50 protein-coding genes and 4 tRNA genes (1 of these 54 running past the window's edge) are annotated in these 56,091 nt (G+C 61.0%); 25 read left to right on the plus strand and 29 right to left on the minus strand.

The window, feature by feature from the left end; translation table 11 throughout:
- Together ACR0EZ_RS15705 and ACR0EZ_RS15710 are read right to left on the minus strand one after the other, a co-directional pair.
- A protein-coding gene (locus ACR0EZ_RS15705) for a pseudouridine-5'-phosphate glycosidase (protein ID WP_480614785.1) crosses the window boundary here: on the minus strand, nt 1-8 show its 5' end (the start). 904 nt of this gene lie to the left of the window's left edge; only the first 8 of its 912 coding nucleotides appear in the window; the start codon lies at nt 6-8; the stop codon falls past the left edge of the window.
- Nucleotides 5-898 (minus strand): PfkB family carbohydrate kinase, encoded by an 894-nt coding sequence (locus ACR0EZ_RS15710; RefSeq protein ID WP_480614788.1) that lies wholly within the window; start codon nt 896-898, stop codon nt 5-7. Before ACR0EZ_RS15710 ends, ACR0EZ_RS15705 begins: the two co-directional genes overlap by 4 nt.
- A 158-nt stretch (nt 899-1,056) precedes the next feature.
- Between ACR0EZ_RS15710 and ACR0EZ_RS15715 the strand changes: the two genes are divergently transcribed.
- Nucleotides 1,057-2,190, plus strand: coding sequence for a HupE/UreJ family protein (locus tag ACR0EZ_RS15715; protein WP_480614791.1), 1,134 nt, complete (start codon nt 1,057-1,059; stop codon nt 2,188-2,190).
- Here the strand turns inward: ACR0EZ_RS15715 and ACR0EZ_RS15720 are convergent.
- Nucleotides 2,187-2,807: a thiamine phosphate synthase gene (locus ACR0EZ_RS15720; RefSeq protein ID WP_480614794.1), complete on the minus strand. Its 621-nt coding sequence runs from the start codon at nt 2,805-2,807 to the stop codon at nt 2,187-2,189. The genes ACR0EZ_RS15715 and ACR0EZ_RS15720 overlap by 4 nt on opposite strands.
- A 164-nt stretch (nt 2,808-2,971) precedes the next feature.
- Between ACR0EZ_RS15720 and ACR0EZ_RS15725 the strand changes: the two genes are divergently transcribed.
- From ACR0EZ_RS15725 to ACR0EZ_RS15735, 3 genes are all read left to right on the plus strand, one after another.
- Nucleotides 2,972-3,715: an RNA methyltransferase gene (locus ACR0EZ_RS15725; protein ID WP_480614796.1), complete on the plus strand. Its 744-nt coding sequence runs from the start codon at nt 2,972-2,974 to the stop codon at nt 3,713-3,715.
- A gap of 70 nt (nt 3,716-3,785) precedes the next feature.
- Nucleotides 3,786-4,931 carry a heme A synthase gene (gene ctaA, locus ACR0EZ_RS15730; protein ID WP_480614799.1) on the plus strand — a complete coding sequence of 382 codons (1,146 nt, stop codon included), beginning with the start codon at nt 3,786-3,788 and terminating at the stop codon, nt 4,929-4,931.
- Between the two features lie 4 nt (nt 4,932-4,935).
- Nucleotides 4,936-6,405, plus strand: a complete 1,470-nt coding sequence (locus tag ACR0EZ_RS15735; RefSeq protein ID WP_480614802.1) for a carboxypeptidase M32 — start codon at nt 4,936-4,938, stop codon at nt 6,403-6,405.
- A 10-nt stretch (nt 6,406-6,415) separates the two neighbouring features.
- Here ACR0EZ_RS15735 and ACR0EZ_RS15740 read toward each other — a convergent pair whose 3' ends face one another.
- The gene (locus ACR0EZ_RS15740) at nt 6,416-7,225 is read right to left on the minus strand and encodes a M90 family metallopeptidase (protein WP_480614805.1); all 810 of its coding nucleotides are present in this window, start codon (nt 7,223-7,225) and stop codon (nt 6,416-6,418) included.
- 79 nt (nt 7,226-7,304) lie between these two features.
- Entirely contained in the window at nt 7,305-10,028 is a 2,724-nt protein-coding gene (gyrA, locus tag ACR0EZ_RS15745; RefSeq protein ID WP_480614807.1) for a DNA gyrase subunit A, read from the minus strand.
- Between the two features lie 194 nt (nt 10,029-10,222).
- Here gyrA and ACR0EZ_RS15750 point away from each other — a divergent pair, with 194 nt between their 5' ends.
- Nucleotides 10,223-10,492, plus strand: coding sequence for an usg protein (locus ACR0EZ_RS15750; RefSeq protein WP_480614810.1), 270 nt, complete (start codon nt 10,223-10,225; stop codon nt 10,490-10,492).
- Between the two features lie 4 nt (nt 10,493-10,496).
- On the opposite strand, the gene ACR0EZ_RS15755 is transcribed toward ACR0EZ_RS15750, so the two are convergent.
- A complete protein-coding gene (locus ACR0EZ_RS15755; RefSeq protein ID WP_480614813.1) occupies nt 10,497-12,050 on the minus strand; it encodes a caspase family protein in 1,554 nt (517 codons plus the stop codon).
- Nucleotides 12,051-12,228: 178 nt separating this feature from the next.
- Between ACR0EZ_RS15755 and ACR0EZ_RS15760 the strand changes: the two genes are divergently transcribed.
- Entirely contained in the window at nt 12,229-12,894 is a 666-nt protein-coding gene (locus ACR0EZ_RS15760; protein WP_480614816.1) for a lipid-binding SYLF domain-containing protein, read from the plus strand.
- A gap of 3 nt (nt 12,895-12,897) precedes the next feature.
- Here the strand turns inward: ACR0EZ_RS15760 and ACR0EZ_RS15765 are convergent, their stop codons facing one another.
- Nucleotides 12,898-13,851, minus strand: coding sequence for a radical SAM protein (locus tag ACR0EZ_RS15765; RefSeq protein ID WP_480614819.1), 954 nt, complete (start codon nt 13,849-13,851; stop codon nt 12,898-12,900).
- A gap of 162 nt (nt 13,852-14,013) precedes the next feature.
- Here ACR0EZ_RS15765 and zwf point away from each other — a divergent pair, with 162 nt between their 5' ends.
- The 4 genes from zwf (at nt 14,014) to ACR0EZ_RS15785 (ending at nt 19,474) form a co-directional block, all read left to right on the plus strand.
- Nucleotides 14,014-15,468 carry a glucose-6-phosphate dehydrogenase gene (gene zwf / locus ACR0EZ_RS15770; protein WP_480614823.1) on the plus strand — a complete coding sequence of 485 codons (1,455 nt, stop codon included), beginning with the start codon at nt 14,014-14,016 and terminating at the stop codon, nt 15,466-15,468.
- Nucleotides 15,465-16,136: a 6-phosphogluconolactonase gene (pgl, locus tag ACR0EZ_RS15775; protein WP_480614826.1), complete on the plus strand. Its 672-nt coding sequence runs from the start codon at nt 15,465-15,467 to the stop codon at nt 16,134-16,136. Before zwf ends, pgl begins: the two co-directional genes overlap by 4 nt.
- 4 nt (nt 16,137-16,140) lie before the next feature.
- Entirely contained in the window at nt 16,141-17,751 is a 1,611-nt protein-coding gene (gene pgi / locus ACR0EZ_RS15780; RefSeq protein WP_480614829.1) for a glucose-6-phosphate isomerase, read from the plus strand.
- Nucleotides 17,752-17,854: 103 nt separating this feature from the next.
- Nucleotides 17,855-19,474, plus strand: coding sequence for a long-chain-fatty-acid--CoA ligase (locus ACR0EZ_RS15785; RefSeq protein WP_480614832.1), 1,620 nt, complete (start codon nt 17,855-17,857; stop codon nt 19,472-19,474).
- Nucleotides 19,475-19,489: 15 nt separating this feature from the next.
- On the opposite strand, the gene ACR0EZ_RS15790 is transcribed toward ACR0EZ_RS15785, so the two are convergent.
- Nucleotides 19,490-19,564, minus strand: a tRNA-Asn gene (locus tag ACR0EZ_RS15790).
- 291 nt (nt 19,565-19,855) lie between these two features.
- Here ACR0EZ_RS15790 and ACR0EZ_RS15795 point away from each other — a divergent pair.
- Complete coding sequence (locus ACR0EZ_RS15795; protein WP_480614834.1) at nt 19,856-20,419, plus strand: hypothetical protein; 564 nt, start codon at nt 19,856-19,858, stop codon at nt 20,417-20,419.
- A 96-nt stretch (nt 20,420-20,515) separates the two neighbouring features.
- Here ACR0EZ_RS15795 and ACR0EZ_RS15800 read toward each other — a convergent pair.
- Nucleotides 20,516-20,590 (minus strand) — tRNA-Asn (locus tag ACR0EZ_RS15800).
- Nucleotides 20,591-20,665: 75 nt separating this feature from the next.
- Nucleotides 20,666-21,580, minus strand: coding sequence for an MBL fold metallo-hydrolase (locus ACR0EZ_RS15805; protein WP_480614837.1), 915 nt, complete (start codon nt 21,578-21,580; stop codon nt 20,666-20,668).
- 45 nt (nt 21,581-21,625) lie between these two features.
- Between ACR0EZ_RS15805 and ACR0EZ_RS15810 the strand changes: the two genes are divergently transcribed.
- A complete protein-coding gene (locus ACR0EZ_RS15810) occupies nt 21,626-22,945 on the plus strand; it encodes an ATP-binding protein (RefSeq protein WP_480614840.1) in 1,320 nt (439 codons plus the stop codon).
- 3 nt (nt 22,946-22,948) lie between these two features.
- Here ACR0EZ_RS15810 and ACR0EZ_RS15815 read toward each other — a convergent pair whose 3' ends face one another.
- Nucleotides 22,949-24,025 carry a toll/interleukin-1 receptor domain-containing protein gene (locus ACR0EZ_RS15815; RefSeq protein WP_480614843.1) on the minus strand — a complete coding sequence of 359 codons (1,077 nt, stop codon included), beginning with the start codon at nt 24,023-24,025 and terminating at the stop codon, nt 22,949-22,951.
- Nucleotides 24,026-24,232: 207 nt separating this feature from the next.
- Nucleotides 24,233-24,309 (minus strand) — tRNA-Ile (locus ACR0EZ_RS15820).
- 107 nt (nt 24,310-24,416) lie between these two features.
- Here ACR0EZ_RS15820 and purM point away from each other — a divergent pair.
- The 3 genes from purM (at nt 24,417) to rnd (ending at nt 27,327) form a co-directional block, all read left to right on the plus strand.
- A complete protein-coding gene (purM, locus tag ACR0EZ_RS15825) occupies nt 24,417-25,463 on the plus strand; it encodes a phosphoribosylformylglycinamidine cyclo-ligase (RefSeq protein ID WP_480614846.1) in 1,047 nt (348 codons plus the stop codon).
- Nucleotides 25,460-26,056: a phosphoribosylglycinamide formyltransferase gene (gene purN / locus ACR0EZ_RS15830; protein ID WP_480614849.1), complete on the plus strand. Its 597-nt coding sequence runs from the start codon at nt 25,460-25,462 to the stop codon at nt 26,054-26,056. The genes purM and purN overlap by 4 nt, the downstream gene beginning before the upstream one ends.
- 113 nt (nt 26,057-26,169) lie before the next feature.
- Nucleotides 26,170-27,327, plus strand: coding sequence for a ribonuclease D (gene rnd / locus ACR0EZ_RS15835; protein WP_480614852.1), 1,158 nt, complete (start codon nt 26,170-26,172; stop codon nt 27,325-27,327).
- On the opposite strand, the gene ACR0EZ_RS15840 is transcribed toward rnd, so the two are convergent.
- Nucleotides 27,324-27,815, minus strand: coding sequence for a hypothetical protein (locus ACR0EZ_RS15840; protein WP_480614959.1), 492 nt, complete (start codon nt 27,813-27,815; stop codon nt 27,324-27,326). The two genes, rnd and ACR0EZ_RS15840, sit on opposite strands and share 4 nt — an antisense overlap.
- 173 nt (nt 27,816-27,988) lie before the next feature.
- On the opposite strand from ACR0EZ_RS15840, the gene ACR0EZ_RS15845 reads away from it, so the two are divergent.
- A complete protein-coding gene (locus ACR0EZ_RS15845) occupies nt 27,989-28,399 on the plus strand; it encodes a SufE family protein (protein WP_480614855.1) in 411 nt (136 codons plus the stop codon).
- Nucleotides 28,400-28,410: 11 nt separating this feature from the next.
- Here ACR0EZ_RS15845 and ACR0EZ_RS15850 read toward each other — a convergent pair whose 3' ends face one another.
- Nucleotides 28,411-29,079 (minus strand): DUF1638 domain-containing protein, encoded by a 669-nt coding sequence (locus ACR0EZ_RS15850; protein ID WP_480614858.1) that lies wholly within the window; start codon nt 29,077-29,079, stop codon nt 28,411-28,413.
- Nucleotides 29,080-29,179: 100 nt separating this feature from the next.
- Nucleotides 29,180-29,878, minus strand: a complete 699-nt coding sequence (locus ACR0EZ_RS15855) for a corrinoid protein (protein WP_480614861.1) — start codon at nt 29,876-29,878, stop codon at nt 29,180-29,182.
- A 314-nt stretch (nt 29,879-30,192) separates the two neighbouring features.
- Between ACR0EZ_RS15855 and ACR0EZ_RS15860 the strand changes: the two genes are divergently transcribed.
- Nucleotides 30,193-31,260 carry a PA0069 family radical SAM protein gene (locus ACR0EZ_RS15860; RefSeq protein ID WP_480614864.1) on the plus strand — a complete coding sequence of 356 codons (1,068 nt, stop codon included), beginning with the start codon at nt 30,193-30,195 and terminating at the stop codon, nt 31,258-31,260.
- Between the two features lie 44 nt (nt 31,261-31,304).
- Here ACR0EZ_RS15860 and gltA read toward each other — a convergent pair whose 3' ends face one another.
- The gene (gene gltA, locus ACR0EZ_RS15865; RefSeq protein WP_480614867.1) at nt 31,305-32,600 is read right to left on the minus strand and encodes a citrate synthase; all 1,296 of its coding nucleotides are present in this window, start codon (nt 32,598-32,600) and stop codon (nt 31,305-31,307) included.
- Between the two features lie 122 nt (nt 32,601-32,722).
- Nucleotides 32,723-34,123, minus strand: coding sequence for a glutamate--tRNA ligase (gene gltX, locus ACR0EZ_RS15870; RefSeq protein ID WP_480614870.1), 1,401 nt, complete (start codon nt 34,121-34,123; stop codon nt 32,723-32,725).
- A 78-nt stretch (nt 34,124-34,201) separates the two neighbouring features.
- On the opposite strand from gltX, the gene ACR0EZ_RS15875 reads away from it, so the two are divergent.
- Nucleotides 34,202-36,253, plus strand: a complete 2,052-nt coding sequence (locus ACR0EZ_RS15875; protein ID WP_480614873.1) for a ComEC/Rec2 family competence protein — start codon at nt 34,202-34,204, stop codon at nt 36,251-36,253.
- On the opposite strand, the gene lexA is transcribed toward ACR0EZ_RS15875, so the two are convergent.
- The 6 genes from lexA to ACR0EZ_RS15905 form a co-directional block, all read right to left on the minus strand.
- Entirely contained in the window at nt 36,247-36,945 is a 699-nt protein-coding gene (gene lexA, locus ACR0EZ_RS15880) for a transcriptional repressor LexA (protein ID WP_480614876.1), read from the minus strand. The genes ACR0EZ_RS15875 and lexA overlap by 7 nt on opposite strands.
- 78 nt (nt 36,946-37,023) lie before the next feature.
- Nucleotides 37,024-38,196 carry a molybdopterin molybdotransferase MoeA gene (locus ACR0EZ_RS15885; protein WP_480614879.1) on the minus strand — a complete coding sequence of 391 codons (1,173 nt, stop codon included), beginning with the start codon at nt 38,194-38,196 and terminating at the stop codon, nt 37,024-37,026.
- Complete coding sequence (moaC, locus tag ACR0EZ_RS15890) at nt 38,193-38,666, minus strand: cyclic pyranopterin monophosphate synthase MoaC (protein ID WP_480614882.1); 474 nt, start codon at nt 38,664-38,666, stop codon at nt 38,193-38,195. Before moaC ends, ACR0EZ_RS15885 begins: the two co-directional genes overlap by 4 nt.
- Nucleotides 38,666-39,478, minus strand: coding sequence for an indole-3-glycerol phosphate synthase TrpC (gene trpC, locus ACR0EZ_RS15895; RefSeq protein ID WP_480614885.1), 813 nt, complete (start codon nt 39,476-39,478; stop codon nt 38,666-38,668). The genes moaC and trpC overlap by 1 nt, the downstream gene beginning before the upstream one ends.
- Entirely contained in the window at nt 39,475-40,494 is a 1,020-nt protein-coding gene (gene trpD / locus ACR0EZ_RS15900; protein WP_480614888.1) for an anthranilate phosphoribosyltransferase, read from the minus strand. The genes trpC and trpD overlap by 4 nt, the downstream gene beginning before the upstream one ends.
- Nucleotides 40,491-41,072, minus strand: coding sequence for an anthranilate synthase component II (locus ACR0EZ_RS15905; RefSeq protein WP_480614891.1), 582 nt, complete (start codon nt 41,070-41,072; stop codon nt 40,491-40,493). Before ACR0EZ_RS15905 ends, trpD begins: the two co-directional genes overlap by 4 nt.
- A 175-nt stretch (nt 41,073-41,247) precedes the next feature.
- Between ACR0EZ_RS15905 and ACR0EZ_RS15910 the strand changes: the two genes are divergently transcribed.
- Nucleotides 41,248-42,708, plus strand: coding sequence for a divergent polysaccharide deacetylase family protein (locus ACR0EZ_RS15910; protein ID WP_480614893.1), 1,461 nt, complete (start codon nt 41,248-41,250; stop codon nt 42,706-42,708).
- Between the two features lie 58 nt (nt 42,709-42,766).
- On the opposite strand, the gene trpE is transcribed toward ACR0EZ_RS15910, so the two are convergent.
- The 5 genes from trpE to fabI form a co-directional block, all read right to left on the minus strand.
- A complete protein-coding gene (trpE, locus tag ACR0EZ_RS15915) occupies nt 42,767-44,278 on the minus strand; it encodes an anthranilate synthase component I (RefSeq protein ID WP_480614895.1) in 1,512 nt (503 codons plus the stop codon).
- Between the two features lie 12 nt (nt 44,279-44,290).
- Nucleotides 44,291-46,132 carry a peptidyl-prolyl cis-trans isomerase gene (locus ACR0EZ_RS15920; protein WP_480614897.1) on the minus strand — a complete coding sequence of 614 codons (1,842 nt, stop codon included), beginning with the start codon at nt 46,130-46,132 and terminating at the stop codon, nt 44,291-44,293.
- A gap of 79 nt (nt 46,133-46,211) precedes the next feature.
- Nucleotides 46,212-47,387, minus strand: coding sequence for an aminotransferase (locus tag ACR0EZ_RS15925; RefSeq protein ID WP_480614900.1), 1,176 nt, complete (start codon nt 47,385-47,387; stop codon nt 46,212-46,214).
- Between the two features lie 67 nt (nt 47,388-47,454).
- Nucleotides 47,455-47,964, minus strand: coding sequence for a xanthine phosphoribosyltransferase (gene gpt / locus ACR0EZ_RS15930; RefSeq protein ID WP_480614903.1), 510 nt, complete (start codon nt 47,962-47,964; stop codon nt 47,455-47,457).
- A 4-nt stretch (nt 47,965-47,968) separates the two neighbouring features.
- Entirely contained in the window at nt 47,969-48,775 is an 807-nt protein-coding gene (gene fabI / locus ACR0EZ_RS15935) for an enoyl-ACP reductase FabI (protein ID WP_480614905.1), read from the minus strand.
- 135 nt (nt 48,776-48,910) lie between these two features.
- On the opposite strand from fabI, the gene pdxH reads away from it, so the two are divergent.
- The 4 genes from pdxH (at nt 48,911) to ACR0EZ_RS15955 (ending at nt 50,758) form a co-directional block, all read left to right on the plus strand.
- Nucleotides 48,911-49,516, plus strand: a complete 606-nt coding sequence (gene pdxH / locus ACR0EZ_RS15940) for a pyridoxamine 5'-phosphate oxidase (RefSeq protein WP_480614907.1) — start codon at nt 48,911-48,913, stop codon at nt 49,514-49,516.
- 121 nt (nt 49,517-49,637) lie between these two features.
- Nucleotides 49,638-50,165: a cold-shock protein gene (locus tag ACR0EZ_RS15945; protein WP_480614909.1), complete on the plus strand. Its 528-nt coding sequence runs from the start codon at nt 49,638-49,640 to the stop codon at nt 50,163-50,165.
- A 62-nt stretch (nt 50,166-50,227) separates the two neighbouring features.
- Entirely contained in the window at nt 50,228-50,638 is a 411-nt protein-coding gene (locus ACR0EZ_RS15950; protein WP_480614911.1) for a DUF192 domain-containing protein, read from the plus strand.
- Between the two features lie 43 nt (nt 50,639-50,681).
- A tRNA-Pro gene (locus ACR0EZ_RS15955) sits at nt 50,682-50,758 on the plus strand.
- A gap of 13 nt (nt 50,759-50,771) precedes the next feature.
- On the opposite strand, the gene ACR0EZ_RS15960 is transcribed toward ACR0EZ_RS15955, so the two are convergent.
- Nucleotides 50,772-51,260, minus strand: coding sequence for a hypothetical protein (locus ACR0EZ_RS15960; RefSeq protein ID WP_480614913.1), 489 nt, complete (start codon nt 51,258-51,260; stop codon nt 50,772-50,774).
- Nucleotides 51,261-51,739: 479 nt separating this feature from the next.
- Here ACR0EZ_RS15960 and ACR0EZ_RS15965 point away from each other — a divergent pair, with 479 nt between their 5' ends.
- Nucleotides 51,740-55,357, plus strand: a complete 3,618-nt coding sequence (locus ACR0EZ_RS15965; RefSeq protein WP_480614915.1) for a vitamin B12-dependent ribonucleotide reductase — start codon at nt 51,740-51,742, stop codon at nt 55,355-55,357.
- 10 nt (nt 55,358-55,367) lie between these two features.
- Nucleotides 55,368-55,634 (plus strand): hypothetical protein, encoded by a 267-nt coding sequence (locus tag ACR0EZ_RS15970; protein WP_480614917.1) that lies wholly within the window; start codon nt 55,368-55,370, stop codon nt 55,632-55,634.
- Nucleotides 55,635-56,091 lie beyond the last annotated feature (457 nt).

The raw sequence follows: 56,091 nt of genomic DNA on the forward strand, positions 1-56,091 counted from the left end.
TTGATCACAGTGGGGTCTCTCCGGAAACATAGGTTGCGGCGGCGCGCAGGGCGCGTGTCAGGGCGGTTTCGTCATCCGCGCCGCTGGCTTCAGAGGCGATATGGGCCGCCATGAATGTATCCCCCGCACCTGTCACGCGGGTGACAAGCACCGAGGGGGGTGTCTGGGTCAGCACGCCGGAGGCAGCGCCGACAGTGGCCGAGTTGCCGCCATCCGTCACCAGCACGCGCAACGCGCCGCGATCCAGCAGACCCTTGGCGGCGCCTTCGGAATCCGCGAACTCGCGCTGGCACAACAACCCGGCCTCTTCCAGGTTCACATACAGCGTCGCGCGGGCGTGTTTCAAAAACGGCAACAACCGCTCGGCCTTGCCGGGAGAGGCCGGGGCGACCCGCAGATCGGCGCGGGCGAAGGCCGGGCTTTGCGCAATCTCTTCCAGCAGGGTCTGGGTCAAGTTGCCGTCCAGCGCTATCGGGCCTTCGAACGGGGTGTTTTCGTAACCAAGTGGCCCATGCATCAGAGGGCGCAGGATTTTCGCCCCCGCAGCCTCAAGCGAATGGGCGTCGGCGATTGCGGCGATCAGGCCGTTGGCCCCTTCGACCGCCATATAGCGGTCGGTGGGCAGGTCTTGCGAGCGGTAGATGTGGTCGGTCACCATGCCCAGCCGGGCGCAGGCGTGCACAAGCTCATCGCCTTCGGGGTCGCGGCCAATGGCGGTCAGCAGCGTCGGGGTCATGCCGAACCGAACCAGAGTCATGGCGATGTTCATGGCCACACCACCGGGCAGGCGGGTAATGCGCCCGGGCACGTCGGACCCCTGCCGCATGGCGCTGGCCGAACGCCCGATCACGTCCCACAGGACAGACCCGATACACAGGATTTCGCTGTTCTTCGTCATGGCGCAGTCATGCCGCAGCCCCGGTGCCCGTGCAAGGGCCAACCGGCGCGGCTTTGCAGAATCCCGGCCATGGCCATTTTGACTTGCCATCCTTTGGAAACGGTTGAACTATCGTTGCAAATGATTGGAATTTTGATTTATTTGGTGGAGAGATTTTGATGACGGGTGGTGTCATTTCGACCATCCTCAAGCGCATCTCGGTTTTTCTGTTTGGTTTTTTCGCGGCCTTTGCAGCGCTTCCGGAACAAGGCGATGCGCAAAGTTCGGGGCCGACGGTCATTGATTTCTGGACCAAATCCGACACGCTGTTTCTGGAACTCAGCCTGAACGCCGAGGCGCTTTTGGCCGGGATTGACCCGACCGCGCCTGCAGATACCGCGCAATATCGAAATCTGCGCAAGCTGGTGTCCTCGGAACTGGAACCGCAGATCAGAGAGTTTGTCCTGCCGTGGATGCAAACTTTGCAGGTCACTGCAGCAGGGCCGGTTGCGCTTGCCTATGAAGGGGTGCGTATTCCGGTTGTTGGCGATCCGCAGACTGCACGGATTTCAAAACTGCTCCTGACCGGCGCGCTGCCTGATGGGGCGGCAAACCTGCGGCTGCACTGGCCCGAGGGGTTTGGGCCCGCCGTTTTGCGGCAACAGAATGTCTCGGCCCCTTACACCGCCTATCTTGCCGCCGGAGAGACCAGCCCCCTGATACCGCTGCGTGGCGGGGCTTCGCTGAGCGTGGAACAGACGCTGCAGGTGTTCTTTGCAGAAGGGGTCAAGCGCGTCTTTCCGGATGGGCCTCGGTTGATCCTGCTTGCCCTGACGCTGGTATTCCTGTCGCTGAACGTCCGGGCGGTGTTAACCCAGTTGGTGGCTCTGTCTTTGGGGGTTTTGGGTGGCCTCGTGGTGATAGTCTACGAGGTCACGACGATTCCACCCGTCATCGACGCGCAAACTCTTACCGCAGCCATTGTGGCTCTGGCACTCTGGAACCTTGTTTGGCGACGTTTGCAGATCTGGCGGGTGCTGGCGGTTTTGGTCGTCGGGCTGGCTGTCGGTTTTGGATTGGCACAGTCTCTTGCCGCGGTCGGGGTGCCACCGGATCATCTGCCCCCGGCCATTCTGGGATATTGGGCCGGGGTCGTGGGGGCGAGTATTGCGATAGCCTTGGGTGTGTTTGCCGTTGCGTACCTGATCTCCGGTAACTCACACCGGTTGCGCGGCCGTATCTCGGTTCTGGCCTCGATGCTTATCGCTGGCGTCGGCGTCTACTGGATCGTCAAGCCGTTTCTGTTTGCCTAGGACATCGCGGAAATCAGCGATTTCAACGCGGACAGAGGATCGTCGCCGGACCAGATTTCATCCCCGATGCCGAAGAAATCGGTGCAGGGGGCAAGATCGCGGATCAGGTCAGGCGTCAGTCCGCCTTCGGCCACGACGGGCACCTCGATCATCTCGGACCACCATTGAAACAGGTCTTTTTCGGCCAGCGTTCCATCGCCCAGCGACGAGGCCGCGACCGGACCGAAGGCGACATAATCCACGCCAATCTCGCCAGCCGTCATACCGTCATGACTGGAAGCTCCGCAGAAACTGCCGACGATGGCATCCGCGCCCAGCTCTTTCCGCGCGGCCCGGACCGAGCGCGCCGCGTCGTCCAGATGCACGCCATCCAGCCCCAGCCGCTGCGCCAGCAGGACATGGTTCGAGATCACCAACGCCACATCGCGCGCATGCGCCACCTCGCGACAGGCATCGGCGGCGCGGGCAATGGTGTCTTCGTCGCTGCCCGCCAGCGCCAGACGGATACACGCGATCTCGGCCCCGTCCAGAACGCGGGCCAGTTGATCGGGGAAGCTGCTCAGCTGGATCGTCGGAGGCGTGATCAGGTAAATCTGCGGCTGCTCGGGGGTGTCCATTTGCGCGTCCTTCGGCTTTCAGTCTTTGGCGCGGTTTAGCGGATTGCGCGGGGGAAGCAAACTTTTAAGCCTGCCGAGCGGGTAATTGGGAACAGAAGACAATGGATCGGCTTGCTCTGACCATGCAGGCGGATTAGAGCGGGCGGGTGTTTTCGGAGTAAGCCATGCCCAGCGATACATCCCAGCCTTCTTTCGTGCTTGTGCGCCCGCAGATGGGCGAGAATATCGGCGCCGCCGCGCGGGCGATGTGGAATTTCGGGCTGGACTGGATGCGGATCGTGGCTCCGCGTGATGGCTGGCCGAACCCCAAGGCGGTGGCGATGTCCAGCGGGGCCGGACGGCTGCTGGATGAGGCGCAGTTGTTCGACGATCTGGCAGGCGCTTTGGCGGATCGCACCTATGTCTTCGCCACTACGGCGCGGCAGCGGGGCCTGACCAAGCCGGTTTTCAGCCCCGAACGCGCCATGCAGATCGCTGCGGAAAAGGTCGCGGCGGGCGAGAAGGTGGCCGTGCTGTTCGGGCCAGAACGGGCGGGGCTTGAGAATGAGGATATCGCCAAGGCGAACGCCATCATCTCGGTCCCGGTGAACCCCGAATACGCCTCGCTGAACCTTGGGCAATGCGTGTTGCTGACCGCCTATGAGTGGATGCGTCAGACCGGCGATGTGGTGCATGAGGCCACCGATCTGGGCAAGGGCGATTGGGCCACGGGGATTGAGCTCGAGAAGCTGGTCGAACATTACGAGGACCGGCTGGATGAAGCGGGGTTCTTCTACCCGCCCGAAAAGGCCGAGGGGATGAAGACCAACCTGCGCAACCTGTGGTCGCGCATGCGGATGACGCGGGCGGATGTGCAGATGCTGCACGGGATCATGCGTCAGATGGTCCGCTGGAAGGAGCGGGATTGACGGGGGCTGAGGCTGGACCTTACCCCGCCATGGCCCTAGCTTGCGGACAAATCAAGGACATGAGGACAGCATGAGCGGTAAGCGCAGCATCTTCGAAGAGGTCTCGGATACCGAAAAACAACAGGCGGTGCAGCCGGGTATGATCGACCGCGGCCGGGGCGGGGCGCGTGGTGCCATCCGCGCTTGGCTGATGATCCTGTTCGCGCTGGTCGTGGTGATGATTGCGGTGGGTGGCCTGACCCGCCTGACCGACAGCGGTCTCTCGATCACCGAGTGGCGCCCGATCACAGGGGCCATCCCGCCGATGACCGAGGCCGACTGGCAGGCCGAGTTCGACAAGTACAAAGAGATCGACCAGTGGCGCATCCAGAACCAGTGGATGGAACTGAACGATTTCAAATTCATCTACTGGTGGGAATGGGGCCATCGCCAATTGGGCCGGGTGATCGGTCTGGTCTGGGCGATCGGGTTCTTCGGCTTCCTTGTGGCGCGGAAAATCCCGACCGGATGGACAGGCAAACTGCTGATCCCGGGCCTGCTAGGCGGCGTGCAGGGCGCGGTTGGCTGGTGGATGGTCGCTTCGGGCGTGACACAGGGCGAGGGCATGATCGCCGTTGCCAGCTATCGGCTGGCGGTCCACCTTGGGCTGGCCTTCGTGATCCTCGGGTTCCTTGCGTGGTACATCTTTGAGCTGGGCCGCGAGGAGCGCGACCTGATGCAGGCCCGCCGCGCGAAAGAGGCGAAACTGTTCTCGCTTTCAACCGGCCTTCTGCATTTCACCTTTTTGCAAATACTCATTGGCGCGCTCGTTGCCGGGATCGACGCCGGCAGGTCTTACACCGACTGGCCTTGGATTGGCGGGCAAATCCTGCCGCCCGACGCGACGATGCTGGAACCGATGTGGCGGAATTTCTTCGAAAGCCCGGGTCTGGTGCAATTCATCCACCGCTGCGCCGGGTATCTGCTGCTGGTCTTTGGCGTCGTCGTCTGGCGGCGCGGCGGCACCAGCGCGCATCCGCAGACCCGCTTTGCCTTCAACGCGGCTTTTGCTGCGCTGTTGCTGCAGGTTGTGGTGGGGATCGTCACGGTCCTCTACGGTGCGCCGTGGCAGATCGCCATTCTGCACCAGTTCCTGGCGGTGGTCGTCTGGACCCTGATCCTGCGCGCGCGGTTCTTGACCGCATACCCAATTGCAACCTCGCTTCGTGGAGCCTGACCCGATGACAGCTTTTGACGACCTGATGGCGTTTCAGCGCGAAACCTCGGCCCTTGGGCAGATCGCCGGGCGATTGGGCTGGGATCAGGAAACGGTCATGCCGCGCGGCGCGGCCCCGCAGCGGGCCGAGGAAATGGCGGCGATCGAGGCGGTTCTGCACGCCCGCCGCTCCGACCCGCGCGTGGCGGAATGGCTGGAGCAGGCGGAACCCGAGGATGAAGCCGGGCGGGCGCAACTGCGCGAAATCCGCCGGTCTTACGAGCGTACCGTCAAAGTCCCGGCCGATCTGGCCAAAGCCATCGCCCGTGTCACATCTGCGGCACAGGGAACATGGGCGCAGGCCCGCGCGGCAGAGGACGTTGCCGCCTTCCTGCCGGTGCTGGAAGAGGTGGTTGCGCTCAGGCGCGAAGAAGGGGCCGCGCTGGCGCAGGGCGGCGACATTTATGACGCTCTGGTCGAGGATTATGAGCCTTACACCACCGGCACCCAGATCGCGGCGATCTTTGATCAGATGCGCCCGCGCCTTGTCGCGCTCAGAGGCGCGCTGCTGGACAGGCCCGCACCGCCCGCGCTTGACGGTGCGTTCAATGAGATGGACCAGATGCGCCTGTCCCAGAAACTGGCGACAACCTTTGGCTACGACCTGAACCGGGGGCGTGTGGACAAGGCTGTGCACCCGTTCAGCTCGGGCAGCGGCTCGGATGTTCGGATCACGACGCGAACCAGCGAGACCGATCCGTTCAACTGTTTCTACTCGACCATTCACGAGGTCGGGCACGCCGCCTATGAACAAGGGATCAACCCAGCCTATGCCCTGACGCCGCTGGGTAGCGGGGTGTCGATGGGCGTGCATGAAAGCCAAAGTCGGATTTACGAGAACCAACTGGGCCGGTCCCGCGCCTTTACCGGCTGGCTGTTCGGCCAGATGCGTGAGGTGTTCGGCGACTTCGGTATTGGTGATGCCGATACGTTCTACGCCACGGTCAACCGGGTTCACAACGGGTACATCCGGACCGAGGCGGATGAGGTGCAGTACAACCTGCACATCATGCTGCGCTTCGATCTGGAACGGGCCCTGATGGCGGGGGATCTGCAGGTCGGCGATCTGGAGGCTGCCTGGAACGACCGCTTTGCCTCCGATTTCGGCTATGCGGTCGACATGCCTTCGAACGGGTGCTTGCAGGATGTGCACTGGTCGGTCGGGCTGTTCGGCTATTTCCCGACCTATTCGCTGGGCAATGTCTATGCCGGGTGCCTGCATCAGGCGCTGCGCAAGGCCGTGCCCGATTTGGACGCGCAACTGGCGCAGGGCGATACCTCGGGCGCGACCGGATGGCTGCGCGAAAACGTGCAGCAATTCGGTGGCCTGTTCGCCCCACGCGAGGTGATAGAACGTGCGAGCGGGATAGAGCCGGGGCCCGAGCCTCTGCTTGATTACCTGGAAGCAAAGTTTGGGGCGCTTTACGGCCTTTAAGCGCCGCCTGTCAGTGCCACGACACAGGGTCCAGGCGGAACAGTCTGGACAATTGGTCGTAAACCTCCGGCGCCTCGGCTTTCAGGGCGCGGGGCCGTTCGAAGAAAACCTCGACCGAGACGGCAAAGAACTCTTCATGGCCTACCGCGCCATAGGGGTCGATGACCGTGGCATGACCGGCTTCGACGGCGCGCACATGGGCGTCGTAGGCGGTCAGGAATACACGCTCCCATTCAGCGAAACTCTGCCCCTCGCCAAGGATCGGAACACCATTTGTGCCGCCGGACAGATCGTCGATCTGATGCGCGAACTCGTGCAGCACGACGTTCTGCCCGTCGCGGTCATTCATCGCGCCCATTTTGCTGTGTGCCCAGGACAGGATCACCGGCCCGCGATCCCAGCTTTCGCCGGTGCGCACGATCTCTTTCTCGGTCACGACATACCCACTGTGGCGTTGCTGGCGGGATTTGAAGGCATTGGGGTAGATCAGGATCGTGGTCAGGTTGTCGTACCACAGATCGCTGTTCACGACGAGCAGACAGGCCTGCGCCGCTATGGAAAGTTCCATCTCTTCGGTCACGTCCAGCCCATCGCAACCGTAAAAGCGGACCTGATCCAGAAACAGGTTCACTTTGCCTTCCAAAGCGGTCCGAAAGCGTGGCGGAAGGCGTTTGATCATCGGTACTTCGGCGTCAATGACCGCCCGCTGATGGTCGGTCAAAGGCGAAGAAAGCAGCTCGGCCCGCGCCTGTTGTCTGGAACAGTAGCGGTAGCCAAAAATCCCCGCGACAAGCAGCAGAATTGCGATGAACACGTACATGCAAGAACCATAGTCGGGTCAGGCAGGGCTGAAAACCCGTGCGGCTTCATGGGTTTGTCCCACCAAGCCACACGGAAACTTATTCCTCGGCCTCTTCGTCGCCCTGATCGGCGATCCAGGCGACGCTGACGACCTCTTCACCTTTGCCGGTGTTGAAGACCTTGACCCCGCCAGCCGAGCGCGAGCGGAAGGAAATCCCGTCCACCGGCACCCGGATCGACTGGCCTTTGGAGGTGGCCAGCATGATCTGATCGTCAATCTCAACCGGGAACGAGGCGACCAGTTCGCCGCCACGCATCGCCTTGTCCATCGCGGCCACGCCCATGCCGCCGCGTCCGCGGACGGGGTAGTCGTGGCTGGAGCTCAGCTTGCCTGCGCCGCCTGCGGTGATGGTCAGGATCAAGTTCTCGGCTGCCGACATCTCGGCATAGCGTTCCTGCGTGATGGTGCCGGGTGCTGCCTCGTCCTCATCGGTTTCGCCATCATCAGCGATCCCGGCCACGGCGCGGCGCATTTTGAGGTAGGCGGCGCGTTCGTCCGGCCCGGCCTCGAAATGGCGGATTACGGACATCGAGACGACGCGGTCGCCATTGGTCAGCTTGATGCCGCGCACACCGGTCGATTTGCGGCCCTTGAATACGCGCACAGCGGTGGTCTGGAAGCGGATTGCACGGCCCGAGTTGGTGATCAGCATAACGTCGTCATCTTCGGAACAGATGCGCGCGTTGACCAGTTCCACGCCTTCGGGCAGGTCCATGGCGATCTTGCCGTTGCGCTTGACGTTGGTGAAGTCACTCAGCGCATTGCGGCGTACGTCACCCGCGCTGGTGGCAAAGACGATCTGCAGGTTTTCCCATTCTTCATCAGGCACATCGACCGGCATGATCGCGGCGATGGAAACCCCGGGCGGGATCGGCAGGATATTGACGATCGCCTTGCCCTTGCCGGTGCGCCCAGATTGCGGCAGGCGCCAGGTCTTGAGCTTGTAGACCATCCCTTCCGTGGTGAAGAACAGCAGTTGCGTATGGGTGTTGGCCACGAAGAGGGTAGTGACCACATCCTCTTCCTTGGTCTGCATTCCCGACAACCCCTTGCCACCGCGTTTCTGCGCGCGGAAATCGGCCAGCGGGGTGCGCTTGATGTAGCCGCCCGAGGTGACGGTCACGACCATATCTTCGCGCTCGATCAGGTCTTCGTCTTCCATGTCGCCGGACCAGTCGACAATCTCGGTGCGGCGCGGCACGGCGAACTGTTCGCGGACGCCGCGCAACTCATCACCGATAATCGACATGATGCGTTCGCGCGAGGACAGAATATCGAGGTATTCCTTGATCTTGGCGGCCAGTTCTTCCAGTTCGTCCGTCACCTCTTTGACGCCCAGTTGGGTCAGGCGCTGCAGGCGCAGGTCGAGGATGGCGCGGGCCTGAACCTCGGTCAGGTTGTAGGTGCCGTCGTCGTTCATCTTGGACAGAGGATCGTCGATCAGGCGCAGATAGCCTTCGATCTCAGACGCGGGCCAGCGGCGGGTCATCAGCTTTTCGCGCGCTTCGGCGGCGTCTGCCGATGAGCGGATTGTGGCGACCACTTCGTCCACGTTCGACACAGCCACGGCCAGACCGCACAGGATATGGCTGCGCTCGCGCGCTTTACGCAGATCATAGGCGGTGCGGCGGGCCACGACATCCTCGCGGAAGTCGATGAAGGACGTCAGGAATCGGCGCAGGGTCAGCTGTTCAGGCCGGCCACCGTTCAGGGCCAGCATGTTGCAGCCAAAGGATGTCTGCATCGGCGAGAAGCGATAGAGTTGGTTCAGCACCACCTCGGGCGTCGCGTCGCGTTTTAGTTCGACCACGACCCGGACGCCGTTACGGTCGGATTCGTCTTGCACGTGCGCCACGCCCTCGATGCGTTTCTCACGCACCGCTTCGGCGATCTTTTCGATCATCGAGGCTTTGTTCACCTGATACGGGATCTCATCCACGATGATCGCATAGCGGTCCTTGCGCAGCTCTTCTACGCGGGTCTTTGCGCGGATGATGACGCTGCCGCGGCCTTCCAGATAGGCCTTGCGGGCACCAGACCGGCCCAGCATGACGCCGCCGGTCGGGAAGTCAGGGCCGGGGACGTATTCGATCAGTTGTTCCGAGGTCAGGTCCGGGTCGTCGATCAGCGCCAGAGTTGCGTCGACCACTTCGCCTAAGTTGTGCGGCGGGATATTCGTGGCCATACCCACGGCGATACCACCGGCGCCATTGACCAGCATGTTCGGGAACCGGGCGGGCAGGACGGTCGGTTCCTTGTCCTTGCCGTCATAGTTGTCCTGAAAATCAACCGTCTCTTTTTCGATGTCGGCCAGCAGCGACGCGGCGGGCTTGTCCATCCGCACTTCGGTGTAACGCATGGCCGCCGGGTTATCGCCATCCATTGAGCCAAAGTTGCCCTGACCATCCAGCAGCGGCAGCGACATCGAGAAATCCTGCGCCATCCGCACCAGCGCGTCATAGATCGCGCTGTCGCCATGCGGGTGGTATTTACCCATCACGTCGCCGACAGGACGGGCCGATTTGCGGTACGCCTTGTCATGCGTGTTTCCCGTCTCGTGCATGGCGTACAAAATCCGCCGATGCACCGGTTTCAGCCCATCGCGCAAGTCGGGGATCGCGCGGGAAACGATGACCGACATCGCATAGTCCAGATAGGACGTGCGCATCTCGGATTCGATAGACACCGTCGGGCCGTCATAGACAGGGCGCTCGGGCGGGGTTTCATCCATGTTTTCTGGGGTTTCTGGCGTATCGCTCACGTAAACTGCCCGATCTTTGGCTTGGGTCTATATCTTGTGGATGCACCTTATCAGACCCGGCACATAAGGTGCAAGCAAGCAACCAAACCGGAGGCGACTATCATTGTTCACGTAACGTTAACACATTGTTTTAATAAGAGTTAGACCGGTTTCGTGCTAGGCTGAAGAGACCTTGAATGAATTTGGAGGTCTGAATGGAGCAAAGCGAAACAGAATTAATGCTCAAAGGGTACGGGCTGACGACGGCGGAATTCTTTTATCACATGCCCGATTACATTCACGTATTGAACACGTTCATCTGGCAGGATTACGATCTGGCGCCGGACCATCCAAAGCTGTTCGATTTCATCGATTTCTGGCAAAGAGAGATCGAAGGACCGTTGCATTCGGTCCGCTTCACCCACCGCAAGATGATCGCGCCCGGGGAATGGCGCAACATGGTGGGTGAGTTTCGGGTGAGCTAGGCCTTTAGCCAACGCGCCAGGCGTAAACCGAACACCCGGTTGAGCCTTGTCCGGTAAAGCTGTTGCCGTCCTCGGCCAGCCTGCCGCGCCAATTGACGGTGATCGCGGGGAAGTAATCCGTTCCGTTCAATTCCTGTTCGTTCAGGTAGACCACCGTGTTTGCCTTTTGACCCAGAGAGTCTGTCAGATTGCCGGTGTATTTGTTGTCACCCGCGCGGGTGTAGTGTACCGATCCCGTTACCTTGACCACGAGGGCGCAGGTTGCCTTGAAACTCCAGCTTCCGGTCAGTGACAAGGCGGATGTCCCAGTGGTCCGGGTCGCCGTTGTAGTCGGTGCCGGTGCGGTACAAATGGTGCCGCTTTTGCTTTCCAGTTCTTCCAGAGCATGTTTGGTGCCCAGATCGTCGGCGCCGAGATTGGATTTACTGGCCTTAAGGTAGTTCGAAAACGCACGTCTGGTGCGGGGGCCCGCAACGCCATCGGCCCCACCCGCGCTGCATCCCAAGGCGTTCAGGGCGGTCTGGGTGGCGCGCATGACATCTTTTGAATCGGTGACCACTTTGGCGGCGGGCACAGGTTGCTCGGGCTTCGGCGCGGCGACAGGCTCGCCCAGACCGGCGCGCAGTTGCAGGGCGATTTCATAGGTATAATCGGTGGACTGGTCCGCATATTTCTCAAGAAACGTGTCCAGGGCCGAGGCTGTGCCAACGGACCGGGCCAGTTCCAGATCCGCGCGCATCTTTTCGACCGGTTGCGGTGCGATCTCGGCGCTGGGTGCGGTTCCGACGGCGGGGGTAAAGTAAAACTCGCCCAGCAATTCGTCATAATAGGCCGGAATCTGATTGTGCTGCACGGTTCGGGACAAATCCCGCACCTCGCGCCGAAGGTCGGCAACCATGCTGCGCAGTTCCAGCCCCGGTTCGCTCAGGCGCGGCAGCAAGGCACGGGTGAAGACCGAGTTCGGCTCGGCCTCGTCATCGTGCAGCCGGTCCAAGGCCATCTGGCCCGCACCGGCAGAGAAAATCACGAACATCCCTTGCGGCGCGTTGATCCGGCCCAACCCGCGCGTGCCGCCAATGCTGCGCCCGGCGGTGGTTTCAAACGGGTTGTCACGGCAGGCGTCGATGATGGCGATCGAGGTCCGCGCCCCGGTGGCCCGCACCCGGTCCAGCAGGTTCGACAGCGCGATGGATTCTGATTTGACGAAATCGGTCTCGCCCAGGGATGGAGTTTCGATATCGGTGGGCAGCAGATAGTTCTCGCCGTCGATTTCCACCCCGTGACCGGCGAAGAACACAAAAGCCGTATCTCCGGCCTCGAGCCGCGAGGTGAATTCGGAAATCCGCTGGTTCATGCCGCGCCGGTCAAGGTTCAGACCTTCGATGGTTTCAAACCCAAGCCCCCGAAGCCTTTGCGAAACCGCCTCGGCATCGGCCACAGCCTTTTGCAAGGTCGAAACCGAGTCGTACTGGTTGTTGCCGATGACCAGCGCCAGCCGTTCCTGCGCCCAAAGCGGCGCGGCAAGCACTGTGAACCAAATAACCCAAAACCATCTCATCCCGGCAGCCTTCTGTGCGTCAACCTAAGCGGACCATAGCGACATATCGGCCAATCGTTCAGTGATTTCGGTTACAGTCACCATTTGCGCCTTGAAAGGATGAAGGCACGCGGTTGTGGCTTTTGAAGCTGGCTAGTTTATGATCGCGCGGGACGAGCAGTATTGGGGGGAACACCAGATGATCAGGCTTTTTTTCGCGGTCGCCGCCGCATGTGCGTTTTGTGGTCCGGTGCTGGCCGACGGCCTTCTTGGCAACCTTAAGAAAGGCGCTGAGAAAGTCGGGCAGACTGTTGGCAAAGGGGTAGAGGCCGTCGGGGACACAGTGGATTCCACGGCCGATCTGGTCACGAACGAAGCGACGGTCGAGGAAACCCGCGTCAAGCTGGATGTGATGGCGAATGAGGTGCTTGCGCAGCTCTTGGCAGAAAACCCCGAAGCCGATGCGTTGTATCAGGTCAGTGCGGGCTATGCGGTGTTCGATTCCCGCAAAGTCACGATTTTTCCCGTCTCGGCTGGGTATGGTCGCGGCGTCGCCGTTTCGATTGACACCGATCAGCATACCTACATGAACATGGGTACAGGCGGGGTCGGTGCAGCCGTTGGTATCGGCGGTTTTGAAACCAAATTCGTCATCCTGTTCGAAACACAGGCGGATCTGGAGAAATTCATCACCCACGGGTACGACGCCACGGCGGAAACCGGGGCGATGTATGGAGACGACAGCAGTGCCGATACAATCAGGTTCACCGATGGGCGCTCGTTCTTTGTGCTCAGCAAAAAGGGCTGGCGCGTGTCTGCCGGGGCCTCTGGCACAAAGTACTGGAAATCCCCGGAACTGAACTGACCGTCAGCCGGAACAGCTTGCGCCGCCAAGTACGCAGAACTTGGCGCAATGGGGGTGGTTCAGGTGCACGTCCGCCTCAGCCTCGGCCAGAGTCGTGCCCATCTCAAACTCGGGCGAATAGGGCAGCAGGGTGCAGGCCAGAACCGCAGGGCTGTCCGCGCCTTTGCGTTTGACGACCATGCGCGCGTTCGAACACATGACATCACTTGGGGATTTGCCGAGGATACCCCAGCAGGCGGTTGTTATTTCAGGGACTTCCACAGATTCGTCCATCTCGGGGAACAGCACGGTCTGGCCCGGATTGTTGGCGTCGATGTCAAAGCCATGTTCAGCGAAGAAGGCGGCGTAGCCTTTACGGCTGTCGGCGTCCGAGTCGCCCCAGACGGTGCGCCCGGCGACGGCCATGTTGAACCCGTTGTCGCGCAGCCACTCCATCCCCGCCAGGGTCTTTTCGAAACTGCCAGCGCCGCGTTCTTTGTCATGCAGGTCTGGGCGGTAGTGATCGACGGAAACGCGCAAGATCAGCTTGTCGTTATAGTCGCGCTGCAGGTTCAGCAGCCCTTCGCGCATCTTCCGGCGCATCATGGGTTGCATCGCGTTGGTCAGGACCAGAACCTCGTACCCGCGCGCAAGTGCGGCGCGGGTCATGTCGATGAATTCGGGGTTCATGAAGGGTTCGCCCCCCGTAAAGCCGATCTCGCGAATGGGCCAGTTGCGCTGTTCGATCTGGTCCAGATAATCCGTGACCTCATCCGCCGTGATGTAGACCAGCGCATCGTTGGTCGGGCTGCTGGCGATATAGCAGTTCACGCATTCGATGTTGCACAGGGTGCCGGTGTTGAACCAGAGCGTCTCGGGGTTTGTCAGTGCAACCGAGGCTCGGGTCTGGCCATCCGCTGTCACTATTTTGTTCTGAAACTTGCCGATATTGGCAAGCTGAGGGGCGTTGTCTTTCATTCCCGCATCCGGTTCTTTGGCGTCATTCAACTGACTTAGTCGTTTGCGGTGGAATTGGTAAGGGCGTCAGGGTGGTGCTGACAGAGTTTTGATCTGCGAAAAAAAGCAGATATGATTGCGCTAACATTGGACATGGCGATAGGGGCAAGGTAAGGACAACTCATGGTTTCTCGCGTCATACCCGTTGATCCATTCGATCTGGTCATTTTCGGCGGCACCGGCGATCTGGCGCAGCGAAAGATTCTGCCAGCCTTGTTTCGCCGGTATTGCGCCGGACAGTGGCCGGACGATGTGCAGATCATTGGTGCGGCGCGCGGGGATCACAGCCCGGATGCCTTTCGCGGGATGGTTGCCGAATCGCTGCGCCGACATGCGCCCCGGCGGGCACAGGACAGCGACGCGCTGAACGGGTTTCTGCAGCGGATCGACTATGTGCCGCTGGATGCAATGTCCGGGGACGGATGGACCGATCTGTCGCAAAGGCTGCAGGAAAACCGCGTTCGGGCGTTCTATTTCTCGGTCGGTCCCAGCCTGTTCGGCCCACTGGCCGAGCGGATCAGGCTGCACAATCTGGCCTCGGACCATGCGCGGATCGTGGTCGAGAAACCCTTCGGTCACGATCTGGAAAGCGCGCGGGCGCTGAACGCCACGCTGGCGGCGCATTTCGATGAAAGCCAGATTTACCGCATCGACCATTATCTGGGTAAGGAAACCGTTCAGAACCTGATGGCGGTTCGCTTTGGCAATATGCTGTTCGAGCCGTTGTGGAACAGCCAATACGTGGATCACATCCAGATCACCGTGGCGGAAACCGTCGGTGTCGACGGGCGCGAGGACTATTACGAACGCGCCGGTGCGATGCGGGACATGATGCAGAACCACCTGATGCAACTACTCTGCCTGATCGCGATGGAGCCGCCTGCCAAGTTCGACCCCGACGCGGTGCGGGACGAAAAGCTAAAGGTGATCCGGGCGCTTGATCAGGTTCAACCTCACCACATCGTGCGCGGACAGTTCGCGGCGGGCTCGGACGAGCGGGGGTATCGTGACATCGTGGGCAATCCGCGTTCGACCACCGAAAGCTACGTGGCGCTGCGGGCGCATGTCAGCAACTGGCGGTGGGCGGGCACCCCGTTCTACCTGCGCACCGGCAAGCGGCTGGTGGCGCGGTCGTCGGTCATCAACGTGATGTTCAAGGACGCGCCGCATTCGATTTTTGGGGCAGACGCCGGGCGGCATGCGAATGTGCTGTCGATCCGGTTGCAGCCGAACGAGGGGATCACCCTGAAAGTGACGATCAAAGAGCCTGGTCAGGGTGGGATGCGGTTGATCGACGTGCCTTTGGACATGAGCTTTGCCGAAGCGCTCGGCCCCGAAAGCCAGGACCCGCCGGACGCTTACGAGCGGTTGGTGATGGACGTGATCCGGGGCAACCAGACCCTGTTCATGCGCGGGGATGAGGTCGAAGCCGCCTGGGCCTGGACCGACCCGATCATCGCGGGTTGGCAGGCGCGTGGCGATGTGCCCAAACCTTATGACAGCGGCAGCACAGGCCCAGGCGACGCCGAACTGCTGATGAAACGAGACGGTCGCCGCTGGCAGGGAATTAATCCATGAAAATTCAGGAATATGCCGACCGGGACATGTTGGCCATCGATGTTGCAAACGCGCTTGCCGGAGAGTTGGAGGCGGCGTTGCTGCACGAAGAGAAGGTCGCGCTGGCCGTTCCGGGGGGCACGACGCCGGGCCCGATGTTTGACGTGTTGTGCGCCGCCGATCTGGATTGGGACCGCGTGCGCGTTCTGCCCACGGACGAGCGTTGCGTGCCCGCCGACAGCGAGCGGTCGAACGAACGCCTGATCCGCGACAGGTTGCTGACCAACCGGGCCTCGGTCGCGGAATATGTCCCTTTATACCTGCCGGGTGCCGCCCCCGAGGCCGCATTGGCGGAAATCGAATCCCTGATCGCTCCGGTCATGCCGCTGTCTGTACTGGTCTTGGGAATGGGCGAGGATATGCACACCGCGTCGCTGTTCCCCGGCATGGACGGGCTAGAGGCCGCTTTGGACGCGCACGCGCCGATGCTGGCGGTGGCCCGAACCGATGTACAGCCGGAACCGCGCATCACCCTGACCGCGCCGGTTCTGGATGGGGCCTTGTCCAAACATCTGATCATTTTCGGAGCCGCAAAACGCGAGGCGTTAGAACGTGCCATGTCGCTGCCACCGGAAGAGGCGCCAATCGCAGCGGTGCTAAGCGGCATGACGGTACATTGGGCGGAGTAGGACCATGCAACTGGACACATTGAAATCACTGGCCGCTTCCCGGCAAGACCGCCGCTTGATTGACCTGTTTGACGCTGACCCGACGCGGGCACAGAGCTTTTCGGCCTCGACCGGTGATTTGCTGTTCGATTACTCAAAAACGCAGATCGATCAGGCGGTGCGCGACGCTCTGATCCGGTTGTGCGACGAGGCCGATCTGGCGGGCCGGCGTGAGGCGATGTTCAGCGGCCAGAAGATCAATGAGACCGAGGGGCGCGCGGTGCTGCATACCGCGCTTCGCAACCTCGACGGCGGCCCGGTTGAGGTCGATGGGCAGGACGTCATGCCGGATGTCCTGGACACTCTGCAGCGGCTGCGGGTCTTCGCGGAAGAAGTGCGCGGCGGCGCGGCGTCAGGGGCAGGGGGCAGCTTTACCGATGTGGTGAATATCGGTATAGGCGGGTCCGATCTGGGGCCGGTCATGGCGACCCACGCTTTGGCTCCGTACCACGATGGGCCGCGGCTGCACTATGTCTCGAACGTGGACGGGGCGCATATCGCAGACACTCTGCGGCAGTTGGACCCGACGCGGACGCTGGTGATCGTCGCTTCAAAAACCTTCACCACGATTGAGACCATGACCAACGCGCGCACCGCGCGGGCTTGGATGACCGATGGGGGCGGGGACCCGTCCACGCAGTTCGCTGCCGTGTCCAGTGCCCTGGACAAGACACAGGCCTTTGGCATCCCCGAAGCGCGCGTGTTCGGTTTCGCCGACTGGGTCGGCGGGCGGTACTCGGTCTGGGGGCCGGTGGGTCTGCCGGTGATGATCGCCGTAGGCTCGAATGCGTTTGACGCGTTTCTGCGCGGCGGGCAGGCGATGGACCTGCATTTCCAGTCTGCCGAATGGGCCGAGAACCTTCCGGTGATGTTGGCCCTGGTCGGGGTCTGGCACCGTCAGGTTCTGGGCCATGCCAGTCGCGCCGTTTTGCCCTATGACCAACGATTGCTGCGATTGCCCGCCTATTTTCAGCAGTTGGAGATGGAATCCAACGGCAAGTCCGTTGCGATGGATGGCAGCACGCTGACCGTGCACTCTGGCCCGGTGGTTTGGGGAGAGCCCGGCACAAACGGGCAGCACGCCTTCTATCAGTTGATCCATCAGGGGACCGACGTGATCCCCTGTGAATTCATGGTCGCCGCCGAAGGACACGAACCCGAACTGGCCCATCACCACCGCCTGCTTCTCGCCAATTGTCTGGCGCAATCCGAGGCGCTGATGCGCGGGCGCTCGCTGGACGAGGCGCGTGCCCGTATGGCGGAGAAAGGGCTGAACGGCGCGGAACTGGAACGGCAGGCGCGTCATCGCGTGTTTCCGGGGAACCGACCGTCAACCACGTTGATCTACCCCCAACTCACCCCGTTTGTTCTGGGCCAGATCATCGCGCTGTATGAACACCGCGTGTTTGTCGAGGGCGTTCTGCTGGGGATCAACTCGTTCGATCAGTGGGGCGTGGAACTGGGCAAGGAACTGGCGACCTCACTGGGGCCGATCGTTGATGGCGATGAAAGCGCCAGCGGTAAGGACGGATCGACGGCTGCGCTGGTGGACTACGCTTTGCGTCATCGCGGCTGACCGCATTCTTTTATTGTCAGACAATTGAATCATTGGCAGGGTCGTCGCCAAGGTATAACGGCGCGACCCCTGCGGATCAGCGCTGACGATGGGAGGATTGTCCATGCTGGGACAGATGATGACGCAGCCCTTGCTGATTTCGTCGCTGATTGAGCACGCCGAACGCTATCACGGCCAGACCGAGATCGTCTCGGTCGAAACAGACGGCACCGTGACCCAGACCAACTGGGCCGGAATCGCGCGGAACGCCCGCCAAATGGCCTCGGCGCTGGTGAAGCTGGGGCTCGAACCGCAGGATCGCGTGGGTACGCTGGCGTGGAACAACCGTCGGCATCTGGAAATCTACTACGCCGTTTCCGGCGCTGGCTTTGTTTGCCACACGATCAACCCACGCCTGTTTCCCGAACAACTCACCTACATCATCAATCACGCACAGGATCGTGCCCTGTTCTTTGATGCAACCTTCCTGCCTCTGGTCGCAGCACTGCAGGAGCATTTGACCGAGGTGCAGCATTTTGTGCTGATGGGGGCCCGGGACGAGGCCGCGTTGTCTCAGGTGCCGGGGCTGGTTTTCTACGATGAACTGATTAAAACCGGCGATGAGAGCTTTGCTTGGCCCAGCTTTGATGAAAACACCGCCTCCAGCCTCTGCTATACGTCCGGCACGACGGGGAACCCCAAGGGTGTTCTTTATTCGCACCGGTCCACCTTGCTGCACAGCTTTGCGTCGAACACGCGCGATGTGATCGGCTATTCCGCCATGGATGTGGTGATGCCGGTGGTGCCAATGTTCCACGTCAACGCCTGGGGGTCGCCCTATGCCAGCGCCATGTCGGGCTCGCGCATGGTGATGCCGGGTCCTGACCTGCATGGCGAGGCGTTGGTCAATCTGATCGACACCTATGGCGTGACGCTGGCCATGGGCGTGCCCACGATTTGGCAGGGCTTGCTGACCCATGCCGCGAAATGCGGAACCAAGCTTGAAAGCCTCAACCGTACGGTGATTGGCGGCGCGGCGTGCCCGCCCTCGATGATTGAAACCTTCCGGGAGACCTATGGCGTCGACACCGTTCACGCCTGGGGGATGAGCGAGATGAGCCCGCTGGGCACCACCAACTACCCCATGGCCAAGCATCTGGAAATGCCGCTCGACGCCCAGCACAAGCTGCGCGAAAATCAGGGGCGTCCGCCCTTTGGGGCGGAGCTGAAAATCGTCGATGATGACGGCAACGACCTGCCGCACGACGGCGAAACGCAGGGCGACCTGATGGTGCGCGGTCACTGGGTTCTGGACAGTTATTTCCAGTTGCAGGACGAGGGCCTGCTGCAGGATGGCTGGTTCGCCACCGGCGACGTGGCAACGCTGGATGCCGACGGCTACATGACCATCCGGGACCGGTCCAAGGACATCATCAAATCGGGTGGAGAGTGGATCAGTTCGGTCGAGTTGGAGAATATCGCCGTCGCCCATCCCAAACTCGCCACGGCAGCCGTTGTGGGCGTGCCGCACCCGAAATGGGACGAGCGCCCGCTGCTGGTCGCGGTGAAAGCCGAAGGCGAGGACCCGACCGAGGACGAATTGCTGGCCTTCTTCGACGGAAAGATCGCCAAATGGCAGGTGCCGGACAAGGTTGTATTCGTCGACGCGCTGCCGCTGAACGCAACAGGAAAGGTGCTGAAACGCAACCTGCGCGCGGATTATGAGGACGCCTTAACCGGCTAGGTCTAAAGGGAAAAATGGCTCCGGCGGTAGGGATCGAACCTACGACCAATTGATTAACAGTCAACTGCTCTACCGCTGAGCTACGCCGGAACGGTTCGCGCCGTATAGCAACCAGATTTCGCGGCGTCCAGAGGGCGGATGAATGTTTTTTTGCGCCGGTGTAGCCGTACACGTAAGGCAAGCCTTGCCCTGACCCCAACAGGTTCCATGCGCTTGTTCATGATTTCTCAGGAACTGTCCGAATAACACAGTGCGAAGGCGATTTCGTGGGCGAGAAACCTTCGCCTGTATGACAGGGGCGCAGCGTGTTAGACACGGCCCGAGATTCTGGATTCGGAGACCGATTTGAAGGCCAATGTAACAGACAGACCCGTCCTCACTTTGCCGGAAAACGTCCAGGATCTGGTTCGTGAAAAGTACCAGGAAGCGTCGGTCATACTCGAATACGGGTCCGGCGGGTCCACGGTGATGGCGGCTGAGATGGAGTCGAAAACCGTCTACAGCGTCGAAAGCGATCGGAAGTGGGCGCGGAAGATGCAGCGCTGGTTCAACCAGAACCCGCCCGCCGCAAATACCGACGTTCACGTTCGCTGGGTCAATATTGGCGCGACAAAGAAATGGGGCTTCCCCGTCAGCACCGAGAACTGGTCCCGCTTTCCGCGCTACCCGCTGTCGATCTGGCAAAGCGACGGGTTCAAGCACCCCGATGTGGTTCTGGTTGACGGTCGCTTCCGCGTTGGATGCGCCTTGGCCACGGCGTTCAGCATCTCGCGCCCTGTGACGCTTTTGTTCGACGACTACGCCCACCGTCCGCGCATGCACGCAACCGAGGAATTTCTGGAGAAACCAGAACTGGTTGGGCGCATGGCCGTCTTTCATGTCGAGCCGCAGAAAATAGAAGCCAACCGGCTGATTCGAATGTTCAGGCTGATGACCAATCCCTAGGCAGCAGGGGCTGCGGCGCGCGGGGGATACTGGCGCGCAATGGGTTTAAACCCCACGGTGTCGCGTCTGAAAATTGCCAGTACTATTTGGAAAATCTGGCTCCGGCGGTAGGGATCGAACCTACGACCAATTGATTAACAGTCAACTGCTCTACCGCTGAGCTACGCCGGAACTGAGGGGCGTATAACAATCCGGATTTTCGGCGTCCAGAGGGGAATGGCGGGAATCGGGAAAAATTTCTTCGGGTCACGCGCAGCGTTTGAAAACGGTGGTCGCCGACAAGGAACCGTCCGGAGCGACCTGGGATTTTCCTGTCAGATCAATAAGGTGGGCGAACACGTTACGCTCGGCAGCGGGCAATAGGGCAGCCGGGGTGTCGGTATAGATGCGCTCGGCCAGCTGGCGCGCCGTGCCGGGGGCCTGTTCCAGCGCCGACAGGATTTGCGCCTCGCGCCCCAACCGGTGCTGAATCAGCCAGTCAAGGCGGCCCGCGGGGTCGGTGATCGGCGCGCCGTGCCCGGCGTGGAAGACCGACCAGCTCCGCGCCCGCAGTCGGTGGCAGGCGGCCATGAAGTCGGTCAGGTCTCCGTCAGGGGGGGAAACCAGCGAACTGGCCCAGCCCATCACGTGATCTGCGGTGAAACAGGTGTCGCCCCAGGCCAAAGCGATGTGGTTGCCCAGATGGCCGGGGGTGTGGATGACCTCTAGCTGCCAGTCATCGCCTTCGATCACCTCTGAATCCGCGACCTCGATATCTGGGCGAAACGCGGAGTCGATGCCTTCGCCGCCACCGGCCAGACCGTTTTTGGCCAGCTGGGTCATGACATCGCTGCGCCCGGCCTCGGGCCCGCCAAAGGCCAGAATCGGAGCCCCTGTCTGCGCCGACAAGGGGCCAGCCAACGGAGAATGATCCAGATGGCTGTGCGTGACGAAGATGTGGCTGATCCTTTGCCCCGGCTGCAGCGCGCCCAGAATCGCCTGCAGATGCGCGTCGTTCAGCGGGCCGGGGTCGATCACGGCCAGGTCTCGCTGCCCCAAAAGATAGGTATTGGTGCCGCGATAGGTCATGGGCGAAGGGTTCGGAGCCAGAATGCGACGCAGCCCCGGCTGCAATTCAATTGCTTGACCGGGGGCTGGGTTGAAATCGTCAGGGGCCTGCATTCTTGTCCTCTTCCTCTAGCCGGGGCAGCCCGTTAGGTTTAGCCTATGTCGTCGCACTGGCTCAAACCCTATATGCCGCGCAGCCTGTACGCCCGGGCCGCATTGATCCTGGTTCTTCCGGTGATCGTGCTGTTGCTGGTCGTCGGAAATGCGTTCCTTCAACGGCATTTAGAGGATGTCACGGCGCAGATGGTCCGCGCGACCGTGCGCGAGGTCGATCTGATCACAAGCGCAATGGCCGACGTGGAAACGCAGCAGCAGGCGCTTGCAGCCGTGCGCCCGGATCTGGCTGCGTTGGAAATGAAGGTTCGCTTTCTGGGGCTCAACGAAGTGCCGGATATCGGCAAACGGCGGTGGTACGATTTCATCGCCCCTCAGGTCGAGGCTGACTTGCACGCCCAATTGCCAAGCCTGCAAGCGGTTGCCCTGCCAAGCGGTGCAGATGTCCGGTTGTACATCCGGACACATCTGGGCCTGCTCGAACTGACCTTTGACAGACGGCGCCTGTCGCCCACGGCCCCGCACCAGTTGATGGTCACGATGGTGTTTTTTGCCGTCGTCATGACCTCGATCTCATTTCTTTACATGCGCAATCAGTTGCGCCCGATCACGCGTCTGGCCAACGCGGCGCAGGCGTTTGGCCGCGGGCGCGTTGTGCCCTACACCCCCGGCGGCGCGATCGAGGTGCGAGCCGCCGGTAATGCGTTTCTGGACATGCGCGCCCGGATCGAACGGCAGATGGAGCAGCGCACGCTGATGCTGTCCGGCGTCAGCCATGATCTGCGCACCCCTCTGACGCGCCTGAAACTTGGCCTGTCCATGCTGCCCGAGGACGAAGCCGCCCCGCTGCAGCAGGATGTCACGGAAATGCAGTCGCTTCTGGATGCGTTTCTGGAGTTTTCCCGAGGGGCTGCCGAAGGTGCCCCCGAGGAAATCGACCCGGAAGCCTTCCTGCGCCAGATTGTCGGTGACGCACAGCGGGCCGGATATGTGGCCGAGTTGATCAGTGTCGAGGGCGAGGGCACCGCAACCTTTCGCCCCACGGCCATCCGTCGCGCTGTTGAAAACCTGATCGGAAACGCGGTCCGGTATGGCAGCAAGGCGGATGTCAGCCTGACGCTCAGCGCCAAATCCATTCGCATTCGGGTCGAAGACGATGGCCCCGGTATCCCGCCCGAGCAACGCACCGAAGCCGTCAAACCCTTTACCCGGCTGGACCCGGCCCGCAATCAGAACCAGGGTAGCGGCGTGGGCCTTGGGCTGGCCATCGTCGCCGACATCGCCCGCGCCCACGGCGGAACACTGCGCCTTGCTGAAAGCGAACGGCTGGGCGGCTTGTGCGCGGATATCGTGATTGGGCGGTAGGCCCTATTGTGAACAGGCGTCGCCCCCAACAAAAATGGCGTCGAATTCGCATTGGAGGCTCATCATAAGAATAACAAACGTCAGCAGCACCAAGGTGACGGCGAAGCAGACATTGCCCAGAAAGACATTGATCTGAATTTTTTTCATGGGCCCCTGATTTCGGTTCTCGCGAAACGCGGAGCTGTGACAAATATAAGCAACCAAAGCAAAAATCATCGCCAGAAAGAAAAAGGCAATCGAAAGCAACAGCCAGAATTCATCTGCGTATCCGTGGCCGAATTTTTTGGCCAAAAGCAACATCCCCAGCCAGAGTTGCAATCCGGCAACCAAAAACCAAAGAAGAAGAAGGAACTTGGCGACTAAAAAGCCGAACCGTCGCGCCGAATAACTTGCAGCCGCACCGACCAGGGCAAATATCAGCGCGATGAAGGCCGCCCCGCCATAGAGCATTGCCCCAAATGCGGTGTGTCCGGCGCGGTACATATGCAGGGAAACATCCTCTGACTGCAACGGGCTGCCATCCGACTGGGATAGAAAGCCGAGACTTACGATCATCAATATCGTCAAGACGCCGGCAAACGGCACTGCCAACAGGAAAATGCGGTTCAGAAGCGTCACAAGTCCCAGAGTGATGACATCCTTGCGCTGCGCCCCTATCCGGCTGCGCAAGGTGGCCTCTAACGCGTCAATGCTGTGACCTTCGCCAGCCTCCAGATCCTCGGAACGCAGGTTGTGGGTCTCGAATTCGCTGAATGGCTCAATGACTTCGTCGCTGTCAATCGCGATCGGTATCAGCTTGTTCTCAAAATAGGCGAGGCCGGATTCGGCGATCTGCCAGGGCGAGGGCTTATCCGGAAAGATGGCAAGCATCAGGTGCGCGTCCAGAACGGATCGTCTGATCTCTTCACGGAACTTTCGGCCCGCGGTGATCTGTTCGCTCATCCAGACCGACAGGCCCCGGGCATCCAGTATGTCGCGCAAAATGTGCGCGGCTTTCTCGGTTTCCTTGCTCCAGGCAATGAAGACCACCGCTTTCGGCGAGAAATAGCTATTCGCAGCAGTCTTATCAGTTCCCGTCATTTCGGCACCCTCACAGAAAACCGCTCGGCCCGGTTGTCACCCGCGCGCTGAACACATGGTTGTCCATCAGAATAGTGTATTTCGGTCTTTTTTGCCTGTATGGCGACGGGCGGTGCTTTCGGGCAGGGAAACGCGGCTCATAACGCAGTCCGACCAACGACAGGGCGATCTTATTATGTAACAAAATCAGTGATATGGCGGATATTCTGGTAGGCCCGGAGGGACTCGAACCCCCAACCAAAGCGTTATGAGCGCTCTGCTCTAACCAATTGAGCTACAGGCCCGCCTGAGCGCCTTGGGTATCACGGTGAACGCCCGCGTCAAGCCTGACCGTTGCAACATGTTGCACAATCGACTAACCCGCCCGCAAAGCATTCATGAGGGATTGGCCATGACAGCGGGCAAGAACGGAATCACCTATGCCGATGCGGGCGTGGATATCGATGCAGGCAACGCGTTGGTCGACCGGATCAAGCCCGCCGCCAAACGCACCAACCGGCCCGGAGTCATGAGCGGTCTGGGTGGTTTCGGGGCGCTGTTTGACCTTAAAGCGGCAGGGTATAACGATCCGATCCTTGTGGGCGCGACCGATGGCGTTGGCACCAAGCTGCGGATCGCGATTGATACCGGCGTGGTGGATGGCGTCGGGATCGACCTGGTGGCGATGTGCGTGAATGACCTGATCTGTCAGGGGGCTGAACCGCTTTTCTTCCTCGACTATTTCGCAACCGGCAAGCTGGACACCGACACCGCTGCGCGGATCATCGAAGGGATTGCCGAAGGGTGCGCGCAGTCTGGGTGCGCCCTGATCGGCGGTGAAACGGCTGAAATGCCGGGCATGTATCCCGATGGTGATTTCGATCTGGCCGGGTTCTCGGTCGGGGCGATGGAACGGGGCGGCGACCTGCCGGACGGCGTTCAGGCGGGCGATGTGCTGCTGGGTCTGGCGTCGAACGGGGTGCACTCGAACGGATACTCACTGGTGCGCAAGCTGGTCGAGATGTCGGGCCTGAACTGGGATGACGCCTCGCCCTTTGGCGAGCGGTCGCTGGGTGAGGCGCTGCTGACGCCGACGCGCCTGTATGTAAAGCCAGCCCTGGCTGCGATCCGGGCAGGGGGCGTACATGCGCTGGCCCATATCACCGGTGGCGGCCTGACCGAAAACCTGCCACGTGTTTTGCCCGAAGGGCTGGGGGCGGAGATTGACCTGAATGCTTGGGAATTGCCGCCGGTCTTTGGCTGGATGGCAAAGACAGGCGGGATTGCCGAGGCCGAGATGCTCAAGACCTTTAATTGCGGCATCGGCATGATTGTCGTCTGCGCCGGGGATCGGGCCGACGAACTGGCGGAACTGCTGTCCGAGGCGGGCGAAACCGTCTCGCGCATCGGGGCCGTGACGGACAACCCCGGCGTCGCCTATTCGGGCAAGCTGTTGTGAGCCAAAAGCGCGTTGCGATCCTGATCTCGGGTGGTGGGTCAAACATGGTGTCGCTGGTCGACAGCATGGTGGGCGACCACCCGGCGCGGCCCTGTCTGGTGCTGTCGAATGACGCACAGGCCGGGGGGCTGAAGAAGGCGGCGGATCGGGGCATCGCGACGGCAGCCGTGGATCACCGCCCCTACAAGGGCGACCGTGCGGCGTTCGAAGTTGAACTGTTGAAACCGTTGCACGCGGCGCAGCCTGATATCGTCTGTCTGGCCGGGTTCATGCGGGTTCTGACGGGCGATTTCGTCCGGCAGTTTCAGGGGCGGATGCTGAATATTCACCCCTCGCTGTTGCCAAAATACAAGGGGCTGCACACCCATGCCCGCGCCATCGAGGCCGGCGACGCAGAACATGGCTGCACCGTGCACGAGGTGACAGCAGCGCTGGATGACGGCCCAATTCTGGGTCAGGCCCGTGTAAAAATTGAACCCGCAGACACACCCGATGCCTTGGCCGCGCGCGTTCTGGTCTGGGAGCACAAGCTTTACCCTGCCGTGTTGCGGCGGTTCGCGGTCGGAGACAAGTCGCCGGTTCTGCTGCCCTGATCGCCCGAGGGTGATTTACACTTGGCCGCTATTCGTCCTATGGTCGCGCCTACCGCTCGGCACGAGGAAAAATCGGGCAAACACCAAGAACAAAAGCAAGACTAGTACGGCGCATGAAAACCCTGACGACGACGCAAGAGCTGGCCGATTTCTGCAAGGCCGCGGCGGACCATCCCTATGTCACTGTAGATACCGAGTTCCTGCGCGAACGCACCTATTACTCGAAGCTCTGTCTGGTGCAACTCGCCATTCCGTCCGGGGCCGAAGACAACGCGGTTCTTGTTGATCCTCTGGCCGATGGGCTGTCGCTGGACCCGCTTTACGATCTGTTCCGGGATGAAAGCGTGGTCAAAGTGTTCCACGCCGCCCGGCAGGATCTTGAGATTTTCTGGGTCGAGGCGGGCGTATTCCCCAAGCCACTGTTCGACACGCAGGTCGCCGCAATGGTCTGCGGATTTGGCGAACAGGTCGGGTACGAGACGCTGGTGCGCAAGATCTGCAAGCAGGGGGTAGACAAGACTTCACGCTTTACCGACTGGTCGCGGCGCCCGCTGACCGAGGCGCAGAAAACCTATGCGCTGGCGGATGTGACTCATCTGCGGAAAATCTACGAAAATCTGGCGGCGGAACTGGAAAAGACACATCGCAGTCACTGGGTGGCCGAGGAACTGCATATCCTGACCCAGTCAGGCACCTATGACATCCGGCCCGCAGATGCGTGGAAACGGATCAAAACCCGGACAAACTCGGCCAAGTTTCTGGCGGTTGTGCGCGAACTGGCACATTTCCGCGAGGCTTATGCGCAGCAAAACAACGTGCCCCGCAACCGGGTGTTCAAGGACGATGCGCTGATCGAGCTGGCCTCGACCAAGCCCAAATCGCAATCCGACCTCGGCGGGTCCCGCCTGTTGCTGCGCGAGGCGCGCAAGGGCGCGATTGCCGATGGCATTCTGGCAGCGGTCAAGAAAGGCGTGAACTGTCCGGCCGATGATCTGCCCCGGATCGACAACAGCCGCGACAAGCTGAAGGTCAATCCGGCGCTGGCGGATTTGCTTCGGGTTCTGCTCAAGTCAAAAACCGAAAGTTCGGGCGTGGCGGCCAAGCTGATCGCCACCAGCGCCGAACTGGATCAGATCGCCGCAGGCGAGCGCGAGGTTCCGGCCATGTCCGGATGGCGGTTCGAGGTGTTCGGCGAGGACGCGCTGAAACTTTGCGAGGGCAAGATCGCGCTGGCGGCAAAAGGGCAGGCGGTCAAGGTCGTAGCACTTTAGCGCCGCCGCGATTCCAACGCGTTTTGCTGGCCGACGACGCGAACCAGTCGAATGCTCTCCAGTTCCTGCCTCGAGACGTTGATTGCGTCCGACACCATGCGCGTCCGCTCGGACCCCTGCACCGTCTGGTAGTTGGGGTAGTTCACACGGAACGTGTATTCCAGAACGCCATTCTTCTGGTTTTCTTCCGAATCCACCCGAACCAGCCGTGCATCGTATGCCCCCTGGCGCTGTGCGGTGCCCGAGACATAGACGATAGCGCCAGTGGGTGTCGGGTCGATGCGCAGCTCGTCAATCTTGGCGATCGGAACGCTTGTGTCTTCTGCATCAGGTCGCGCAAACAGACCGCCGCCGTCGTTTTGTTGGGGCACAAGCAGGTTCGGGTCATCTGCAGAGAGTTCGGCCGGGGCGGATGTGCTGGAGCCGAACCAGTTTGACGGGTTTACCCGCGACTCGCGCCAGCTGCTGCAGGCAGACAGGGTCAACATAGCGATAACGAGAACAGAAACAGATTTTTGCATGGACCCACGGTTCTTGGCAGTAATTCAGGCAATGGGTTAGCGCAAATTCCGCGCCTTGAAAACCCACGCCGGGGGCTGGACAGGGGCCGATCCTAGGCATAGGTCACAAATTGTGAACGAAACGGAAGGACAGCCGCATCATGGCAACGCCCGCCTTTGAAGACATCGTCGAGGACTTCGAGTTTCTGGAGGACTGGGAAGACCGGTACCGCCACGTGATCGAGCAGGGCAAAGCGATGGAGCCGCTGGACGACGCCTTCAAAGTGCCCGCAACCAAAGTGCATGGCTGTGCCAGTCAGGTCTGGCTGCATCCAATGATCGAAGCTGGCAAGTTCCGCTTTGACGGCGACAGCGACGCGTTGATCGTGCGGGGGCTGATCGCTGTCCTGCGGTCGCTTTACAACGGCCTGCCCGTGGCCGAGGTGCCAAAGGTCGATGCCGGCGGCGAACTGGCGCGGCTGGGGTTGAACGACCATCTGTCCGCGCAGCGGTCCAACGGGTTGCGCGCCATGATCGAACGCATCCGAGAGGTGGCGCAGGAAAACGCCTGATCCTACTCGGGTCAGTCCCGGGGGGCGCGCGTCGCCCAGTCCGACAGCGTCGTCTCAAGATCGCCATACCCGGTCAGGCGGCGTTCAAAATCCAGACCCATCCGATCTGCAATGTCGCGCGCCCGCGCGGTCAGGTCCGGGTCGTCGATCTGGGCCTGATAGACCACTTTGGTGTAATTGCCGAAATACATGTCGCGCAGCTCGGGGTGCCGGTCCAGGCCCATCGGCTTCCAGACAAACGCATCGAACTGCCGGGCCAGAAAATCAGTCAGGTAGAAGGCTGTGATTTCGTCTTCTCCACGGTCCGCGAACGCCTCGTTGCCCTCGAAGAAGGAATAGCAGTGCGGGCCCTTGACCATCTCGACGCCCAGACGTTCGCACGCGCTTTGCAGCAGGCCGCCGGTGCCGCAATCGGCGTAGACGACGAAAATCTGATCGTACTGGTCGCGGTGCTTTTCGACGGCCTCTTCCACGGCCTGCGTGATCTTTTCGGGGTGGATATGCAGGATCGCCGGAAGGCAGGTCAGCGCCATGTGATCCCAGCCGTTGCGCTTTTTGATATCCAGAATCTCACGCGCCAGAGCGCCACAGGCCAGCAACAGGATCTGGCCGTTCTTACCCTGCTCCTCATAGCCTTTGGTTGTCAGGCTGGCATCATCCGGCAAGTGGTCCTGTGGCATTCCGATGGTCCCTTTCAGACGCGGGGCGTGGTCAGCAACCGGGGGAAACAAAAAAAGGCCGCCCAGTGCTGGGCGGCCTTAAAACGACATTTCCGCGTCGTCAGCCCGCCAGTTGGTTGTGCTTGCGCGAGACGAACTCTTTCGCCGTTTCCACCGCCACGGCAGCATCCCGGCAATACCCGTCGGCGCCGATGGCCTTGCCGAACTCTTCGTTCAGCGGTGCGCCGCCGACCAGTACGATATAATCATCGCGAATGCCCTGTTCGACCATCGTGTCGATCACGACTTTCATGTAAGGCATGGTGGTGGTCAGCAGCGCGGACATGCCCAGAATATCGGGCTGTTCGGCTTCCAGCGCTTCCAGATAGTTTTCGACCGGGTTGTTGATGCCCAGATCGACAACCTCGAAACCCGCGCCTTCCATCATCATCGACACAAGGTTCTTGCCGATGTCGTGGATGTCGCCTTTGACGGTTCCAATCACCATCTTGCCGACGCGTGGCGCGCCGGTTTCCGCCAGCAGAGGCTTGAGGATCGCCATGCCGCCCTTCATCGCGTTGGCGGCCAGCAGAACCTCGGGCACGAACAGGATGCCGTCGCGGAAGTCATGGCCAACGATGGTCATGCCACCGACCAGCGCCTTGGTCAGAATGTCGTAGGGCATCCATCCGCGTTCCAGCAGGATGTTCACGCCTTCTTCGATCTCTTCTTTTAAGCCGTCATAAAGATCGTCGAACATCTGTTCGACAAGTTCTTCGTCATTCAGTTCGGACAGGACGATGTCTTCTTCTTCAGACATGGGCATTTCCCTGAGCTGTGCGGGCCATCAGCCCGTGGTGGCATTTTTTCCGTTTTGGCCAAAACGTCGCAGTCTGACTGTGACGATTGCGACCTCGGCGGTTTCGGGACCGACCTATACGTTACTTTATTTGCGTATTCGATAGAAACATATGCAAGATCATCCTGCATTTAGCTCAGGTTACTCCACCTTGCCGGGTAAATCGTTGCGGTTTGCATTGGGACTGTCGCAGGGTCCCCGGATGTCTGATGAAACCCTTGTGCCATAAGCCGATTTCTTTTACCAATGAGAAAGAACAAAAAGCGAACAAGTGAATGAAACACCAGCCCAATATCCGCGGTCGTGGCACGGCGTCGAATGATGCTGGCCGGTTCGAACGGTTTGCCACCGTCGCGGCGGATGACGGGTGGGATCTGGAGGACGATCTGCCGCCTCTCCGGACCGAGGTTCGGGATGAGGTCGCGCGCAGCCTGATCACCTATAACCGCTCGCCGGACCTGCCGTTTGACCGGTCGATCAACCCGTATCGCGGGTGCGAGCACGGGTGTGTCTACTGTTTTGCCCGTCCAAGCCACGCCTATCTGGGGCTGTCTGCCGGTCTGGATTTTGAAACCCGCCTGATCGCACGACCAAATGCTGCTGATATCCTGCGCCGGGAACTGTCCGCCAGGACCTATCGCGTCGCGCCCATCGCGCTGGGGACGAACACGGACCCGTATCAGCCGATTGAGAAAACCCGTCTTATCACAAGGTCATGCCTTGAGGTTCTGCGTGACTTTAACCATCCCATCGCGATTGTGACCAAGGGCGCACTGATCGAACGGGACCTTGATATTCTCGCCGATATGGCCCCAAAGGGGCTGGCGCGGGTCGGGATATCGCTGACAACGCTGGATGCGGGTCTGTCCCGCCGGATGGAACCGCGCGCGCCGTCGCCGCAGCGCCGCCTGACCATGATCCGGCGATTGACCGGGGCAGGGGTTCCGGTCCGGGTCATGACCTCACCCATCGTTCCGGGGCTGACGGATCACGAGGTGGAAGATTTGCTGCAGGCTGGAAAAGACGCAGGCGCGGATGCCGCCAGTTGGATCATGCTGCGCCTTCCGCGTGAGGTGTCAGCGCTATGGCAGGAGTGGCTGGCGGCACACGAACCGGCGCGCGCGGACAAGGTCATGTCCCGGTTACGCGACATGCATGGCGGGCGGGATTACGACCCACGCTGGGGCCACAGGATGCGGGGTGAGGGCGAATATGCCGAGATGGTCGCCAAACGTTTCAAACTGGCGGTAAAACGTCTTGAGCTGGCCACGCAATCCGATCCGCTTCGGTGTGATCTGTTCGCGAAACCGCCGCAATCCGGCGATCAGCTTAGCTTGTTCTGACAAAAAACGCCCCGGAAATCCGGGGAGTTTGGGCACTTTTGCGATCAGCGGTTTTCGATATCCACGTAGTCGCGCAGCGTCTCGCCCAGATACAACTGGCGCGGACGGCCGATTTTGTTCTGCGGATCGGCGATCATCTCTTTCCACTGGCTGACCCAGCCGACGGTGCGTGACAGGGCGAAAATCGGGGTGAACATCGAGGTCGGGAAGCCCATCGCCTCGAGAATGATGCCTGAGTAGAAATCGACATTCGGGAACAGTTTTTTCTCGGCGAAATACGGATCTTCCAGCGCCTCGCGTTCCAGTTCCTTGGCGACCTGCAGTTTGGGGTTGTCTTCGATACCCAGCAGATCCAGCACTTCATCCGCCGATTGCTTCATCACCTTGGCGCGCGGGTCGAAGTTCTTGTACACGCGGTGGCCAAAGCCCATCAGGCGGAACGGATCGTTCTTGTCCTTGGCGCGGGCAATGTACTCCGGGATGCGGTCGACGCTGCCGATCTCTTCCAGCATTTCCAGACAGGCCTGGTTAGCACCGCCATGGGCCGGACCCCAAAGACAGGCGATGCCCGCGGCAATACAGGCAAACGGGTTGGCACCCGAGCTTGATGCCAGACGCACGGTCGAGGTCGAGGCGTTCTGCTCGTGATCCGCGTGCAGGGTAAAGATACGGTCCATCGCGCGGCTGAGGATCGGGTTGACCTCATATTCTTCGGCCGGAACGCTGAAGCACATGCGCAGGAAGTTCGACGCATAATCCAGATCGTTGCGCGGATACACGAAGGGTTGGCCGTTGTGGTATTTATAAGCCCAGGCCGCAATGGTGGGCATCTTGGCGATCAGGCGGTGCGAGGCAATCTCGCGCTGGCGCGGATCGTGAATATCGGTCGAGTCGTGATAGAAGGCCGACATTGCGCCAACGACACCCACCATGATCGCCATCGGGTGCGCATCGCGGCGGAACCCGCGATAGAAATACTGCATCTGCTCGTGCAGCATGGTGTGGCGCGTGATGGTGGTTTCGAACTTTTCCAGGTCCTTCGCGACCGGCAGCTCTCCGTACAGCAGCAGATAGCATACTTCGAGGAAGTGGGATTTTTCGGCCAGCTGATCGATGGGATAGCCACGATGCAGCAGTTCCCCTTTTTCGCCGTCGATATAGGTGATGGTGCTGTCGCAGCTTGCGGTCGAGGTAAAGCCGGGGTCGTAGGTAAACACACCCGCATCGCTGTACAGCTTGCGAATGTCGACAACGTCAGGGCCAGCGGTCGGTGAGTGGACCGGCAACTCATACTCTTTGCCATGAACAGTCAGAGTCGCTGTTTTGTTGCTATCAGTCATGGTTGTCCCTTCTTCATTCATGCGCAGATCGGATCGCTGTCCGACCTTGCGGGCAACGGCTGCGCGTTGACGCGCAGTCCGGGTGTTATTGGAGCAGCGTTACCCGATTATGAAGATTGGGTTTATTTCGCTGCGTCAGAAAGACGGGCCAGGGTTTCGTCCCGACCCAGTACTAGCATCATGTCAAACACCGAAGGAGTGACCGCTCGTCCCGCAAGCACGGCCCTGAGCGGCCCCGCAAGCTTACCGAACTTAAGCCCCCTTGCCTCGGCAAAGGAATTCAGGGCCTCCTCCAGTTCGTTCCGTGACCAGCTAACATTTTGCAACTGCGGCGTCAATTCTTCCAGTATACCGTCGGATACTGAACCAAGGGCTTTCGCCGCCTTGTCATCCGGGGCAATCGGGCGTTCTGTCAGTGCAAAATGAGCCTTTTCAAGCAGTTCCGGGAACGTCCGCGCACGGTCCTTGAGGCAATACATCGCACGTTCAAGATCACCCGATTGTGTCTGGGTGAGGGGCGGCAGGTCTGCCGCCGCCAGATAGCCTTCGATTTCTTGCCGCAATGCGGCATCGTCCGAAATCGCGATATGCTGACCGCACAGGTTTTCCAGCTTTTTCAGGTCGAAACGCGCCGGGCTTTTGCCGATTCCGCCCAGATCGAACCACTCTTTGGCCTGCGCGTCAGTGAAGAACTCATCGTCTCCGTGGCTCCAGCCCAGACGGGCCAGATAGTTGCGCATACCGGCGGCGGGATAGCCCATGGCCTGATATTCCTGCGCGCCAAGTGCCCCGTGACGTTTGGACAGCTTCTTGCCATCGGGCCCGTGAATCAGCGGGATATGCGCCCAGACGGGGACGTTCCAGCCCATCGCTTCATAGATCATCATCTGACGTGCAGCGTTGTTCAGGTGGTCGTCGCCGCGGATCACATGGGTCACGCCCATATCGTGGTCGTCCACCACTACCGCCAGCATATACACCGGCGTTCCGTCCGAGCGCAGCAGGATCATGTCGTCCAGCTGGTCGTTACGGATGGTCACATCCCCCTGCACCTGATCGCGGATCACGGTCGTCCCGTCCTGCGGGGCCTTGATGCGAATGGCGAAGGGCGCATCGGGATGGGTCGAAGCATCCGCGTCGCGCCAGGGGCTGCGGAACAGGGTGGATTTGCCTTCGGCCCGCGCGTTTTCGCGGAACGCGGCGATTTCCTCTTGCGTTGCAAAGCACTTGTACGCCTTGCCCTCGGCCAGCAACTGATGCGCCACCTCGGCATGACGCGCGGCCCCTTCGAACTGAGAGATCACGTCGCCATCGTGATCCAGCCCCAGCCACGCCATGCCCTGAAGGATGGCGGCGGTGGCCTCGGGGGTCGAGCGTTCCCGGTCGGTATCTTCAATCCGCAGCAGGAACTTGCCGCCGCGCCCCCGTGCATACAGCCAGTTGAACAACGCAGTGCGCGCGCCGCCGATATGCAGAAAACCGGTGGGCGAGGGAGCAAAACGGGTGACGACCTGATCGGACATATTGTTGATTAACCTTTTGGTAACCGCGTTGGGCTTAGTTTGGCGACTATCTAACCAGCCCGAAAGACGGGGGCAACCATGCGTGTTCTGGCACGGGTCGAGACCGCGCTGCTGAATCAGGCCGGGCATCTGTTTCCGTGGTCTCCGGTCTGTCTGGCCGTCGGCATCGGCCTGTATTTCGGTTTGCGGTTTGAACCCGACTGGCTGGTTTACGCCGGTTTGGCGGCGCTCGCGGCCGTACTGATCGGTCTGCGCTTCTTGCTGCCGCCGGGGTGGGGGACGCTCATGATCGGGGGCGCTCTGGTCATTGCCGGGTTTACGCTGGCCGGAGCGCGGGCACATCGGATGGCCGAGCCGGTTCTGTCATGGCGATATTACGGCCCTGTCGAGGGGCGGGTCGTTGCCATCGACCGTTCCGCCTCGGACGCGTTGCGGCTGACGCTGGATCAGGTGCGCATCGGGGACGTGCCGCAGGACCGCAGGCCGCAGCGCATCCGCCTGTCGGTTCACGGAGGTTCGGGGCCGATCAGTCCGGGCCAGAGGATCATGACCACCGCCCATCTGTCGCCGCCGCAGGGGCCGGTCGAACCCGGCGGGTTCGATTTCCGTCGCCACGCCTGGTTCCAGAAATTGGGGGCGGTGGGCTATACGCGGGTTCCGATCCTGACCGCTGCGCCGCCCGAGAGCGGGATCGCGGGTGTCCGGATAACGGCCTGGCGCATGGCGATCTCGCGCAGGGTTCGCGACGTGCTTCCGGGTGAGGTCGGAGGCTTTGCCGCCGCCGTCACAACCGGAGATCGCAGTGGCATGGGGCAAGAGACCCTGAATGCGCTCAGGGTCTCGAATCTGGCGCATTTGCTGGCCATATCAGGCCTGCATATGGGCCTGCTGACCGGGTTCGTCTATGTAGCTTGCCGGATATGCCTGTCGGCTGTGCCCTCATTGGCCTTGCGCGTGCCGGTGCGCAAAGTCGCGGCTGTGTGCGCTCTGACCGCTGCGGTCATTTATCTGATGCTGTCCGGTGGCAACGTGGCAACGGAACGCGCCTTTATCATGGTCAGCGTCATGTTCGTGGCGGTCCTGATCGACCGTCGCGCGATATCGCTGCGGGCGGTCGCCGTGGCTGCACTGATCGTTCTGTTTCTGAGGCCCGAATCCCTGCTCAGCCCGGGGTTTCAGATGTCTTTCGCCGCCACAACCGCGCTGGTCGCCGTGTTCGGAGCGCTGCGCGATTGGGGCACTGTGCCCGGCCCGAAATGGTCGAAGCCCGTTGTCGGCGTGTTAATGTCCTCGGCAATCGCAGGGCTGGCGACGGCCCCCATCGGGGCCGCCCATTTCAACACGATGTCGCATTTCGGGTTGCTGGCAAACATCTTGTCCGTGCCAGTGATGGGCAGCATCGTGGTTCCGTCCGCCGTCCTTGCCGCTTTGTTGGCGCCGTTCGGGTTCGAGGCGGCCGCGCTGACCCTGATGAGCGTTGGATTGCGCTGGATTCTCTTTGTGTCCGAGTGGGTTGCAGGCCTGGATGGCGCGCAGGGGTTTGTTGTCAGCCCGCCGTGGTTTGTCTTGCCTGTCCTCGTAATGGGGGCCTTGTGGCTGGCTCTGTGGCAAGGGCGGGCGCGGTGGGCCGGAGCCTTGCCGGTGGTCTGCGCGCTGTTGTTGTGGAGCCCAGCCAGCCGCCCCGATGTGCTGGTGGCGGAAACGGGTGGGTTGGTCGGGGTCATGACCCAGCAGGGACGGGCGCTCAGCAAGGAAAAAGGCAGCGGCTTTGTCGCGACCGTGTGGCTTGAGAATGACGGCGACGGCGTGGATCAGACGCAGGCCTCGCAAAGATGGTCGCAAGAGGATGGGCTGATTCTGCGCTTTGCGCTGCAAGGCAAAGAACTGGTTCACATCGCAGGAAAGCGCGCCGCGCGCGGTTTCGATGAATGCCGCGAGGATCAGATCATCGTGTCCGCCGTGCCCCTGAGCCTGCAGGGGAAATGCGGAGTGTTCGACCCCGAGCACCTGCTTGAAACCGGCAGTCTGGCGTTTTCAGGCGGAAAGCTGACAACAAGCGCCCAGATGACCGGGCACCGTTTGTGGTCTCCGAAATCTTCGGTGGTACGACGGGGGAAACGGGATCAGTAGGTGCGGATCAGGCCTACCAGCCGTCCCTGAACCTTGACCTTGTCCTCGGGCAGAACCCGCGTTTCATAGGCGGGGTTGGCGGCCTCAAGCGCGATGGCGTTGCCACGGCGGAAAAACCGTTTCAGCGTGGCTTCCTGATCCTCGACCAGTGCGACGACAATATCGCCATTATCGGCGGCGCCAGTTTCGCGGATCACCACCACGTCGCCATCGTTGATACCGGCGTTGATCATCGAGTCGCCGCGCACCTCAAGCGCGTAATGTTCCCCTTTGCCGGACACCATCGTCCCGGGCACGGCAACGCGGTGCGAGACATGGCTGATCGCCTCAATCGGGACACCGGCGGCGATCCGGCCCATGACGGGCAGTTCCATTGCATCAACGGATACCGGCTCAAAATTGGCCGGGCGGGGCCCCGAGGGCCTGTCGCCTTCGATAACGCGGGGGCTGAACCCGGCGGTGGGCTCGCCACCCAGGCTTTCCGGCAGTTTCACAATCTCAATTGCGCGGGCGCGGTGGGCCAGACGGCGAATAAAGCCGCGTTCTTCCAGCGCCGTAATCAAACGGTGAATGCCGGATTTCGAGCGCAGGTCCAGCGCTGCCTTCATTTCATCAAAACTGGGCGGAACACCGTCCGCCTGCACGCGTTTGTGGATGAATTCCAGCAAATCCAACTGTTTCTTGGTCAACATCGCTCATACCTCTTCGCTCATGCGTTTTCTTTTGTTCTACGCATGTTCACGTTTTGTGTCAACGAATTTGGGGTGTTTTCAAATCGGCAGGTAGGAAACCTGATCCCCGGCTTGCCGGGGCGGATCGTTCGGAGGGCGCACCAGCAGCGCATCTGCCTGCGCCAGAACGCTCAGCAATGAACTGTCCTGATCGGGGCAGGCGCGGATGCCGTTTTCGTCCAGTTGCGCGCGCATATAGTGCTCGCGAGGGCCGTTTGCCGCCAGCGGTTCGGCCAAAACAGCGCGGCGAAACGGTGTCACCACCTGATCCAGACCTAACATCCGGCGCACCATCGGGGCAAGGAACAGATAGCCGCAAACCATTGCACTGACAGGGTTTCCGGGCAGACCAACCATCGCCGCACCGCCCATGCGGCCAGCCATCAGAGGCTTACCGGGGCGCATGCGAACTTTGTAAAACGACCGCTCCATCCCCAGACCCTGCGAGACGTCCGAGACCAGATCGTAATCCCCCACCGAAGCCCCGCCGATCGTCACTACCAGATCGGCGCCATTTGCCAGATCAAAGGCCGTTTCCAGCGACGGCACCGTGTCCTGCGCAATCGGCAGAACGCGGACATGCGCCCCCAGACCTTCCAGCAAGGCCTGAAGGCCAAAGGTGTTCGACGCGATGATCTGGTCGGGTCCGGGCATTTCGCCGGGCATCACCAACTCGTTTCCTGTCGAGATCAGGGCAACAACCGGCTTTTTCGTCACCGGGACCTGCGCGATGTTCATGGCGGCCATCAGCGCCACATCCTCGGCCCGGATCAGGCGGGGGGCCGGTATTGCCGTGCCCTTGGTGAAGTCGACGCCAGCGGGCCGGATGTTCGACTTGGCACTGGGCGTATCGCTGACCGTGATCAGATCGCCGCGCCGGTTAATGTTTTCCTGAATGACAATGAAATCAGCACCTTCGGGAACGGGCGCGCCGGTGAAAATACGCACCGCCTGTCCCGCGCCCACTGTGCCATCAAACCGTTGACCAGCCGTCGCCTCGCCAATGACCTTGAACATGGCGTGCAATTCGACCTCGGTCGCCTTGACCGCGTAGCCATCCATGGACGAGGCCGCAAACGGAGGCTGGTCCCGTGTCGCGGCAACGTCCTGCCCCAGAACGCGACCGGCAGACTGTGCCAAAGGAACCTGCTCGACCGGCGAGGGCTTGACCAGATCAAACAGCAGCGCGCGCGCCTCGTCTACGCTAATCATGTCGCTTCGTAACGCCCTGATTTACCGCCATCTTTCAGAAGAACGCGGATGCCGCCGATCTGCATCGCCTTGTCCACGGCCTTGGTCATGTCATAGACCGTCAGCGCCGCCGTCGAGACCGCCGTCAGCGCCTCCATCTCGACCCCCGTCTGGCCCGAGGTCTTGACTGTCGCTTCGATTTGAACGCCCGGCAGGTCAGGGTCGAGGGTCAGTTCCACCGCGACCTTGGTCACCGGCAGCGGATGGCAGAGCGGGATCAGATCCGGCGTTTTCTTTGCGCCCATGATGCCAGCCAGCCGAGCGACGCCCAGAACATCGCCCTTCTTGGCGCGGCCTTCTGAAATAAGATCAAATGTTGCGCGGGCCATTTTAACGTGGCCAGCCGCGACCGCGACCCGATCCGTGACGGCCTTGTCGGACACATCCACCATATGTGCCTGTCCCTGCGCGTCGAAATGGGTCAGCGGCATCACATCCCTCCGGGGATCAGCGGGTTGGCCAGCAGGTGCCGGGTCGCCGAGGCGACGTCGTCCTGCCGCATCAGGCTTTCACCGATCAGAAAACACCGCGCCCCGTACCGGGCAATGTCCGACAGGTCCTCGGGTGTGCTCAGACCGCTTTCGCAGACAATTCTCCGGTCGCCGGGCACCAGTTTCGACAACCGCCGCGTGGTATCAAGAGTGGTCTCGAACGTCTTGAGATTGCGGTTATTTATCCCGATCAGCGGGCTTTTCAACTGCGTCGCGCGTTCCAGATCGTCCTCGTCATGAACCTCGATCAGAACGTCCATGCCCCAGTCGATGGCGGTTTGTTCCAACTCGGCGGCTTGATCATCCTCGACCGATGCCATGATGATCAGGATGCAGTCCGCGCCCAACGCGCGGGCCTCGACCACCTGATAGGGGTCGTACATGAAATCCTTGCGCAGCGCGGGCAGAGACGTCGCCGCGCGGGCCTGGGTCAGAAAGTCCTTCGCACCCTGAAAACTGGGCGTATCGGTCAGAACGGACAGACAGGCCGCGCCGCCATCCTCGTAGGCTTTCGCCAGAACGGGCGGATCGAAATCGGGGCGGATCAGACCCTTGGAGGGGCTGGCCTTCTTGACCTCGGCAATAAGACCATATCCTTGCCGGGATGCGGCCTGCAACGCCTCGGCAAACCCGCGCACCTCGGGGGCGCTGCGGGCTTCGCCTTCAACCTCGTCCAAGGGTTTTTGCGCCTTGTCCGCCGCAACTTCTTCCAGTTTGTAGGCTTTGATTTTGTCCAGAACAGTCTCGGTCATGCGGCTTCCTGTGTGATGCGGGCCAGGGCGTTGATTTTTTCTTTGGCTTTTCCGCTATCGATGCTTTCGGCGGCTTTCGCAACACCTTCGCGCAGATCGCTGGCGGCTTCCGCCACAACCAGAGCCGCCGCTGCGTTCAGCAAAACCGCATCGCGATAGGCCGAGGGCGCGCCGTCCAGCAGTGCGCGGAAGGCCACCGCGTTTTCTTCGGGGGTACCGCCGACGATATCTTCGAACGGGTGAACCTGCAGGCCCGCGTCTTCAGGGTGCAGTTCAACCTCTTTGACGGTGCCGTCTTCCAGTGCGGCCACCCAGCTGACGCCGGTGATGGTCAGTTCATCCGTGCCGTCCGAGCCGTGCACCAGCCACGCGCGGTCCGAGCCCAGCAGGCCCAGCGTTTCGGCCATCGGGCGGATCAATTCCCGGCTGAACGCCCCGGTCAACTGGCGCTTGACGCCTGCGGGATTGGTCAGGGGGCCGAGAATATTGAAGATCGTGCGCGTCCCAAGTTCCTGGCGCGAGGGCATCACATGGGCAATCGCCGGGTGATGCATGGGGGCCATCATGAAGCAGATCCCCGCGTCGTTCAGCGCCTTTTCGACGGTTGCAGGGCCGACCATCACGTTGATGCCCATCTGCCCCAACGCATCCGCGGCCCCGGATTTGGAACTGAGGTTCCGGTTGCCGTGCTTGGCAACAGTGACACCCCCACCCGCCACCACAAAGGCAGTCGCGGTTGAGATATTCAGCGTACCCTTGCCATCGCCCCCTGTCCCCACAATGTCCATCGCACCGGCTGGGGCCGTAACCGCGTTGCACTTGGCCCGCATCACTGCAGCGGCTGCGGCGTATTCGTCCACCGTTTCGCCCCGCGTGCGCATCGCCATCAGCAGACCGCCGATCTGGCTGGGCGTGGCTTCACCGTCGAACAGAATACCAAAGGCCTGTTCTGCCTCGGCGCGGGTCAGCGGCCGGTCGGCGGCCGCGCCGATCAGCGGTTTCAGAATGTCGCTCATGCGGGGACTTTCAGTTCTTGCAGGAAATTCTTGAGCAGGGCGTGACCATGTTCCGAGGCGATGGATTCCGGGTGGAACTGAACGCCGTGGATCGGCAGCTCTTTATGCTGCAGGCCCATGATCGTGCCGTCTTCCAGCTCTGCCGTGATCTCAAGGCAATCGGGCAGGGTCTCGCGTTCGACGACCAGAGAATGATAGCGCGTCGCCTCGAATGGCGAGGGCAGCCCGGCGAAGACGCCTTTGCCGGTGTGATGCATGGTGCCCATCTTGCCATGCACGATCTCATGGCAGCGGATGACCTTGCCGCCAAAGACCTGACCGATGGTCTGATGCCCAAGGCAGACGCCCATCAGCGGCGTTTTCGTCTCGGCTGCGGCTTCGGTCAGGGCAAGGCAGATCCCGGCCTGATCCGGGTCGCAGGGGCCGGGGCTCAGCAGGATGCCAGCGGGGTTCATCGCCATCGCTTCCCGCACATCCAGCGCATCGTTTCGGCGAATGACCATTTCGGCGCCAAGTTCGCCCAAATAATGTACCAGATTGTAGGTAAACGAGTCGTAGTTGTCGATCAGCAGCAGCATTTGGGCACTTATCTCGGCTTGGGCATTTCGGGCTGGCGGTACAGCCCCGGGCCACGGTATAATGTCGGGACATACATGCTCAGGCTTGTGCGGCAGCGTCAAGAGGACATCCCCCTTCGACGCACCATCAGGTCGAGCGCCGCAGGAGACGGCGCAGGGATGAGCAGAGCAGTAGATGAGGCGAAAGGCAAAAGTAATGGGCGGATTTATCGGAGGAATGATCGCTGGCGCGGTCGTTGTTTTGATTGCGGGCGCGGTTTTGTCACTGAACACTCCGCTGAACAGCAAACCCCAGATCGCAACGAAGGCCCCGGAACCGGCGCCGGTCGAACCGGCCGAGGCACCGGACGAAGTTGCAGCGGCAGGATCAGACGCCGATCTGGTCGAATTGCCGCCCCGTGGGCCAAAAGCCGCCGAAGAGGAAACGGATGATCTGGCCGATCTGGCCGGGGTCGAGACGGCCCCTGACAGCCAACCCGCGCTGGAGGATGAGGTTCAGGCGCTTGACCAGCCTGACGTGGCCGAGACGACCGAGGTCGCCGTGGCAACCGACGCGCCCGTAGCACCTCCGGCCCCGGCTGCGGTTCCGGCTTCTCTGGAGGAAGAGGTGGAACCGGTTGTTATTGACCAGGCACCAGAGCCGCCCGCGCCGGAAACGACCGATATTGCCTTGCTTGAGCCTGAGCCTGAGCCCGAGCCGCAGCCGGAACCCGTCGCGTTGCCCGAGGTTTCGGAACCCGCGCAGGAGCAGGAGGAAGAGAACCCATTCGAAAACAGCCCGATTGCGGTTGAAGGCGACGAAGACGCGCTGCCGCGCAAGCTGCCCCGGATCGCGGCTTTGCCTCAGATCGGGGGTGAGCAGGCGGCCGAAGGCAACTCTATCGTCGGAACCCGGGTGGTCCCTCTGACCGACCGGGATGAAGAGCCGACCACCGCCGAGGCACCCGCCGAAGCGCCGGTGGGCAAACCGATTGAAGCCTTCGCCGCGTCTTTCCAGAACCCCGAGGCCAAGCCGCTCATGTCGATCATTCTGATCGATGACGAAGGCGCGTTCGGGGTCGAAGCGCTGCAGGATTTCCCATATCCGATCAGTTTCGCGGTCAGCCCGTCCGACCCGGCTGCCGCCGAAAAGATGGCCCGCCACCGCGCCGCCGGGTTCGAGGTTCTGGCAATGGCCGATCTGCCCGAGGCCGCAAGCGCACAGGATGCCGAGGTTTCGATGGCCGTCTGGCTGGACACTCTGCCCGAGACGGTCGGGATTCTGGAAGGGATCAACACGGGCATTCAGGGCAACCGCAAGCTGGCCGATCAGGTCGCCGCGATTGCCGGTGGAACAGGGCGTGGTCTGATCACGCAGGATAACGGTCTGAACACGGTGCAGAAGCTGGCGGCACGTAACGGTGTGCCCTCGGGCGTTGTGTTCCGCGACATTGACGGCGCGCGTCAGGACCCGAAGATCATGCGCCGCTTTCTGGATCAGGCCGCGTTCCGCGCCGGTCAGGAAGGGACGGTCGTGATGCTGGGCCGCGTACGCCCCGAGACCATCTCGGCCCTGTTGCTGTGGGGTCTGGAAGACCGCGGCAGCCGGGTGGCGATGGCCCCGATCTCGGCCGTGATGATGCGGGAAATTCAGTAATCGTTACTGCACGGCGGAAACTCAAAGGGCGGCGGTCAACAGACCTGCCGCCCTTTTCTTAGCTGTTGCCCGAACCGGTAAATCGCGCCGCATCCGCGGCAGCGCGGCGGATGGCGTTGGATTTGTGCACGGTCTCCATGTATTCAGCCTCGGGGTCGCTGTCATACACAACACCGCCACCGGCCTGAATATAGAGCTTCTGATCCTTCACGATGGCCGTGCGCAGGGCGATGCACATATCCATGTCGCCGCCCGCGCTGAAATAGCCCACGCCACCGCCGTAAATGCCACGCTTTTCTGGTTCTAACTCGTCGATGATCTCCATCGCGCGGACCTTTGGCGCACCCGAGACAGTGCCTGCAGGCATCCCGGCAAAGAAGGCATCCAGCGCGTCCTTATCCTCGGCCAGCTCGCCCACCACGTTGGACACGATGTGCATGACGTGGCTGTAGCGCTCGATTATGAATTCCTCGGTCGGGCGCACGGTTCCGATCTTGGCCACACGTCCGGTGTCGTTGCGGCCAAGGTCCAGCAGCATCAGATGCTCGGCCAGTTCCTTTTTGTCGGCCAGCAGATCGACCTCGTTCGCCTTGTCCTCTTCCGGCGTCGCGCCGCGGGGGCGGGTGCCGGCGATGGGGCGGATGGTGACTTCGTTGCCGAACACGCGCACCAGAATCTCGGGGCTTGCGCCCACGACCTGAAAGCCGCCATGGTTGAAATAGAACATGAACGGCGACGGGTTGGTCCGCCGCAGCGAGCGGTAGAGTGCAAAGGGCGGCAGCGGGAAATCCTGCGTCCAGCGTTGCGCCGGGACGACCTGAAAGATGTCACCGGCGCGAATGTATTCCTTGGCCTTTTCGACCGCTTCCATATAGCCCGGTTTGGTGAAGTTCGAGACCGGCGGCGCGACCTCATAAGCGTCGCCCAGGTCGCGGGTTTCGGCGGGCATGGCGCGTTCCAGATCGCGCACCGCGTCCATCACCCGTTCGGCGGCCTGCGCATAGGCCGCCTTAGCCGACTGCCCATCGCTGACCCAGGCGGGGGAAACGACCGTGACTTCGCCTTTCACACCGTCTAGCACCGCAACAACTGACGGGCGCAGCATGATTGCATCGGGCAGGCCCAGCGGGTCGGGGTTGACGTCGGGCAGGTGCTCGACCAGCCGCACCATGTCATAGCCCAGATAGCCGAACAGCCCCGCCGCCGCCTGAGGCAGATCGTCCGGCAAGTCAATGCGGCTTTCGGCCAGCAGGGCGCGCAGGTTGTCCATCGGATCGCCGTCCTGCGGCGCAAAGGCGTCAGCGTCGAACCGGGCCGAGCGGTTCAGCTCCGACGCCGCACCCCGACACTGCCAGATCAGGTCGGGCTTCATCCCGATGATCGAATACCGACCGCGCACCTCGCCGCCGGTGACGGATTCCAGCATGAACGCGTCTTTCTGCGCGCCGGTCAGCTTGAGCATCAGCGAGACCGGCGTATCCAGATCAGCCGCGAGGCGGGTGTAAACGACCTGATTTTCGCCCGCCTCATAGGCGCGCGCGAACGTGTCGAAATCGGGGGTCAGCGCCATATCGGCCTCGTTTTAATAGCTCGCCTGCACGGCGTTCAGGGCCTGCTGGTCGATGATCGGGCGCGCCCGGGTCTGGGCATCGCGGACATAGGCGTCGAAGATGTTTTGGGCCAGGGCCTGATCCAACTGGGCCGAAAGCGCCTGTTGCATCTGGCGCAACTCGTCGGTTTCGGCGGGGGGCAGAACCTCATCCAGACGCACGATCAGGGCTGCGCCATTGCCGCCGATAACACGCAAATCGCCGGGCTCCATCGCAAAGACCTCGGCCATGAAATCGGCCGGAACATCGTCAAGGAACGCGGTTCGCGTCAGGGCGTTTTCCACGCGGAAGGGCAGGCCAGTGGCCGCGAAATCCCCGTCTGTCGCCAGTTTGGTCAGTACGGAATTGGCCTGTTCCTGCAAGGCTTTGCCGGTTTCAGCCTGCACCCAGGCGTCCGCAACCCGGTCGCGGGCGCTGTCCAACGGTTCGGGGCGGCGGGGCAGGGTTTCGTTCAGGCGCAGCGCAAAGATCGAGCCGTCTTCGAGGAAACCAACCTCAGGGAAGTCGCCCTCGCGCACGGCTTCGGCTGTGGTGCGAAAGCCGTCATAGGCGGCAACACCGTCCGAGCTGTTGCGGGTCCAGTCGATCTGGCCCAGCTCCATCTCGGTCTCGGCGGCCAGTTCTTCCAGCGTGGCCCCACCGGCCAACATGTCGTTGATGTCCTCGGCCTGCGCCTCGATCAGGCGACGGGCGCGGTCCGAGGCCATTTCTTCCCGCAGGGCAGGCTCGGCCTCTTCAAAGGGCACATTGTTTGCGGCCAGCGATCCGTTGATGCGGAACAGGGCAGGGCCAAAGACCGAAGGAAGCGGCCCGACCACGGTATCGAGATCGGCGGCAAACACCGCATCCGCGGCATCGCCGAGGTCTTCGCGCGTCACGTCGCCCAGATCGATATCGCTGAGTTCCAGTTCCCGGTCGCGCACCAGTTGTTCAAAGGTTGTGCCACCGACCTCAAGCTGGGCCTTGGCGTCGTTTGCAGCCGCTTCGTCTGGGAAGTTCAGGCGTTCGACCAGACGGCGTTCGGGCTGCTGGAACTCGGCGATGCGCTGGTCGTACAGGCGTCGAAGCGAATCCTCATCGACCTCAACCGTATCCACCAGCATCTCGGGTGACAGAAGGGCGTAGGTCAGGCGTTTGGTCCGGGGCAGGGTGAAGCTATCGGTGTTTTCGTCGTAAAAGGCCTGAACCTGCGCGTCAGTGGGGTCGGCGATGGGTTCGGCCAGCGCATCGGCACCCACAGTCGCAACCGTAAAGCTGCGCCGCGCGCCGATATAGTCGGTCAGGGTGTCCGTCAGCGCGGCGGGCATGGTCACACCGCCCATCAACGCGCCCTGAACGATGGTACGGGCCGATTCCTTGCGCAGATCATCTTCGAACTGGGTATCGGTCATCCCAGCCTGTTCCAGTTGGAAGCGATATGTTTCGCGGTCAAACGTGCCGTTGACGCCCTGAAACGCGGGGATCGAGACGATTTCCTCTTGCAGGTTTTCGTCCCCTATCGAGATGCCAAGTTGCGCGACCTCATTATCCAGCGCCGCCACGGCGGTCAGCCGGGACAGGGCGAGTTGTTCAAGGCCCAGTTCGCGCGCCTGTGACATTTGCAAAGGCTGGCCTGTCTGCGCCTCGACCGCGCGGATTTCGCGTTGAAGCTCGCGCACATAGGCGTCGACAGAGACACTTTCATCCCCAACCTGCGCAACCGTGCGGATGGTGCCGGTCAGGCTGGTCGCACCAAAGCCCGCAAGGCCCAGAAACAACAGGCCCATCAGAATCCAGACAAAGGTTTTCGAAAGACTTTTAACGCCTGCGGCCATGGTGCCCTCTTGTTTAGTGGCAGGTTGCTGCCCTGTCGGTTGCGGCCCTGAATACGATGCGCGCCGCCGGGGGGCAAGCTTAGATGGACAGGGCCTGCAAACGGTCGAACAACTGGCCAATCCCCGCGCGATCAAGGTTGGCAAACGCGACCCGGACCTGACGCTGTCCAGCCGGGTCGTGGTCCGGCATGAACATGGTGCCGGGAAGCAGCAGAACGCCAGCCTTGGCCACCAACAGGCGGGCCAGTTCATCGGATGGCATGTCGTAGGGGTGTTCCAGATAGGCGAAGTAAGCGCCAAGCCCCAGCAACCGCCATCCCTTGGCCGTCAGCTTCGGCATGCCGTCGGCAATCGCAGCGCGCCGGTCGAGGATTTCGTCGCGCTCACCAGCCACCCATTGCGACAGGTTCTCCATCCCCCAGAGCGCCGCGAACTGCCCGATCTGTCCGGGGCAGATGGCGACGGTATCAAGGAATTTCTCAATCTCGGCCAATAGCGCGGCACTTGTGGCGATGGCCCCGACGCGGTGCCCGGTCAGGCGGTAGGCTTTGGAGAAGGAATAGAGGTGCACCAGCGTCTCGTCCCAGCCGGGTTGCTGGAACAACTCGTGCGGCGGGCCGCTGCGGCTGTCGAAATCGCGATAGGTTTCGTCCACCAGCAGGCGGATACCGGTTTCGCGGGCCAGATCGTAAAAGGCTTTGACCAGATCCGAGGGGTACTCGACCCCGCCCGGATTGTTGGGCGTGACCAGTGCAATGGCGCGTGTTTTGTCGGTGATCAACTGCCGTGCGGCTTCAGGATCGGGCAGCAGATCATCCCCGGTCGGCAGGTCCACGGTGCGAACACCGGCCATGTCCAGCCACATTTTGTGGTTGAAATACCACGGCGTCGGCAGAATGACCTCATCGCCTTGGTCGGTGAGGGCCGAGATGACCGAGGCAAACGCCTGATTGCACCCCGACGTGATGCCGATCTGTTCGGGCGCGATCTGCGCTGCGTAATGCTCGCCGACCTGCTGTGCCAGCGCGGTGCGCAGGTTGGTGTTGCCCAAAACCGGACCGTAAAGATGCGCGCTGTCCTCGTTCACCGCAAAGTCGGCCATGGCCTGCCGCAGCGCCAGGGGCGGCGGATCAACCGGCGCCGCCTGACTGACATTGACCAGCGGTCTGTCGGCAGGGAAGGTGACGCCTTCAAGCCAGCGCCGTGCCTCCATCACCGGAGGGGGGAAGGTGGCGCTGGTGCGTGTGTGAGCCATGGCAGAACCGACTTTTGGCGAGGCTCCGCCCCGCGTTCCGAGGTACTTCTTGAGAAAGAAGAAGGATTTAGTCTGTGCCCCGGTAGGGTTCGACATATTGAAGCGCCATGTCCCACGGGAAGAAGATCCATGTGTCCTGGCTGACCTCGGTGATAAAGGTGTCGACCATCGGGCGGCCCTTGGGCTTGGCGTAGACGGTGGCGAAATGCGCCTTGGGATACATCTCGCGCACCAGTTCCAGCGTTTTGCCGCTGTCGACCAGATCGTCGATGATCAGAACGCCGGTCCCGTCGCCCATCAGGTCGGCGTTGGGGGCTTTCAGCACTTCAGCCTCACCCTGCGCCTGATGGTGATAGGATTTCACGCTGACCGTATCGACGGTGCGGATATCCAGCTCGCGGCTGACGATCATCGCGGGCGCCATGCCGCCGCGGGTGATCGCGACAACGGCCTTCCAGGCGCCATCGTCGGGGCCTTGGCCGTCAAGCCGCCAGGCGAGGGCGCGCGAGTCGCGGTGAATCTGGTCCCAGCTGATGTGGAATCCCTTTTCGTGGGGCAGGCGGTCCTTGGCGCTCATGATCTTAGCCCTTTTCGACGTCAGGCGCGTCGACGGCTTTCATGCCGACGATGTGGTAGCCCGAATCCACATGCAGATTTTCCCCGGTCACGCCGCTGCTGAGGTCGGACAGCAGATACAGCGCCGATTTGCCGACGTCATCGATGGTCACGTTGCGGCGCAGGGGCGAGTTGTATTCGTTCCACTTCATGATGTAGCGGAAATCGCCGATGCCGCTGGCGGCCAGCGTTTTGATTGGACCGGCCGAGATCGAATTGACGCGGATGCCGTCCTTGCCCAGATCCTCGGCGAGATACTTGACCGACGCTTCCAACGCCGCCTTGGCGACACCCATGACATTATAGTGCGGCATCACCTGTTCGGCGCCATAATAGGTCAGCGTGACGGCGCTGCCGCCTTCAGACATCATTTTCTCGGCCCGTTGCATGACGGCGGTGAAGGAATAAACCGAAATATCCATCGTCAGCTTGAAATTCGCCCGGCTGGTATCGACATAGCGGCCGCGCAGCTCGTTCTTGTCGGAAAATCCGATGGCGTGGACGACAAAATCCAGCTTGCCCCATTTTTCCTCGAGCGATGTGAACAGCGTATCAATCGACGCCTCGTCGCTTACATCGCAGGGCAGCACGATTTCACTGCCCAGTTGCGCCGCCAGCGGATCAACCCGCTTTTTCAGCGCATCGCCCTGATACGAAAAGGCCAGCTCGGCCCCTGCGTCGGACAAGGCGCGGGCGATACCCCATGCGATTGATTTGTCATTGGCCAGTCCCATGATGAGGCCGCGTTTCCCGGCCATCAACTGATTTGACATGTTTGGTTCTCCGCCTGTCTTCGCGATGTGTTGCGTTGGTTTATGCCATTGGATGCGCTGCATCAAGGCCGTGCGCTCTTGCCCGCAGCGGGTTATCGCCTTAGGTTTGACCTCAGGACGTTCCAGGGGATGGAAATGAGCGAACGCGATGGCATCTTTGCCGGCACCGATCCGTTTGAAATAGCGGCGCGGTGGCTGGCAGAGGCTGAAAAGACGGAAGCAAACGACCCGAATGCGATTGCGTTGGCGACCGTTGATTCTGATGGCATGCCGAATGCGCGGATGGTATTGCTGAAAGAAATCGAACCGGGCGCGTTCGTGTTTTACACCAATTACGAGAGTGCCAAGGCAGCCGAGTTGGATAGCGCCGGAAAAGCAGCTTTCGTAATGCATTGGAAATCTTTGAGGCGTCAGGTGCGTGTTCGTGGTACAATCACCCGCGAAAGTGGACCGCAGGCCGATGAATATTATGCATCGCGGTCGCTGAAAAGCCGTTTGGGGGCGTGGGCTTCACGCCAGTCACAACCCCTGAGCAGCCGTGCGGCCCTTATGGCCGAGGTTGCAAAGGTGACGGCGAAACTGGGTGCCAATCCGCCGCGCCCCCCATTCTGGGGTGGGTACAGGTTGACGCCGATTGAAATCGAATTCTGGGCCGATGGTGCGTTTCGTCTCCATGACCGGTTCAGGTGGCAAAGGGATGCGCCAGGTTCCAAGTGGCAGGTACAGAGGTTGAATCCATGATGTTCACGTGTCGCGAAATGCAACAGGCAGAAAACAAAGGATTTTTTCAACTTGAATTTGCCTGCCATTCCCATAAACAACAAACCCTTAACGAAGCGCTAATTTTCGCGATGGGAAAACCGTGCCAGAAGATCTGAACAGCATGTACCGCGTACGTGGACACGTTAAATGGTTCGACCCTGCAAAGGGGTACGGATTTGTTGTGTCTGACGCAGGCGGTCCGGATATTCTGTTACATGTGAATGTATTGCGGAATTTCGGTCAGAGCTCGGTCGCCGACGGCGCCGGAATCGAGATCATGACCCATCGCACGGATCGTGGCGTTCAAGCGGTCGAGGTGATTGCGGTCGACCCTCCGGCCCGGGCCGATACCATGCTGCTGGCGGATTTCGCCGAGCTTGACCCGGCGGAGATCGCGGCAGCGCCGCTTGAGGCCGCGCGGGTCAAATGGTTCGACAAGGGCAAGGGATTTGGCTTTGCGAATGTCTTTGGCCGGGGCGAGGATGTCTTTCTGCACATCGAGGTTCTGCGCCGGTCCGGTCTTGCAGATCTGCAGCCGGGCGAAGCGCTGGCGATGCGCGTGATCGACGGCAAGCGCGGGCGTATGGCCGCGCAGGTGCTGGCCTGGGAAGCGGCCCTGGACGACTGATCGGAATGATGCGGTGTCTGACACTTCCGGCTCTGCTTTCAGTACTTTGGGCCGGAAATGTTATGGCCGCCTGCAGTCCGGGGCGCGTCGATCTTCGCAACGATAAGTCTCAGGTCCGGTTTGACGTTGAACTTGCGGTGACGCCGCAGGAACGGTCGCGCGGTTTGATGTTCCGGGAATCGCTGCCCAGCCGTTCGGGCATGTTGTTTGTCTTCGACCCGCCGCAGCCGGTTGCGTTCTGGATGAAGAACACGCTGATTCCTCTCGACATGATTTTTTTCGACAGCACCGGGACGGTGACGCGCGTGCATGCGGACGCGATTCCCGGTGATCTGAGCATGATCGAAGGGGGCGACTCGGTCTTTGCGGTGCTGGAAATCAATGCGGGTCTGGCGGCCCGGTATCTGATCACACCGGGAACCCAGATGCGGCACCAGATTTTTTCGCAAGGCCCCGCGATTTGGCCCTGTTAGGGCTTTTCAAATCAGATCGGCCCGTTTAGGAAGGCGCACGGTCCGGGGCGTGGCGCAGTCTGGTAGCGCACCTGTTTTGGGTACAGGGGGTCGTAGGTTCGAATCCTGCCGCCCCGACCACTTTTTCTCTCTATTATGTCGGTGATCCGCCCATGCGCTGGTACAGCGCACCTAGGGTCTGATCCAGTGCCTTGCTTTCCACAGGTATTTCGACCGTGGCGCCGCTTCTTTGCGGCACGTTGAAGAAAAGCCGTGCATCTACCCGGTAGCCGCCCTCGTTTTTGGTCGAGGTCAGGCGCATCACGCTTTGGGGCAGGTCCTGCGGATCGCCGCTGTAGTTGAGAATCAGATAGGCGGTGGTTTCGGGCGGCAGAAACTCGCGGCACTCATATGATCGCTTGCTGACCTTCTGAAAGGTCTCCCCGGGGCCTGAACAGCCGGTTTCGAACGTGTCGAACAACCGTTCAGGGTGTTGGTCGAACTGTGCGCTGCGTGATGCGGGGGGCACATCTTGTTGTGTACAGGACACTAAAACGGCCAGTGCGGGAACGAGGCGAAATGCCAGCATCTGTTTGTTTGCCCTCAATTCTTTGCACATCGCACGAATTTTTCTGGTCGCCAATGCACCGGGTTCAGAGTGATTCTGTCCAAGCCTACCCAGTGGGCCACTGGTTGATCAAACGCTGATAACTATGCTGGTAAAAACGGCAAATTCATTTGCGGCCTTCTGAAATAGGCGGAAATTTGCCGTGGATGAACCTGTGGAGGAATCGTGCCCGCAGGAATCCGGTTCCACTCTGATAGTCGGGTCAACCAAAAAGATTTCAAAAATGACCCAAAAAGGCCGTTGACCTTGTATGGGTTCATACGCCAGATTGTATAAGCCGAACGTGACCCCACTACATCTGGTAGAAAAGCCGGGGATGGGTACAGGGCAAGGGACGGAAAGCACACCAGACTATCGTGCAGCCGCTTAGCCGGTTCTGCGCTGTTATCGGCAGCGCCCTGTCTTTTGCGCCCGTGAACTTCGGCATGGTGGATGGCTCGGTATTTTTGAGCACGAAGCTGGGTGAAAAGGCTTTTGAATATAGGGCGGCGGACATGAAGATTGACAGGAAATTCACTAAAACAGGGCAGGACGCATACGCAGAGCTAGATTTCGTGTCCGCGACGTCTGAAATCCGCAACCCGGACGGCACCATCGTGTTTCGTCTGGACGATATCGAGGTCCCCTCAAGCTGGAGCCAGGTCGCCAGCGACGTGATCGCGCAAAAATACTTCCGCAAAGCGGGCGTCCCGTCCAAGATGAAGAAAGTTAAGGAAAAAGACGTCCCCGAATTCCTGTGGCGCTCGGTCCCCGCGGAAGGTGCTGAGTTCGATGGCGAGACATCCTCGAAGCAGGTGTTCGACCGTCTGGCCGGTGCTTGGGCCTATTGGGGCTGGAAGGGCGGCTATTTCTCGACCGAGGAAGACGCGCGCGCCTATTTCGACGAGATGCGGTATATGCTGGCGACCCAGCGCGCCGCGCCGAACTCGCCGCAGTGGTTCAACACCGGTCTGCACTGGGCCTATGGCATCGACGGCCCGGCGCAGGGGCACCACTATGTCGATTACAAGACCGGCAAGCTGACCAAATCCAAATCCGCCTATGAGCATCCGCAGCCGCACGCGTGCTTTATCCAGTCTGTCGATGATGATCTGGTGAACGAAGGCGGCATCATGGACCTGTGGGTGCGCGAGGCGCGCCTGTTCAAATACGGCTCGGGCACCGGGACCAACTTCAGCCATCTGCGCGCAGAAGGTGAGGCGCTGTCGGGTGGCGGCAAGTCATCGGGCCTCATGGGCTTTCTCAAGATCGGCGACCGCGCCGCTGGCGCGATCAAATCAGGCGGGACAACCCGTCGGGCAGCAAAGATGGTGATCGTCGATGCAGATCACCCCGATATCGAGCAATTCATCGAATGGAAGGTGATTGAAGAGCAGAAGGTGGCCTCGATCGTTGCCGGATCGAAAATGCACGAGAAGATGCTGAACGGCATTTTCGAGGCCATCCGTTCCTGGGACGGTGCGGCGGATGACGCCTATGACCCCAACAAGAACGACGCGCTGAAAAAGGCGGTGCGCGAGGCCAAAAAAGTCGCGATCCCCGAAACTTACATCAAGCGTGTGCTGGATTACGCCAAGCAGGGCCACGACAGTATCGAATTCCCGACCTACGACACGGACTGGGATTCGGAAGCCTATAGCTCGGTCTCGGGTCAGAACTCGAACAACTCGATCCGCGTGACAAACGCGTTCCTGACCGCTGTTGAGAAAGACGCGGATTGGGAATTGATCAACCGCACGGATGGCAAGGTCGCCAAGACCGTCAAGGCGCGCGATCTGTGGGAAAAGGTCGGCCACGCCGCGTGGGCCTGTGCCGATCCGGGCATTCAGTTCCACGACACGGTCAACGAATGGCACACATGCCCCGAAGATGGTGAGATTCGCGGCTCGAACCCGTGCTCGGAATATATGTTCCTCGATGACACGGCCTGTAACCTGGCCTCAATGAACCTGCTGACCTTCCTGAAGGACGATGAGTTCCAGGCGGCCGACTACATGCACGCCTCGCGGCTGTGGACCCTGACGCTGGAAATCTCGGTGACGATGGCGCAGTTCCCGTCGAAGGAAATCGCGCAGCTGTCTTATGACTTCCGCACGCTGGGTCTGGGCTATGCCAATATCGGCGGTCTGCTGATGAACATGGGCTACAGCTATGACTCGGACGAAGGCCGCGCGATCTGCGGCGCGCTGACCGCGATCATGACCGGTGTGGCCTATGCGACCTCGGCCGAGATTGCCGGCGAGTTAGGCGCCTTCAATGGCTATGAGCGCAACGCCGATCACATGTTGCGCGTCATCCGCAACCACCGCCGCGCGGCGCAGGGTGTCACGACTGGCTATGAGAAGCTTGCCGTGAAGCCGGTGCCTTTGGACCACGGCAACTGCCCGGACAAACGTTTGGTCGATCTGGCCATGTCGGCTTGGGATGAGGCCCTGAGCCTCGGCGAGAAGAACGGCTACCGCAACGCGCAGGCCACCGTGATCGCACCGACCGGCACCATCGGTCTGGTGATGGATTGCGACACGACCGGGATCGAGCCGGACTTCGCGCTGGTAAAATTCAAGAAGCTCGCGGGAGGCGGTTACTTCAAGATCATCAACCGCTCGGTGCCGTCGGCGCTGGAAAAACTGGGCTATTCTTCGTCTCAGATCGAAGAGATCGTAGGCCACGCGGTTGGTCACGGCACCATCGGCAACGCCCCGGGGATCAACCACACCTCGCTGACCGGCCACGGCTTTGGCCCCAATGAGCTGGCAAAGGTGGATGCGGCACTGGAAAGCGCCTTTGATATCCGCTTCGTCTTCAATCAGTGGACACTGGGCGAGGATTTCTGCACCGGCGTTCTGGGCATCCCGGCGACCAAGCTGAATGACCCGACTTTCGATCTGCTGCGCCATCTGGGCTTTACGAAGGCGGATATCGACGCGGCGAATGATCATGTTTGCGGGACGATGACGCTGGAAGGTGCGCCGCATCTAAAGGAAGAACACTATTCGATCTTTGACTGCGCCAACCCGTGCGGCAAGAAAGGCAAGCGTTTCCTTGGGGTTGATAGCCACATCACCATGATGGCGGCAGCGCAAAGCTTCATCTCGGGCGCGATCAGCAAAACGATCAACATGCCGAATGACGCGACCATCGAGGATTGCCAGAAGGCCTATGAACTCAGCTGGTCGCTGGGTGTGAAAGCCAACGCGCTCTATCGTGACGGCTCGAAACTGTCGCAGCCTCTGGCGGCGGCACTGGTCGAGGATGACGACGAGGCGGCGGAAGTGCTGGAAAGCGGTTCGACGCAGGAAAAAGCCGTCGTTCTGGCCGAGAAGGTGATCGAAAAGGTTGTGGTCAAGGAAATGATCCGCAGCCATCGCGAGAAACTGCCGCATCGCCGCAAAGGCTATACCCAAAAGGCGATTGTCGGCGGCCACAAGGTCTATCTGCGCACCGGTGAGTTCGAAGACGGCAAGCTGGGCGAGATTTTCATCGACATGCACAAGGAAGGCGCTGGCTTCCGGGCGATGATGAACAACTTCGCCATCGCCGTGTCGGTCGGCCTGCAATATGGCGTGCCGCTGGAAGAGTTCGTGGATGCCTTCACGTTCACCAAGTTCGAGCCGGCCGGGATGGTGCAGGGCAACGATTCGATCAAGAACGCGACTTCAATCCTCGATTACATCTTCCGTGAACTGGCCGTGTCTTATCTGGACCGGACCGATCTGGCCCATGTGAAACCCGAAGGCGCAACCTTCGACGATCTGGGCCGGGGCGAAGAGGACGGTCTGCCGAATGTCTCGGAAATCAGTGAAAGCGCGGCGACCAAGTCCTTGGAAGTGCTGAAACAAATCAGCTCGACCGGCTATCTGCGCAAGCGCCTGCCGCAGGACCTGTTGGTGTTCAATGGCGGTCAGACCGATGTGACCGGCATGGCGGAACCCGCCGCGACCTTCGACGCGCCTGCGGAAACCGCCGTCGCAACCGGAATGGACGCTCGCACCAAAGCCAAGATGCAGGGCTACGAGGGCGATCCCTGCGGTGAATGCGGAAACTACACGCTGGTGCGCAACGGCACCTGCATGAAGTGCAACACCTGCGGCGCGACAAGCGGGTGTAGCTAAGGAGGATTCAATGCAAGTTTCTGGATACTTCAAAATTGGAAGTAAGGTTCAGGATTTTCGCGAAAACTTTGATGAAGGTGAGTTTTCGCTTCCGGTACCCTTGGACTTTTTGTGCGCCAACCGAACCACGGCGCACGACCTTGAGCTCTGTTTGGATCATCCGGAAAGGTTTGATGTTTATCCCGGCAACCATACTTGGGGTCTCAAACCCCAAAGCAGAAACTCAGAGATAGGTAGAAAAATAGCTCTCAGCTATTGCGTTGAACCAAAAGTTTAGCGCCCCGGCAACCCGGGGTGCAGGGGTCGGATAGCTGCCACAGGTACCGACCCCGACGAATACGGATCAAGGCACCGAGACTTACCAAGTTCGCCTTGATCCACTCGGCCGACATGCCCGTGTTGGCCGGGAACAGGGTGGGGCGGAATATTTGCTCCTTCCCACTCTTTCAGGGGACGGGTGCGCTCGTCCCAGACGACGTCCAGGCCGCAGGCAAAAAAACACCGGGCGGTCAACGATATGAGCCTGGATGGCGAAACTGACAGGGGGCTTCGGCCCCCTTTTTTTTGCACGACGTGGGCAGAGCCTTGCCGGATCACCTGCTTCGCGTCGGGCAAGACCCGCCGAGTGGCTGAAAGCGGATTTCGCGCGGCGGAGGGTTGCGGATGCGACTCGGCCAAACACGCGGAGATTGGCGCGAATTCCCCGAAATCTCGCGAAACGGGTGACGACCTTA

The sequence above is a fragment of the Ruegeria sp. AK4 genome (genome assembly GCF_056541025.1).

Excerpts from the sequence above, each read along its gene's own strand:
- ACR0EZ_RS15710 (WP_480614788.1), bottom strand. The coding sequence starts at position 898 with ATGACGAAGAACAGCGAAATCCTGTGTATCGGGTCTGTCCTGTGGGAC.
- ACR0EZ_RS15715 (WP_480614791.1), top strand. The coding sequence starts at position 1,057 with ATGACGGGTGGTGTCATTTCGACCATCCTCAAGCGCATCTCGGTTTTT.
- ACR0EZ_RS15720 (WP_480614794.1), bottom strand. The coding sequence starts at position 2,807 with ATGGACACCCCCGAGCAGCCGCAGATTTACCTGATCACGCCTCCGACG.
- ACR0EZ_RS15725 (WP_480614796.1), top strand. The coding sequence starts at position 2,972 with ATGCCCAGCGATACATCCCAGCCTTCTTTCGTGCTTGTGCGCCCGCAG.
- ctaA (WP_480614799.1), top strand. The coding sequence starts at position 3,786 with ATGAGCGGTAAGCGCAGCATCTTCGAAGAGGTCTCGGATACCGAAAAA.
- ACR0EZ_RS15735 (WP_480614802.1), top strand. The coding sequence starts at position 4,936 with ATGACAGCTTTTGACGACCTGATGGCGTTTCAGCGCGAAACCTCGGCC.
- ACR0EZ_RS15740 (WP_480614805.1), bottom strand. The coding sequence starts at position 7,225 with ATGTACGTGTTCATCGCAATTCTGCTGCTTGTCGCGGGGATTTTTGGC.
- ACR0EZ_RS15750 (WP_480614810.1), top strand. The coding sequence starts at position 10,223 with ATGGAGCAAAGCGAAACAGAATTAATGCTCAAAGGGTACGGGCTGACG.
- ACR0EZ_RS15755 (WP_480614813.1), bottom strand. The coding sequence starts at position 12,050 with ATGAGATGGTTTTGGGTTATTTGGTTCACAGTGCTTGCCGCGCCGCTT.
- ACR0EZ_RS15760 (WP_480614816.1), top strand. The coding sequence starts at position 12,229 with ATGATCAGGCTTTTTTTCGCGGTCGCCGCCGCATGTGCGTTTTGTGGT.
- ACR0EZ_RS15765 (WP_480614819.1), bottom strand. The coding sequence starts at position 13,851 with ATGAAAGACAACGCCCCTCAGCTTGCCAATATCGGCAAGTTTCAGAAC.
- zwf (WP_480614823.1), top strand. The coding sequence starts at position 14,014 with ATGGTTTCTCGCGTCATACCCGTTGATCCATTCGATCTGGTCATTTTC.
- pgl (WP_480614826.1), top strand. The coding sequence starts at position 15,465 with ATGAAAATTCAGGAATATGCCGACCGGGACATGTTGGCCATCGATGTT.
- pgi (WP_480614829.1), top strand. The coding sequence starts at position 16,141 with ATGCAACTGGACACATTGAAATCACTGGCCGCTTCCCGGCAAGACCGC.
- ACR0EZ_RS15785 (WP_480614832.1), top strand. The coding sequence starts at position 17,855 with ATGCTGGGACAGATGATGACGCAGCCCTTGCTGATTTCGTCGCTGATT.
- ACR0EZ_RS15805 (WP_480614837.1), bottom strand. The coding sequence starts at position 21,580 with ATGCAGGCCCCTGACGATTTCAACCCAGCCCCCGGTCAAGCAATTGAA.
- ACR0EZ_RS15810 (WP_480614840.1), top strand. The coding sequence starts at position 21,626 with ATGTCGTCGCACTGGCTCAAACCCTATATGCCGCGCAGCCTGTACGCC.
- ACR0EZ_RS15815 (WP_480614843.1), bottom strand. The coding sequence starts at position 24,025 with ATGACGGGAACTGATAAGACTGCTGCGAATAGCTATTTCTCGCCGAAA.
- purM (WP_480614846.1), top strand. The coding sequence starts at position 24,417 with ATGACAGCGGGCAAGAACGGAATCACCTATGCCGATGCGGGCGTGGAT.
- rnd (WP_480614852.1), top strand. The coding sequence starts at position 26,170 with ATGAAAACCCTGACGACGACGCAAGAGCTGGCCGATTTCTGCAAGGCC.
- ACR0EZ_RS15840 (WP_480614959.1), bottom strand. The coding sequence starts at position 27,815 with ATGTTGACCCTGTCTGCCTGCAGCAGCTGGCGCGAGTCGCGGGTAAAC.
- ACR0EZ_RS15845 (WP_480614855.1), top strand. The coding sequence starts at position 27,989 with ATGGCAACGCCCGCCTTTGAAGACATCGTCGAGGACTTCGAGTTTCTG.
- ACR0EZ_RS15850 (WP_480614858.1), bottom strand. The coding sequence starts at position 29,079 with ATGCCACAGGACCACTTGCCGGATGATGCCAGCCTGACAACCAAAGGC.
- ACR0EZ_RS15855 (WP_480614861.1), bottom strand. The coding sequence starts at position 29,878 with ATGTCTGAAGAAGAAGACATCGTCCTGTCCGAACTGAATGACGAAGAA.
- ACR0EZ_RS15860 (WP_480614864.1), top strand. The coding sequence starts at position 30,193 with ATGAAACACCAGCCCAATATCCGCGGTCGTGGCACGGCGTCGAATGAT.
- gltA (WP_480614867.1), bottom strand. The coding sequence starts at position 32,600 with ATGACTGATAGCAACAAAACAGCGACTCTGACTGTTCATGGCAAAGAG.
- gltX (WP_480614870.1), bottom strand. The coding sequence starts at position 34,123 with ATGTCCGATCAGGTCGTCACCCGTTTTGCTCCCTCGCCCACCGGTTTT.
- ACR0EZ_RS15875 (WP_480614873.1), top strand. The coding sequence starts at position 34,202 with ATGCGTGTTCTGGCACGGGTCGAGACCGCGCTGCTGAATCAGGCCGGG.
- lexA (WP_480614876.1), bottom strand. The coding sequence starts at position 36,945 with ATGTTGACCAAGAAACAGTTGGATTTGCTGGAATTCATCCACAAACGC.
- ACR0EZ_RS15885 (WP_480614879.1), bottom strand. The coding sequence starts at position 38,196 with ATGATTAGCGTAGACGAGGCGCGCGCGCTGCTGTTTGATCTGGTCAAG.
- moaC (WP_480614882.1), bottom strand. The coding sequence starts at position 38,666 with ATGCCGCTGACCCATTTCGACGCGCAGGGACAGGCACATATGGTGGAT.
- trpC (WP_480614885.1), bottom strand. The coding sequence starts at position 39,478 with ATGACCGAGACTGTTCTGGACAAAATCAAAGCCTACAAACTGGAAGAA.
- trpD (WP_480614888.1), bottom strand. The coding sequence starts at position 40,494 with ATGAGCGACATTCTGAAACCGCTGATCGGCGCGGCCGCCGACCGGCCG.
- ACR0EZ_RS15905 (WP_480614891.1), bottom strand. The coding sequence starts at position 41,072 with ATGCTGCTGCTGATCGACAACTACGACTCGTTTACCTACAATCTGGTA.
- ACR0EZ_RS15910 (WP_480614893.1), top strand. The coding sequence starts at position 41,248 with ATGAGGCGAAAGGCAAAAGTAATGGGCGGATTTATCGGAGGAATGATC.
- trpE (WP_480614895.1), bottom strand. The coding sequence starts at position 44,278 with ATGGCGCTGACCCCCGATTTCGACACGTTCGCGCGCGCCTATGAGGCG.
- ACR0EZ_RS15920 (WP_480614897.1), bottom strand. The coding sequence starts at position 46,132 with ATGGCCGCAGGCGTTAAAAGTCTTTCGAAAACCTTTGTCTGGATTCTG.
- ACR0EZ_RS15925 (WP_480614900.1), bottom strand. The coding sequence starts at position 47,387 with ATGGCTCACACACGCACCAGCGCCACCTTCCCCCCTCCGGTGATGGAG.
- gpt (WP_480614903.1), bottom strand. The coding sequence starts at position 47,964 with ATGAGCGCCAAGGACCGCCTGCCCCACGAAAAGGGATTCCACATCAGC.
- fabI (WP_480614905.1), bottom strand. The coding sequence starts at position 48,775 with ATGTCAAATCAGTTGATGGCCGGGAAACGCGGCCTCATCATGGGACTG.
- pdxH (WP_480614907.1), top strand. The coding sequence starts at position 48,911 with ATGAGCGAACGCGATGGCATCTTTGCCGGCACCGATCCGTTTGAAATA.
- ACR0EZ_RS15950 (WP_480614911.1), top strand. The coding sequence starts at position 50,228 with ATGGCCGCCTGCAGTCCGGGGCGCGTCGATCTTCGCAACGATAAGTCT.
- ACR0EZ_RS15965 (WP_480614915.1), top strand. The coding sequence starts at position 51,740 with ATGAAGATTGACAGGAAATTCACTAAAACAGGGCAGGACGCATACGCA.
- ACR0EZ_RS15970 (WP_480614917.1), top strand. The coding sequence starts at position 55,368 with ATGCAAGTTTCTGGATACTTCAAAATTGGAAGTAAGGTTCAGGATTTT.